Genomic DNA, 57,329 nt, shown 5'->3' with positions numbered 1-57,329 from the left:
CCGACGTGACCGGCCACGAGGGCCACTCCCCCGCGCCGGGCACGTTCGGACACCTGCCCGTCCACACCGAACCCGGCACCCGCCTGGCCAAGATCCTCGGCCAGGACCCGCTCAACGTCCCCCACTACCACCACCAGGCCGTCAACCGCCTGGGCACCGGCCTGACCGTGAGCGCCCGCGCGGAGGACAACACCATCGAGGCCATCGAACTGGACGCCCACCCCTTCGCCGTGGCCGTCCAATGGCACCCCGAGGCCGGCACCGACCCCGCCCTCTTCCACGCCCTGACCACCGCCGCCACCCACCCCACCCCCTGAACCCACCACCCAACACGCCAACCCGATCACCGACCCCACAACCGCACCCAGCCACGAGCCGACCAGCACCCATGTCGGCAACCCGGTCTCCGGCGGGGCCGGGTAGCACTGTGAGGGGCGGCGCCGGAGGGATGTCTGCGATGGCGAGCCGTGTTGCCAGAGACAGGGGCGTGAGGGTGAGCGGTGCAGCCGTAGACCCGACCGGAACGGTGAGCGGCGCTGCCGGAGACCCGCCCCTCGGCACCACCCCTTGCGGGCGCCACCGGTCCAGGGAATCCCGGGGTCGCGATCCCGTCTCGGGCCGCCCCGGCCGTACCCCCTCGGCGTCTTCACTCGCCCCTGTCCGGTCCGCAGAGCGTGGCTGTCAAGTCGGCCGTCACGATCCACCGCAAAAGCCGCGATCGACCCCAATCCGATAGACCACGAGGTAGAACACCCCACGGCGCGGTCATGTCGGGCCCGTGAACGCCAGGTCAGCAGCGAATTCCGAATTGGGTCTTACTGGAAAGCTTCTTTACTTTTACTCTCAGAGTGTGGAGCTCGAGGTCCGGCATCTCAGAGTCGTATGTGCGATCGCGGACACCGGGAGCATCTCCAAGGCGGCGACGTCGCTCGGGATGTCCCAGCCCGCGCTCGCAGCGCAGCTGCGCCGCATCGAGCGGCAGTTCGGCGGCCCGCTGTTCGAGCGGGGCCGCGAAGGGACGACGCCCACTCCCTTAGGCCGCTGGCTGCTGTTGAGGTCGCGTTCCGTCTTACCCGCCTTCGACGACCTAGCGCGTGACGCCCGGCGCCACGCGCGGGACGAGCGCGACACCATCCGCGTCGGCTGCGCCCTCACCCGGCTGGCCATCTACGCGGCCAAGGCGTTACGCCGCCTGTTACCAGAGGCCGAGATCAGCCTTCGTACCGAAGAGACGACCGAGGTGTTGCCCGGACTGCTGGAGTCGGAACGCATCGAGCTGGCCACCCTGGACGACTATCCCGGTCACGAACTGCAACCGCCCCAGGGCGCCGTCTACGCCGAGATCGCGATCGAGCCGGTCTTCGTGGGGTTGACGGCCAGTCACCCTCTGGCGGCACACGACGAGATCGATCTGGCGGATCTCGCCAAGGAGCAGTGGGCGCAGCACGCGCTGCTGGAGTCGGGGCCGCGCGAGCATTTCTGGACCGCGTGCGCCGATCACGGGTTCTCGCCGATGGTCGGGTTCAAGGTGGACCTGAGCGTCGCGCTGGACCTGATCGCGGAGGGCCGCTGCGTCGGATTGTTCCAGGCCACGAGCCCGGCGCGGGACGGCATCGTGATCCGGCCGCTGGTCGGGTCGCCGATGAAGATGCGTCACCTGATCGGCTGGACCGAGCACGGAGCGCTGGCTCCGCACGCCAAGGACCTCGTCCAGGCGGTCACCAAGACCTATTGGTCGGAGGCCATGCGCAACCCCACATACAACGCGTGGTTGCGGCGACATGGCGCCCATAGTGTGACGTTATGACAAATTGTGGGGTTACGGTCCGTGAGCCCCCGATGTCAGCTTGGGGTTGACTCCAGCCAGATTCACACCCCCCAAGGAGCCACGAGAGTGAACCCCAAGCTCAAACTGTCGGCCGCCGCGTTAGTCGCGCTGGCGCTGGCCCTGGTACCCCAGGCGGCGCAGGCCGGACAAGATCCCCCAACTCCAAGTGAGGCCAAGAGCGCCGTCACCTCGGCGCAGGGCGCGCTTGCTGCTTACGCCCCCTCCCTGCGTACCGCGCAGGACGACGCATACCACCTCCAGGCCAACACCCCCGGCGCGAACGGTCTGCAGTTCCTGACCTACTCACGCACCCACAAGGGCCTGCCCGTCTACGGCGGCGAGGTCGTCGTCACCACGGACGCCTCCGGCCAGTCGGTCAGCGACATCACCACCGGCCAGCAAGCCGTCATCAACGTCGGCACCAAGGCCAAGGTGAGCGCGGCCACCGCCGCCGCCACGTCGCAGGCACGGATCAAGAAGGTGGACAGCGTCAGCGCGCCGTCGCTGGTCGTCCACGCCGCGAGCAAGACCCCGCGGCTGGCGTACGCGACCACCGTCACCGGCCCGTCCAACAACCGGACCGTCTACGTCGACGCGCTGACCGGCGCGGTCATCGACGAGGTCGAGCTGTTCAAGGCCGCCGAGGGCCGGTCCCACTACGTCGGGACCGTCACCATCGACACCCAGGCCACCTCGATGGTCGACCCCAACCGCCGCGGCATCCAGTGCGGCGGCCAGAACGGCTCCGCCTTCACCGGCTCCAGCCCCTGGGGCAACGGCGGCGCCACCGACCTGCCGACCGCCTGCGTCGACGTCCTCTACGGAGTCCAGAAGGAATGGGACATGCTCCGGGAGTGGGTCGGCCGCAACGGCATCAACGGCTCCGGCGGCGGCTTCCCGGCCCGGGTCGGCCTGGCCCAGGCCAACGCCTTCTGGAACGGCTCGTACACCAACTACGGCCACAACGGCGCCAGCGGCGCCGCGCGCAAGAACCTGGTCTCGATGGACGTCGTCGGCCACGAGTACGGCCACGCCATCTTCCAGACCACGCCCGGCGGCGCGGGCTCCGGCAACGAGGCCGGCGGCCTGAACGAGTCCACCGGTGACATCTTCGGCGCCGTGACCGAGCACTACGCCAACAACCCGAACGACCCGCCGGACTACCTGGTCGGCGAGGAGCCCGCGCTCGGCGGCGGCCCGATCCGCAACATGTACAACCCGTCGGCTCTCGGCCACCCGAACTGCTACACCCCGGGGTCCTTCCCCGAGGTGCACGCCGGAGCCGGCCCGCAGAACCACTGGTTCTACCTGATGTCCGAGGGCACCAACCCGCAGGGCAAGCCCGCCAGCACCCGCTGCGACAACGGCCCGGCGATCGTCGGCATCGGCATCCGCAAGGCCGCCCAGGTCTTCATGACCACGCTGAACAAGAAGACGTCCCCGTGGACGCACACCAAGGTCCGGGTGGCCGCGCTGCAGGCCGCCAAGGAGCTGTGGCCCGGTAGCTGCGCCGAGTTCAACGTGGTGAAGGCCGCCTTCGACGGCATCCGCCTGGGCGCCCAGTCCGGCGAGCCGACGTGCACCGCCCCGACCGACGACTTCTCGCTCTCCCTCGACCCGGCCGCCGGCCAGGCCGACCCGGGCGACAGCGTGACCACCACGGTCAGGACCACGGTGACCAGCGGCAACGCCCAGCAGATCACGCTGCGCGCCGGCACGCTGCCCAGTGGTGTGACGGCCCAGTTCAACCCGGCCACGATCACCGCCGGCCAGACCTCGACGCTGACCCTGTCGACCTCGGCGGGCAGCCCCGTGGGCGGCCACGCCGTACAGGTGACCGCTGACGGCACCGCCGTCGACAAGAACGCCACCTACAACCTCACGATCGGGCAGGTCCAGGACGACTTCTCGTTCGCGGTCAGCCCGGCGTCCGGCTCGACTCAGCCGGGCGGCTCCGCTCAGACCACCATCAACACGACGGTGACCAGCGGCTCCGCTCAGCAGGTCGCGTTGTCGGCCACCGGCCAGCCCTCGGGCGTGACAGTGACCTTCAGCCCGGCCACCGTCACCGCCGGCCAGAGCTCTCAGGTGACCGTCGCCACGACCTCCAGTGTCGCGGCGGGGTCCTACCCGATCACGCTCACCGGCGCCGGCACCAGTGGCAGCAAGACGGCCACCTACACGCTGACCGTGGGTAGCACCGGCACCGAATGGGCGCCGTACACCTCCTACACGGTCGGCCAGGTCGTCACCTACCAGGGCGCCAGCTACCGCTGCCGGCAGAGCCACACCAGCCTGCCCGGCTGGGAGCCGCCGAACGTGCTCGCACTCTGGCAGCCGCTGTGAAGAAACTCCTAGTGTCAGGGCTGGTCACCATCGTGGTGGCCGCCCTGGCCCCCCTCGCCGGCGCCACGAGCGCTCAGGCTGTCGCGCCGCCCAACATCCCGGTCGCGAACGTGACAGCCCACCTCAGCCAGCTCCAGTCGATCGCCACGGCCAACGGCGGTAACCGGGCCTCAGGACGGCCCGGGTACAACGCCTCGGTCAACTACATCAAGGGCAAGCTGGACGCGGCCGGATACACCACCCGGATCCAGACCTTCAGCGGCGGCAGCAATCTCATCGCCGACTGGCCGGGTGGCCCGACCAACCAGACCATCATGCTCGGTGCCCACCTGGACAGCGTCGCCGCCGGTCCGGGGATCAACGACAACGGCTCGGGCTCCTCGGCCCTGCTGGAGATCGCCCTGACCCTGGCCAGCCAGCGGCCGACGGTGACCAAGCACGTCCGGTTCGGCTGGTGGGGTGCCGAGGAGCAGGGATTGATCGGCTCCCGGTACTACGTGCAGAACGGGGGTGCGGCGGGCGTCGAGGCGTACCTCAACTTCGACATGACCGGCTCGCCCAACCCCGGCTACTTCGTCTATGACGACGACGTGGCCCTGCAGCGGCTGTTCAACGACTACTACACCTCGATCGGCGTGCAGACGGAGCCGGAGCGCATCGGCGACGGACGCAGCGACCACGCCTCGTTCAAGAACGCCGGCGTACGCGTCGGCGGCGTCTTCACCGGGGCGAGCGAGCGCAAGACGGCCGCCCAGGCCGCCAAGTGGGGCGGTCAGGCCAACCAGTCGTTCGACCGCTGCTACCACTCGGCCTGCGACACCTACCCGTCCAACATCAACACGACCGCGCTCGACCGCAACGCCGACGCGGCCGCGCACGCGCTGTGGACCCTGGCCGTCGGCCAGGCGCAGCCGAACGATTACTCCATCGCGGTGAGCCCGGCCTCGGCAACCCTCCAGCCCGGCCAGTCGGCGACGACGACGCTCACCACGACGGTCACCTCCGGCCAGGCGCAGCAGGTCAGCCTCTCCGCCGGCAGTGTCCCGGCCGGGGTGACCGTCTCCTTCAGCCCGCAGACGATCTCGGCGGGCCAGTCCTCGACGGTCACGGTCGCGGCGTCAGCGGCGGCGGCGAACGGTAGCTACCAGATCGCCCTCAACGGTGACGGCGCCGACAGCGACCGTTCGACCGCCTTCAACCTGACGATCGGGCAGGTCCAGAACGACTACTCGTTCTCGGTCAGCCCGGCGTCCGCCTCTGTCCAGCCCGGCGGCAGCGCGAGCGCCACCGTCAACACCCAGGTCACCTCCGGCCAGGCCCAGCAGATCGCGCTGACGGCCTCCGGAGCTCCCCAGGGCGTGACGGTGAGCTTCAGCCCGGCCACCATCTCGGCGGGCCAGACCTCCGCGGTGTCGATCGCGACGACCTCCTCGGTCGCCGCCGGCACCTATCCGATCACGCTCAACGGCGACGGCACCAGCACGGACCGCTCGGCCACGTTCACCCTGACCGTGGGCAGCACCGGCAACGAATGGGCGCCGTACACCTCCTACACGGCCGGCACGACCGTGAGCTACCAGGGCACCAACTACCGGTGCCTGCAGAGCCACACGAGCCTGCCCGGCTGGGAGCCGCCCGGCACACCCGCGCTCTGGCAGCGCCTCTAGAGGAGCATGTACGGCCGGCGTCCCGCCAGGCGCCGGTCGTACAGACGTGGCCGGGAACCGCTGGGGTGTGCCAGGTTCCCGGCCACACCCCGTGGCCGGCCGTTCATCCGGGGGGACGGCCGGCCGCGCTATGCGTTGAGTCACACGCCCCGCAAAGTCCCGATATATCCGGTTAAACACCCGGCAAGCGACACGCAGGGTCCCCGAACCTCTCGGCAAACACTGATCACCTCACGCACCAAGCTCGGATTATTCCGGACATATCCCCCATAGGCTCGCCACCGTTGTCCGGATCCGATCCCCCTCAGGAGGGAGCCCGAGCTTTTGTCCAGCGACCTGGTGATCATCGCCGCGCTCGTCGCCGTCTCGATCGTGCTGGCCCGCTTTCTCAGCACGAGATGGAGGCTGCCGCCCCTGCCGTTCCTGGTCCTGCTCGGCATGCTCGTGGGAATCCTGCCCTGGGTGCCGGTCGTGTCGATGGACCCGTACGTCGTGCTGACCGTGCTCATCCCGCCCCTGCTCTACCACCACGCCACCACGCGCAGCGCGCCCCGCGAGTCGCGCGCCGCCTGGCGGCCGATCATGTTCCTCGGCGTCGGGCTCACCCTCGCCACCGCCGGCGCCGTCACCCTCGTCGCCCATCTGCTGCTCCCGGGCCTGCCGTGGGGCGCCGCGCTGACCGTCGGCGCCGCCTTCGCGCCCACCCAGGCACTCGTCCTCGACCGGCTCGGCGCGCCGGAGCGCGTGCTCACCGTGCTGCGCGGCGAGAGCCTGATCAACGAGGGCGTCGCGGTCGTGCTGCTCGCCATCGGGCTTGAGCAGCTCAAACGTCCCGAGACCGTCTCCGTGGCCGCGCTGCAACTGGCCGGGGCGATCGCCGGCGGCGCGCTCGCGGGCCTCGCGCTCGGCTGGGTCGTCGTGCAGTTGCGCCGCCGCCTGGCCGACTCGGGAACGCTGATCGTGCTCTCGCTGGCCACGCCGTTCGTCGCCGAGATCAGCGCGAGCAAGCTCGGACTGTCCGGCCCGCTCGCCGTCACCGCCGCCGGCTTCTACGTCGGGGCGCGCGGCCGCCTCTTCCACACCCCCGCGCGGGCCACCGAGCGGATCACCTGGCAGGTCCTGACGTTCCTGCTCGGCGGCACGCTCGCGGTCCTGCTCGGGCTCCAGCTACGCGATCTGGGCGGCTCACACTCCGGCCTGCCGCTCACGACGGTCCTGCTGGTCACCGCGGCTCTGCTGGGCGCGAGTTTGCTGGTACGGCTGGCGTTCGCGCTGGCCGTCGACCGGCACAACGTCCGAGCCCTCACCCTGGGCGGCACCCGCGGGGCCTCGACGCTGGCCATCGCGCTGGCCATCCCCGCGCTGCCCGCCCAGGACGCGTTGATCTTCGCCGCCGCCTCGGTGGTGCTGGTCAGCGGGTTCGCCCTGCTCACGTGCCGCGCCGCCGTACCGGAGAGTGGGGGTGTCGCGGCGCCGGAGGAGGAGGCGCGGGCGCGGCAGGCGGCGGCCGCGGCGGCGATGCGCAGGCTCGACCAGATCTCCCACCGGCTCGACACCGGCACGTTGTGGGCGCAGCGGCAGTTGCTCGCGGTCGAGGCGAACGCCGGCGCCCCGCACGACCTGCGCGACGAGCTCGCCAGGGCGCAGCGCGAGACGCTCGGCCAGATGTACACCGAAGGCCGCATCGGCGCCACAACCCTGCACAAGCTCACGGAAGAGATCGATTGGCGCGATCCACACGCGACAACACCCCCGTGACGGCACTAGGCTGGTTGGAGACACCGGTGAACCCGTGCGGGAGAGCGTTCTGACAATCCGGTCAGAGCCCCTGAAGGAGCAAGCCCTCCCCGCGAACCTCTCAAGGCAAAGGACCGCTCGGGCGAGGTGCCTCTGGAAAGCAGGCCTCCGGGCCTCGCCGAAGGTGAAAGTCCGGCAAAACCCGGGCGAAGCTCTCAGGCATCGATGACAGAGGGGGAGGATGCTGGCATCCGACCCTGCCCTGAGGTGCGAAGACCAATGTCCCGACCGACACCGCTGCGAGACGTTCACGAGAGTCTCGGCGCGACGCTGACCGACTTCGCCGGCTGGCTGATGCCGCTGCGCTACGGCAGCGAGTCCGCCGAGCACAACGCCGTGCGCACCGCCGCCGGACTGTTCGACCTCTCGCACATGGGCGAGATCTTCCTGACCGGGCCCCAGGCGGGCGAGGCACTCGACTACGCGCTCGTCGGCCACCTCTCGGCGCTGGCGCCCGGACGGGCCCGCTACACGATGATCGTCGGGGAGGACGGCGGGGTCCTGGACGACCTGATCGTCTACCGGCTCGCCGACGAACAGTTCATGGTCGTGGCCAACGCCTCCAACTACCTCCTCGTGGCCCGCGAGCTGACCGCGCGCGCCGCCGGGTTCGACGCCGTCGTGGACGACCGGTCCGAGCAGTGGGCGCTCATCGCCGTGCAGGGTCCGCGCGCCCAGGAGATCCTCTCCTCGCTCACCGACGCCGACCTGCCCGGACTCAAGTACTACGCCGGGCTGCCCGGCGTCGTCGCCGGGGCCCAGGCGCTCATCGCCCGCACCGGCTACACCGGCGAGGACGGCTTCGAGCTGTTCATCGCCAACGAGGACGCGGTGCCGTTGTGGCAGGCGCTGGTCAAGGCGGGCGAGCCGTACGGGCTGATTCCGGCGGGACTGTCCTCGCGCGACACGCTGCGCCTCGAAGCCGGCATGCCGCTCTACGGCAACGAACTGTCCACCGCGCTCACCCCGTTCGACGCGGGCCTGGGCCGAGTGGTGAAATTCGACAAGCCCGGCGACTTCGTCGGCAGGGCGGCGCTGGAGGCGGTCAAGAACGACCCGCCGCGGCGGCGCCTGGTCGGACTGGTGGCGCACGGGCGCCGGGTCCCCCGCCACGGGTACCCGGTGACCAAGGACGGCGCCGTGGTCGGCGAGGTCACCAGCGGGGCCCCTTCCCAGACCCTGGGTAAGCCCATCGCGATGGCCTACGTGGACACTGGTGTCACCGAAGGCGTGGCCGTGGACATCCGGGGCAGCCAGGAGGGCATGGACCTCGTCGCATTGCCCTTCTACAAGCGCAGCGCCCGTTCGTGAATACAAGCGCAGTAACTAGCAGGAGGACGTAAGTGAGCAGCATCCCTGACGAGCTGAGCTACACCAAGGAGCACGAATGGGTGGCCGGTCTCGACGACGGCCGGACCGTGACCGTCGGCATCACGGCCTTCGCCGCCGAGGCCCTGGGTGACGTCGTCTTCGTGCAGCTTCCCGAGGCGGGCTCCAACGTCGAGGCCGGCGACTCCATCGGCGAGGTCGAGTCGACCAAGTCGGTGAGCGAGATCTACGCCCCGGTCGGCGGCGAGGTCACCGAGGTGAACCAGGCCGTCGTGGACGATCCGTCGCTGGTCAACAACGACCCTTACGGCGAGGGCTGGATGTTCCGGGTACGCCTCGAAGGCGACCCGGAGGACCTCCTCTCAGCTGAGGAGTACGGAGCACTCACCTCCGGCGACTCCTGACCAACCGCCGGGGCCCGGCATGGGCCCCGGCACCGCCCTCCCCCCTGTTGCGGAAGGACGCATCAATGGCGATCAGCGTCTTCGACCTTTTCAAGATCGGAATCGGCCCGTCGAGCTCGCACACCGGCGGCCCGATGGCAGCCGCGCACAAGTTCGCGCGCGGCCTGCACGAAGACGGCCTCGTCGAGCGGACCGCGCGGGTCGAGGCCATCCTCTACGGCTCCCTCGGCCTGACCGGCAAGGGCCACGGCAGTGACAAGGCCGTGCTCCTCGGCCTGTCCGGCGAGAAGCCCGAACTCGTCGACGTCGACACCGTCGACGAACGCCTCGCCGCCATGCGCGCCGCAGGAACCGTCCGCCTGTACGGCGAGCGCGAGATCCCGTTCGTCGTCGGCGAGGACCTGGTCTTCGAACGCAAGATCAGCCTGCCCGAGCACCCGAACGGCATGCGCTTCACCGCCTTCGCCGCCGACGGGGAGAAACTCCGCGAGAAGGTGTACTTCTCCGTGGGCGGCGGCTTCGTCGTCGACGAGAACGCCACCGGCGCCGACCGCATCAAGCCCGACGACACCGTCGTTCCCTATCCGTTCACCTCCGCGGAAGAGCTCCTGAAGCACTGCCACAACACCGGCCTGTCCATCTCCGGGCTCATGCTGGAGAACGAGAGGGCCTTCGGCCGTACCGAGCAGGAGATCCGCGACGGCATCCTGAACCTGTGGCGGGTCATGGCCGAGTGTGTGAGCCGGGGCATCAGCAAAGAAGGCATGCTGCCCGGCGGCCTGAAGGTACGCCGCCGCGCCCACCAGCTTCACCGCCAGTTGTGCAGCGAGTCCCCCGAGAAGGACCCGCTCCAGACGATGGACTGGGTCTCGCTGTTCGCCCTTGCCGTCAACGAGGAGAACGCCGCCGGGGGCCGCATCGTGACCGCCCCGACGAACGGCGCGGCAGGCATCATCCCGGCAGTCCTGACGTACTACACGCGCTTCGTCCCCCAGGCGAACGACGAGGGCGTGGTCCGCTTCATGCTGACAGCGGCCGCGATCGGCGTCCTGTTCAAGGAGAACGCGTCTATTTCGGGTGCTGAGGTGGGCTGCCAGGGCGAGGTAGGCTCAGCCTGCTCCATGGCCGCGGCAGGCCTGACGGAGGTCCTGGGCGGGACCCCGGAACAGGTGGAGAACGCGGCGGAAATCGGCATCGAGCACAACCTGGGTCTGACGTGTGACCCGATCGGCGGCTTGGTCCAGATCCCGTGCATCGAACGGAACGCGGTGGCCAGCATCAAGGCCATCACCGCCGCCCGCATCGCCCTGCGCGGCGACGGCCGCCACTTCGTCAGCCTGGACAAGGCCATCAAGACGATGCGCGACACGGGCCGGGACATGCTCGACAAGTACAAGGAGACCTCACGCGGCGGCCTGGCCGTCAACGTCATCGAATGCTGAAAGGCTCGGGCCTTCGCGCTGGGGGTTCGGGCTGTGACAGTGGGGGCGCGGCCCCCACACCCCGGCTGAGGGCGTGGTCCTCCCCTTTGGAGCGCTTCGCGCATTGGGGCTCGGGCTGTGACAGTGGGGCTCTGCCCCACACCCCGGGCGAGGGAGAACCCTCGCGCTCCCCACGTGGCCGACGTCCTGCCGTTGCGCCGGGATGGATTCCCGGCTGAGCTAGGTGCCATCCGCATCCAGGCTCACGACTTGCCCTTTCGTTCAGCACCCAACGTCCGCTGAGACGCAGATGCAGGACCGGGCAGCCTGGCACCCGGATCGCCGAGACGAGCACCGACCTCAACCCAGCTGGGGCAAGCTACTCAGGCGGCGGGCAGGGTTCATCCTTACACCGATGCGCGCCGCCCGCGCTCCGCAAGGTCATCCTCTAGGAGAGGCTGGCGAACCTCTACATACGTGAGCCTTGCACGTCTAGCCTGGAGAATGTCGAAGATCTACCACGCTGGAGGTGCAGGGCCTGTGAGCAACGGTAGCGACGAAACCGGGCCCCCGGTGCTAACCGTTGGACAGCGAATCCGAATGGTTCGTAAGCGCAAAGGGATGAGCCAGGAGGTCCTAGCCGGTCTTGTTGGGAAATCGACAGCGTGGTTGAAGGCGGTGGAATCCGGTCGAAGGCAATCCGAGCCGCGGCTGACCATCATCCTCCGACTGGCATCAGCATTGGGCGTCAAGGATCTTTCGGAGCTGACTGGGGAGCAGCTTCCGCCGGTGCGGATGTTCTCCGGCCCTGGCCATCCTGCACTGGCCTCGGTGCGGGCCGCTGTGAACAACGCACCCTTGCTGCGGCCACAGGGCACCGTACAGCCGTTGAACGTCCTGCGGGCGAGGCTCGATGCTGCATGGCGCACTCGCCACACCTCTCCGGATCATCGCACCGCCCTTGGCGCCATCCTGCCGGATCTCCTGCGGGACACTCAGCTTGCCGCGAGTATGTACGGCGGAGACGATCGGCGCCGGGCCAACGCCCTGCTGGCCGAGGCGTACGGCTTGAGCCAGATGTTCATCGCCTACCAGCCGGCCGAGGACCTGCTGTGGCGTGTCGCCGATCGAGCGCTGATGGCCGCCCAGGAATCAGAAGATCCGATGGCGTTGTCCTGCGCGGTGTGGTTCCTGGCGCAGGCGCATAGAGACAACGGGGACCTCGAGGCCGCGCGGGACATCAACGAGCAGGGCATGACGGCCATCCAGCCGTACCTGGGCGGCGCTGGCGTGGATCTTCTGGCGATGTGGGGAGCCCTGTCCTTCGAGCTGGCTTTCACCGCGGCCAGGCTCGGTGACGCCGCTGAGGCATGGGTGCAGTGGGAGGAAGCGCAAAGAGTCGCCGAGCGCCTGCCCAAGGATTACTACCAGCCGTGGACTTCCTTCAGCCAAGTAATCATGCGAGCGCATGCGGTCACCGTGGCCGTCGAACTGCATCAAGGTGGAGAGTCGGCGAGACAGGCAGAAAGTGCCGAGAGCGTCCCTATCCCATCCAGGCCCCGGCGCGGTCGTCACCTCATCGAAGTCGCGCGGGCGCATCTCCTTCAGCGTGATCACGATGCCGTGCTCGGGGCGCTTCAGCTGGCCCAGCAGACTGCTCCGGAAACAATCCGGTACAGCACCCACGCCCGGCGGATGGCATTCGAGCTGCTTGAGACCGGGCCTTCATATCTACGGACCCAAGCAACTCAACTCGTGGACCAAGTCGGCCTATTGGCCTGACCCAAAGTAAGGGCTACAGTTCGTAGCCTTTCTGTCCTCAACTGCGGCCTACGGTCAGGGACATGACACCTGGCCAGGCGATACGGCTACTACGAATCGCGCTAATCAGGCACGACGTCGGTACCCGAGATGGCGACGTACACGTGCGTCCGGGATGCCAGCCGAGTTTGAAGGTGAGCGCAAGCCTCACGGTGTGGTGCGGGCCTGAGCGCTTTCGCTGGTTCGTCCGCTCGCCGACACGTTGGCACTGGCATCCCATCGAAGATCCAGAAGGCGCCGCGCACACTCTCATCCCCCTGCTTGGGCCCGGCTCCAACGGTTGCCCATTGCGGCCCACCACCCGAGGCATCCACCGCTACGGCTGCGACGAAAGATTCTTGATCTTCTCGCACGTGTGCGGCGACCTGCTATCTGCCAAGGTCAGAGCCGAAGCTCTTGAGCTCTACGCCCAGCTGTCGCCCATCTACCCGCGCAGCTCAGCCGAGATACACAAGATTCTCGACGGGCTCGACCTCCTGGAGCTCGGCCTGGTCGAGGCGTCCACATGGCGGACCGACGACCTGATACCGCTCGATGTCGGGGAAGCCCAGTTCCTCGCCGTGATGGCCGAGTTCCGCACCGGTGGGTCCGGCAACCAAGCCCCGGTCAGGGATGCGCGCGCAGCTGCCGCCTGACCGGTCGTGATCGGAGGGCCATCACGACCGACGATCCCGTCCGACCGCTCGGCGGGCCGAGCATGCCCCGATAGCCACGCTCGGCCCGCCACCCCACCGCTTCGAGGAGGCCCCGCCATGAGCGCGCCACAGCTCAAACCGCTTCAGCCGACATGGGAGTTGTGGTGCCTGCTGTGGTTGGAATGGCATCGGGAGTGGATCGCCTTCTACTGCGGCCCGCACAAGGTCGAGCCGGTGACCGCCAGCGACCCCGACGTGTTGCGCACGCTCATGAGCGCGGCCGAACCTCTTCTTCCCTGCGTCTGGCCGGTGCCGGTGACCCCTGCTCCCGGAAGCGATGCTGGTAATCGCCTTCTCACACCGGGAGAGCTGGCCAGCCGAGGCGGCCAGGGCCGCCGACCCCCGCAGGGGACCGGCGGGTGGTTGGGATGAGGAGGCCGCCCCCGTCCTCCTCATCCCACCGCACAACGGCGAGAGGACGGGGGCTCTCGGGGCCTGGCGCGCAGCTCGTGTCGCTGAGATGCAGCAAGGCGGCTGGATTCTCCGTGCGGATACGGTTGAGAAGACACATAAGCGCGGCCGGTTCGGGGGGGCCGTTGAGGAGGCGCAGGCCAGGGTGGGCGCGGACGCCTGCCATATCGTTCCCAGTCCCCCGGCCTGCGCCACCTCGCCGATCTCGTGGCGTGGGTGATGACCCGCTCCGCCCAGGTCACGATCGCACCTAGTCGACACCGATGTCGGCATCTACCGTCAGAACGAGATCACCCGCCAATGAGGAGATCGACATGATGGTTACCCACGCCCCGGCACCGCGCCCTTGGGGGCTGAGCCGGGCAACGCAACGTCTGGAAGTGGCCAGACTCCCGTACGTCATGGTGCGCGTGGACCCGGACACTCAGATCGCTCGCTTCTACGACGAGCAGGGGACAATCGTCGAGATGGCCAGCAAAGGCACCAACCGGTCATACCTGTCAGGGACCCTGTCCCGTCCCGGTGACGGGTCCAAGAACGCACCGGACGTGCCGGACGACTCCCAAAACGACTCCGAAACTGACTAGCGTGACGCGAACCGAGCCCTACTTCGTGATGGTAATCACCTCATCAGAGGACGTCACCGCGAACCTGGTCATCGCCGCCCTGCACGAGCGCCAGGTGCCCATAGCGCGCGTGGACCCCGCCGATGTGGGCTCCGACCTCATCTTCAGTGCCTGGCTGGGAGAGGGTGGAGCCCGCTGGACGGGGCAGTTGCGCACCGCCAGTCGCAATATCGAACTGGAGAGGGCGCGGGCGGTGTACTACCGCCGCCCCTCAGCTTGGCGATTCGACGGCCTCGATCCGCAAGCTCGCGCCTTCGCCATCGCCGAGGCGCGCTACGGCCTGCACGGCCTGCTGTTCAACCTGCCGGACTGCCGCTACGTCAACCACCCCCTCTGCAACCAGCGGGCCGACTACAAACCGGCGCAACTGCAGATGGCCGCCCGCCTGGGACTGCCAATACCGGCAACCCTGATCACCAATGACCTGGACGCGGCCGAGAAATTCGCCGCGGAGCATCCCGCGATGATCTACAAGTCGTTCCGCGGTGTCCCGGCCGTGCCGGAGGGCCCGGTAGCGGCCATCTGGACACAGCGGGTCGATCCCGCGGATCTGGACGAGTCTCTGCACGTCACGGCCCACCTGTTCCAGGCCGAGATCCCCAAGAGCGGCGACGCCAGGGTCACCGTGGTAGGCGAGCGGGTGTTCGCTCACCGGATCACTTCGCCGGCGGGCATGCTCGACTGGCGCAGCGAGAACCCATCTGCCCTCCTGCACACCCCGATCCAGGTACCCTCGGCCGTCCAAGCCGCGCTGCACACGTACCTGGCCCGCTTCGGCCTCATCTTCGGCTGCTTCGACTTCGCCCTCCTGGAGGACGCGAGCGAGACTCACCAGTGGATCTTCGTCGAATGCAACCCGAATGGGCAATGGGGCTGGCTTCCCAACTCCGATGCGATCGCCGCGACGTTCGCCGACACCCTGCTGAAAGGATGGCAGCGATGACCTTGGCCGCCGACCTGCGCCGCAAACTGGCCGCCGACATCGCCTCCGCGCCCTGGCGCTCCGCGCTGGAGGAGGTGCCCCGCGAGCTCTTTATCGGCGATGCCGTCTATCGTCACGAGACCGGCCTCGGCTGGGTGCCCGTACGGCGGGCGGAGATGAGCGAAGAGGAGTGGCTGCGCCTGGTCTACACCGACGAGACCTGGGTCACCCAGCTCGACGGGGTGATGGCCGAGGACGCCACCGGTCCCGTGCCGATCCTGAGGCCCACCTCGTCATCGACCTTTCCCGGCCTGGTCATCTCGATGCTCGAAGCAGCCGGGATCGGCGTAGGCGACCAGGTGCTGGAGATCGGCACCGGCACCGGCTACTCCACCGCGCTGATGTGTCACCGGCTGGGGGCCGCATCCGTCGCATCCGTCGAGGTCGATCCCGAGGTGGCCACCCGCGCCAAGGCCGCCATCACCGCGGCCGGATACGCGCCCACGCTCGTGACCGGCGACGGACTGCTGGGCCATGACCACGACGCCCCCTACGATCGCCTGATCGCCACGTGTGCGGTGCGCACCATCCCGCTGTCATGGCTCAGGCAGATGTGCGTCGGAGGTACGATCACCACGCCCATGATGGGATGGCTCGGCGGCGCCGCCTTCGCACACCTGCAGGTGACCGACGACGGCTCCGCCAGCGGCCATTTCCTCACCGAGGACGTGTACTTCATGACCGCCCGGCCGCACCAGCCACCACCCCGGCCACCCATCGACATGGGCCGCGGCGACCAGCGCGACAGCAGAATCGACCCCGCGATCCTCAAGCAGGACACCGCCCTGTTCGTCGCCCAACTCGGCATCCCCCAAGCCCAACACGGCTGGGCCGGCAACATTCTCGTAGTGCACGACGTCAGCACCGGCTCGCAAGCTGACGTCCGGCCAGACTCCGCAGGCGGGTGGACAGTGCACCAGCACGGGCCGATCAAGCTGTGGGACGAAGCCGAAGAAGCCATCCTGACCTGGCAAGGGGCTGGGAGCCCACATCAAAGCGGGTTCGGCCTGACCGTAGCAGTCGACGAGCAGCGCGTCTGGCTCGGGGATCCCGCAGGCCCAAGCTGGAATCTACCTGCTTGATCAAGGCGCCCAGGGCGAGCTGCAGGCGGCGAGGCAGGACGCAGACACCGTCGCGACCACATGGCCGGGACATCGACGCTCCTCGCAGTTTCTTGAGCGCCGAGGACATCGACGATCAGGCACCTCACCGAGCCTCCTCGCGTCATGCTGGCGCAGCGCCCCTCCCCGGCCGTACACACCCGATAGGAGCAGATCATGGAGTACACCGAGGTCGAGCAGAAGTTCCGCCTCCTCACTCCGGTGGAGGACCTGAAGGCCACCCTCGCAGAGCGGGGCGCCCAGGCCGGGGAGTCCTCGCGGCAGGTCGACACCTACTTCAACGCGCCGCACAAGGACTTCCTCAACGGCGAGGTCATCTCCGAGTGGCTACGTATCCGGGAGGAGGCGGGAAACGCCTCACTCAACTTCAAGCGGTGGTACCCGCTGGAAGCGAAGATCAAGACGCACTGCGACGAGTACGAGAGCCGCATCTCCGACGCTGACGCCGTCCGGCACACCCTCCAATCCCTCGACTTCACCAAGCTGACAGTGGTGGACAAGACCCGGGAGGAGTGGCACCTGGACGGCATCGCGGTCGCCTTCGACGCCGTGGCCGACCTGGGCAACTTCGTCGAGTTCGAGTTCAAGGGCCATGCCGACAGCATCGAGCAAGCCACAGCCGCGATCACCACGTTCATCGCGAGCCTCGGCATCGAGCTCGGGGAGCGGATCCATGCGGGCTACCCGCACATGACGCTGGGACTTCACCCGGCCGTCTGAGCTCCTGCTCGCCAAAGAGCAGACGAGCGAGAGCACCAGTTCCAGGGCGACCTCCCCGCCACCCGCGATCGGGCCTACCGGATGGGTATTCCCATGCGCAGCGGTAGCAGGACCAGGAGACGACGAAGTGCCCGCTCCCCCAGCGAAGGAGAGCGGGCCAGATCACGGACTATGACGCAAGCGCTGCCTATCCGTGGATGCGTCAAAAGGCTCGCCGACCCGGCCGTTGAAGACTCGAACACAACTCCATGAGCGCCCATCCCGTTGGGCCTGCGCGAAGTCTCCAGGCCGTGACTCTCGACAGCTGTCTGGTGGCGATCAGCGCTGGCGTCGCATGGTCCAGAACAGCCAGTTGCTTTGGGCAGCGCAGGTGGCAACGTCCCAGCCCTGGCCGCCGAGTTCGGAGAGCACCGCGACCACCTCGTCGTAGCTGCCGGAGAGCACGCGCTCGTTTCCTCCCGGCAGGTTGACCCGGATGGCGTTCGTATCCCATAGCCACTCGACAACACCGAACTCGTACGTGAACATCGTTGCCCCACATCTGTCGGCCGCCACAGCAACCCAGGAAGCTAGCACGATCTTCGCAAGGGGCGATGGGCTGGTCATCGCGGGGCGTAGCCATCCAGGTCGTCACCTTGGATCGGCCACCAGCAGTCGTCGCAGTGCCGGTGATGATTGCAGGACGTGGGCGAACATCAGGTCCGCCGGGACCGTGGAGTCCGGGCCGGGTCGGTCGAGGTTTCGGTGGTGCCAGGTCGTGATCTGTTCGGCGAGGTCCGGTAGGCGTGGATCTGTGGGAGACCAGTCCAGGGCGTGGGAGATCGTCCGGTAGAGCTCGACGAATGCCGGATCGTCAAGGGCCGCGCTCTTGACGGCGACCCATTCGGGTACGGCTTGGGGTGTCTGGGCGGCGAGCATGATCCAGACGTCGCGTTCCAAGCGCACCAGACCCTCGCCGACGCCCAGGGCACGCTGGCGGTCGAGGATGCGCACGACGTCCTCTGGGAGGAACAGGCGGTCTCCGGCGGCCAGTTCGGAGATGCGCCTGCGGTGTTCGCGGAGCTGGTCCATCTTTTCGGCCAGGGAGTGGTCGATCTCGGTGACGGCCTCGGCGAAGTGGCCGGGGCCGGCGTGGAGGAGTTCGTCGATGCGGGCGAGCGGAACGCCGGCGTCGGCCAGGGTCTTGATCCGGATCAGGTCGACGACGGCCGCGGCGCCATACCGGCGATATCCGGAGGCGTCCCGCTCCGGCTCGGGCAGCAGGCCGAGATGGTGATAGTGGCGGACGGCGCGTACCGTCACGCCGGTGTGAGCGGCGAGCCGGCCGATGGTGAGCATCTCTATATCTTCGCGTCGCACATCAGGTGGTCGATGGCGGTGTTGATGAGCTTCTCGATGGGGAGGGCGTTCTCGTTGGGGGCCCACAGGGTGGTGAGCAGGACCATTCCGCGGCGGCCGTCCTCGGTGAAGCCGCTGTGGGTGGTGTGGCCGGGGGTGTTACCCGCGTGACCCCAATAGGAGCCGCAGGGGGATTGGAGCTGGGCGATTCCGAGGCCATAGCGTGCGCCGGGGAAGACGGGGCCCCATTCGGGGGCGGGGACGGTCTGCTTCATGGCGGCGAGTTCGGCCGGGTTGAGGAGTTCGCCGCCGAGCAGGGCCTGCCAGAACCGCACGAGGTCGGGCATCGTGGTGATGAGGTCGCCGGCGGCGCTGGCGGCGGTGAGGTTCCATTCGGTGGTCTCCACCGGCTCGGGGCTGTCGGGGAATTCGGTGTAGCCGATCGGGTGCGGGTCCGGGAGCTTGGGGTCGTCGCCCGGGGAGAAGGTGCGGTCGAGGCCGAGGGGGCGGAGGATCCGGTCCGTCACCTCCTGCGATCGGGGGTTCCCGGTGACCTTCTCGATGATCATTCCGGTCAGCGTGTAGTTGGTGTTGGAGTAGCTCCAGCGGCGGTCGCCGGGTTCCGGGATCCAGTGGGGTTCGTGGCGCATGGCGAGGGCCACGAGGTCCTCGGCGGTGTAGGAGTCGTAGCGGTGCTCGCGGAAGTCCGCCGCGGTCCAGATCGGGACGTCGAACATGTACTCGGGCAGACCGCTGGTCTGCTGGAGCAGCCGCCTGACAGTGATCTTGGTGCCGTCGTTGCCGTTGCCGCGTACCACGCCCGGGAGCCAGTCCTCGACGGTGTCGTCGAGGGAGAGCCGGCCTTCGCCGACGAGCTGGAGCGCCACGGTGGCGGTGAAGGTCTTGCCCGTGCTGCCCATCCGGAAAAAGCTGTCGTGGGCGATCGGCCGATCGGCAGACGCGCCGCAGCCAGCGGTCAGCAGTTCCCTGCCGGTGTGCACCGCGGCGAGCAGACCGGGGATGCCTTTGTCGTGGATGGCCTGAAGGTCGGCCTCAAGGACAGATCTGTCGTATGTGCTTGTCATGGATCCGATGCTCGACCCCTGACGCAGGGTCAGGGTCAAGCCCTCTGGAGCAGTTTCTCGGTATAGGCGGCCAGCCGGGCGGCGTCCGCCGGGTCGAGTGTCTTCAGCGACAGGTCGACCTCCCGCCCCCGGTCGAAGGCGGAAAGCGCCGCCGATGGGGGCCGGTCGATCCAGCCCACGATCGGCCGGACCGCGTCGGGGACGGGGCGGGCGAAGAGCCTGGCGAGCACTTTGAGTGCGCCTCTGACCAGGGGATTCTGGTGGCCGGTGCCGCTGCGGGTGAAGCCGGGGTGGTAGAGCACGTAGCGGGCCTTGCTGCCGGCGTTGCCGGCGAAGGCCACGCCCAGCAGGTCGTTGGCGCGGCCGGCCTGGAGCTGGGCGCGGATCTGACCGTAGCGGCGGGTCAGCTGCGGGTCCTCCCAGACGATGCCGCCCGCCGTGTTGCCCACTCCGGCCACGTTGATGATCACTGGATCGGGGGCGGCGTCGAGCAGCGGGATCAGGCGGTGGCTGAGCAGGTAGCGGCTCAGGTAGTACAGGGCGAAGGTGAACTCCAGCCCCTCCGCGCTCTCCCGCCGCTTCGGGCTGACCCGGTTGGCGAACAGGGCGAGCGCGTCGATGGCGTCGTGGGAGTCGTGCAGGTGGGCGACGACCCGGTCCACCTCGGCGATCGAGGAGAGGTCGGCTTGGAGAAAGCGCAGGTCAGGGCTGGCGGCGTGGGCGAGTAGCGCCTTGCCCTTGGCCGGGTCGCTGCCGATCACGGTGACGCTGTCGCCGCGCGCGAGCCGTTCCAGAGCGGTCGCGCGGCCCATGCCGTCGGTGCCGCCACTGATGATCACGGTCTTGGGCACGGCGCTTCTCCTCCATAGGCTCGTTGTCAGCGAGACCCATCGTGCGGTGCGCACGCCGGAGGCCGGAAGAAGGCAGTTTGATGTCAGGTACGAACACGCGTGTCCCCTCCATCCAGGCTCACGAGCTTCCTCGGCCGGTGCCCCTGGCGGAACTTGACGAGTGCCCGGCCGGTGATGTGTTCCGGCGCATGGGCGACCGGTGGAGCCTGCTGCTGGTGGCGTTGCTCGGCAAGCGCCCGTATCGTTACAACGATTTGCACCGCTCGATCGAGGGCATCAGCCAGCGCATGCTGACCCGTACGCTGCGCGGGCTGGAGGCGGACGGGCTGGTGCATCGGGAGGTGTTCCCCACGGTGCCGCCCAGTGTCGAGTACAGCCTGACGCCGCTGGGCAGGACGCTGCTCGAACCGGTGTCCGCCCTCGCCGACTGGGCGGTGCGCCATGAGGCGGAGATCAACGCGTCGCGATCCAGATATGAGGGTTGAATTCCATGATGCGGGGTTTCTGATGATCTTCGCTGGGTGATCTTCCCTGGCGTGAAAACGACCATGGTGCTGCTCCTGGCAGCGGCGCTCATCGCGGTGGATCCCGGCCGGAGCGGGGCGGCGCTCGCCGCGCCCGCCGCGGGCTGCGGGTTCAGCGCGCGGCACCTGACTCTGGCGCCCGGTGAAACGTTCGCACTCGACTTCAGCTTCCGCAATCCGACGGCGAGCGATCCCGACACCACGTTCACCGCGGTGATGCTGGAGAACGACTTCTACGGCCCCCGCCACACCTACCTCGTCAGGAACGTGGGCGGCGGCACCGGGGTCAACGTGAACACGCACCTCACGACCGGCGCGGCGCCCATCGGAACCGACGACGTCACCATCCAGGTCACCTCGTCGCACACGGGCGCGACCATCCTGGCCACGTGCACGACGAGGCTCACCGTCAGCGGCGACACCGACCTCGACGGGATTCTCGACGAATGGGAGACCTCGGGCATCGACGGGAACGGCGACGGCGTCGCCGACCTCACGCTGACCGGCGCCAACCGCCGCCGCAAGGACATCTACCTGGAGCTCGACCACATGCGGCAGCACGACCTGCTGCCCGCGGCCGGCCAGGACGTCGTGGCCGCGTTCGCCGCCGCCCCGGTGGTCAACCCGGACGGCAGCACCGGGATCACCCTGCACATCGACCAGGACGAGGAACTCGCCCACGAGGACGACGTGACCACGTGGACGGAGTTCGACACGATCAAGGCCGGCGCGTTCGGCACGGTCGCCGAGCGGGCCAGGCCCGAGGTCATCGAGGCCAAACGCAGGGTCTACCACTACGTGCTGTTCGGGCACGAGCGCGACGGCGACACCTCGTCGGGACGGGCCGAGATCCACGGAAACGACGTTCTGGTGACGCTCGGCGGCGCGCCCTGGGGCATGAACGCCGCGGGCCACCACGTCGGCACCGTCCGGGAGCAGGCGGGCACGCTCATGCACGAGTTCGGCCACAACCTGGGCCTGCGTCACGGCGGCGCCGACGACACCAACTGCAAGCCGAACTACATCAGCGTCATGGGCTACTCCTTCCAGACCACGCTGATCCCGCAGGTGGCGGGCCCGAACCGGCTGGACTACTCCCGCGGGGCGCTGACCGAGCTGAAGGAGAACTCGCTGCTGGAGTCCGACGGCGTCGGCGCCGGCGGGACCGACTTCACGTTCTGGAGCGCGGACGGCGGCGCCGGCGGCCTGAGCAGCGCGCAGGCCAACGGCTGGCTCGACTGGAACGAGAACAACAGCCAGGACACCGCGCGGGTCCCCGTCGACATCAACAATCTCGGCTTCGACGACTGCCGCGCCAGCCCCGGCCAGACGCTGACCGGGCACGACGACTGGGCCAACCTCGACTACAACTTCCGCGACGACCCCGACTACGCCGACGGCGCGCACTCGCCGACGCCGCCGGAGATCACCGGTGAGGTCGCGGCGGAGATCCGCGAACGCGTCGAGCAGGCGCTGGCTCCGAAGGCCGAGGCCGGGGGACCGTACACCGGAGTGGAGAACGCGCCGGTGGCCTTCACCGGCGGTGCGACGGGGACGGGCACGCTCACCTATGCCTGGGACTTCGGCGACGGGACCACGGGCACGGGTGCGCAGGCCACGCACGTCTACGGCGACGACGGCACGTTCACGGTCACGCTGACCGTCACCGACCAGGGCGGACGCACGGGCAAGGACACGGCCGCGGTCACCGTCGCCAACCTCGCGCCGGCCGTCGCCATCGAGGGGCCGGGCACGCGCGTCGCCCGCGCCGGGGTCGCGGCGGAGTGGGCCGCGCGCGGCACCGACCCCGGCAGCGACGACCTGACCGTCACCTGGACCTGGGGCGATGGGCAGAGCACGAGCACCGCGTACCTGATCGATCCGCCGGGCGCCGACCCCGACCCCAGCCCCGACGTGGGGCCGCGCGACGTGCGCGACGTCGCCCGCCACACCTGGACCAGGCCTTGTGTGTACGGCGTGCGCGTGACGGCGGCCGACGACGACGGCGGTCAGGCGGCGGACGAGGCGACGCTGGTCGTCACCGGCGACGGCGGCGGGCCGAGGCTGCTGGCCTTCTGGGCGCTGCGCATGCGTCCCGGCGGAGCGCCCGTGGGTTGCCTGCTGCGCACGGTGGAGCACATGAGCAGGGTGTTCTCCGAGGTCGTGGACGTCTCGACCAGGGATCGGGCGTTCACCGCGCTGACGCCGAGGGGTATCGACCCGCGTCGTCAGCTCGACGCCCAGTTGCTGACGGCCTGGCTGAACTTCGCCGACGGCGCCCACACGCTGGACGAACTCGTGGACGGCGACGGCGACCAGGTCCCGGACACCTCGTTCGCCACGGCCATGGCCAGGGCGGAGGCCGTGCGCCTGGATCCCGCCGCCACGCCCGCGGCGATCGCGTTCCAGGTGAGCGTGCTCAACGGCCTCAACGTTTAGCGGGCCGAGTGGTGCCCCCGCCCTTCAGCGCGGGGCGGGGGCATCGCGGACGGCTACTCGACGCGCACGATCTGCCAGCGCGGCGGGGTGCCGGTGGACATCGCGTCCGAGCAGCTGCAGTTGCCGCAACCAGGGGTCATCGCGTTCTCCTCGCCATGTCGGGGAAGGGATGACGTACCCCTCACGACCGGCCCTCACGCTGACCCCCCGGCCAGACTTGCCAGTCACCCGGCGGTGTAGCCATCGGCGAACTCCTCCGACGGCGCGACGTTGGTGATCACGTCGACCAGGACGCCGTTGGGGTCGGCGACGATGAAGTGGCGCTGGCCGAAGTCCTCGGTCCTGATCTCCAGCTCGGGCTTGAGTCCTTCCGTGAGCACGAGGCGCTCCCACTCGGCGTCCACGTCGTCCACCTCGACGTTGAGCAGGATGCCCTGGGCAGGCTTACGGTACGCGGCGGGCACCGTGGGGTGCTCGTAGTCCAGCAGGGCCAGCTCGTGGGCGCCCCGGCGCAGGCTGACGTACCAATCGGCCTCAAAGGTGATCTCGAACCCGAACAGGCGCACGTAGAAGTCACGCGACTCGGCCAGCCGGGAGCTGCCGATGACCGGGTAGAAGCTGCTGACGTTCATGAGGGGTTCCTTTCGCATACCATCGGTATGTGAAGTAAACTAGCTCGCATACCGTCGGTATGTCAACTGGAGGTCGATGTGAGCACCCGGGCCGAGCAACGTGAGCAAACGCGCACGACGCTGCTGCGCGAGAGCAGGAGGTTGTTCGCCGGTCAGGGGTACGCCGCGGTCGGGCTGGCCGAGATCGTCGCCGCCGCCGGGGTGACCAAGGGCGCCCTCTACCACCACTTCGCCGGCAAGGCCGAGCTGTTCCGCGCCGTGCTCGACCAGGTGCAGCAGGAGGTGGCCGCGCGGGTCGTCGCGGCGGCCGACGCCGAGGAGGAGCCCTGGGACCAGCTGGTGGCGGGCTGCCAGGCTTTCCTGACGGCCAGCACCGATCCTCTGCTGCAGCGCATCATGCTGGTGGACGGCCCCGCCGTACTCGGATGGGCGCAGTGGCGGCAGCTCGACACGGACAACTCCGCGCGCCACCTGGGCGAGGCGCTCACCAGGTTGGTCGAGCTGGGCGTCATCGCGCGCCAGCCGGTCGAGCCGCTGACCCACCTGCTGTCCGGCGCGATGAACGAGGCGGCACTCTGGCTGGCCGCGGCGGGCGGGCCGCACGACCTGGCCGACACCCAGGCCGCGCTGGCCCGGTTACTGGACTCGCTGCGCGCCTGAGCGAACAACTCGCTGCGCGCCCAAGCGAACGATTCAACGCGCGCCCAAGCGAACGATTCAACGCGCGCCCAAGCGAACGTTTCGATGCGCGCCCAAGCGAACGTTTCGATGCGCGGCTAGCGGCGTACGTGCAGGCGGACCACGGCGCCGCGGTCGTCCTCGCAGACCTCGCGGCGGATGCGGCCGATGATCTCGCGGTCCAGCTTGTTCACGATCGTGCCCACGTCGGCCGCGGCGGGGCAGGCCAGGTGGACGTTGAGCCGGTCGGCGTCGCCCACGACGCGGACAGCCGCGCCGGTCAGGCCCTCGACGTCCTTCAGGCCCACACACAACATCGCGGTGCCCGTCCCGCTGCGCGCGCCCCTGCGGCCCCAGCCCAGACCGAGCAGGAACCAGCGCAGCGAGAGCAGGGCGAGCACGAGCAGGGTCAGCGCCAGCAGCCAGAGCATCCACGGCTGCGCGGCGATGGACTCGGCGGCGTTGTCGGGCAGGACCTTCGCGCGCGGGGCCAGGCCGGGCAGCAGGTTCTGGCCGCGCAGGTAGGCGTAGGCGCCGGCGGCGAGCAGGATCGTGCCGACGACGGCCAGGCCGATCCGGTTGCCGGAGTACTGGCGCATCACAGCCCCCTGGTGCGCAGCCGTACCACGACCTCGCCCGCGCAGATCGCGCCGAGGCCGGCCAGCCGATCGCCCACCGCGGTGCCGACCTGCCTGAGCATCGCGCCCGAGCTCTCCGATCCCGTGGTCACGGTCACCTCGATCGCGCGTTTGCGCAGCCGGACGCGGGCGCGGGCGACGCCGTCGACGTTCTGGGCGACCGCGCGCAGCGTGCGGCGCAGCCCGGAACGGGTGATGCCGATGACGATCAGCGGGTCGGCGGTCTCGACCGGCACCAGCCGCGAGCGTCCCGGCACGATCGCCAGCGCCAGCAGCCCCGAGCCGCCGATCACCGGCACGAGCGCCGCGAAGGAGATCTCCCACCACGTGGTACGGCCGGCCACGGCGAGCACCCGGTCCAGCGGAATCCATCCCAGCGGCGTCCCCATCAGCGCCGCGACCAGCTCGGCGGCGGTCAGGCCGAGCCCGGCGGCAAGCGCCAGCGCGAGCGTCACGCCGGCGGGTGTGCGGGCGGGCTTGAGCGCCCGGGTGAACCTTTTGCGCGGAGTCTCCGGCTGGGCGAGGGAAGCTGCGCCCGGCAGCCGCTGCTGGAGCGTGGTCATCACATCGACCATGGGTACACGCCTCATAGCCGCCCGTCGCCCTCCCCGCCGCCGGTTTGCCGGATCATTACGGGACTTCCGAAGAATGCGAATCATGCTCATGTCCGGTTACGCTGCAGCCATGGACGACCGTCAGCGCTACGACCGCGCCACCGCCGCGCTCGAACCACCGTTCGCGATCCTCGACCTGGCCGCCCTGCGCGCCAACGCCGCGGATCTGGTACGGCGGGCCGCCGGCAAGCCCATCAGGGTGGCCAGCAAGTCGGTGCGATCGCGACCGGTGCTCGAACGCATCCTGGCGATGGACGGCTTCCAGGGCATCATGGCCTTCACCCTGCCCGAGGCGTTGTGGCTGGTGAGCCAGGGTTTCACGGACATCCTCGTGGCCTATCCGACCGCCGACAGGCAGGCGCTGGCCCGCCTGGCGGCAGACGCCGGGGCCGCCCGCGAGATCGTGCTGACCGTGGATTCCGTCGGTCACCTGGACCTCGTCGAGGACGCGGTGGCCGGGGTGCCGTCCCGGCACGAGATCCGGTTGTGCATCGACATCGACGCCGCGTTCATCGCCCTGAGCGGGAAGTTCCGGGCCGGAGCGCTGCGTTCCACGATCCGCGAGCCCGAGCAGGCCGCCGAACTCGCCGCCGCCATCGCCAAACGCCCCGGCCTCAGGCTGAGCGGCCTCATGGCCTACGAGGCCCAGATCGCCGGGGTGGGCGACGACCCGCCGGGGAACGCCGCCTACACCCGTCTCGTCCGTCTCATGCAGAGCCGTTCGGCCCGCGAGCTGATCATCCGGCGGGGCCGTATCGTCAACGCGGTCCGCCGGGTCGCCGACCTCGACTTCGTCAACGGCGGCGGCACTGGCAGCGTCGAACGCACCGTCCGCGAGAAGGCCGTCACCGAGGTGGCGGCCGGGTCCGGGTTCTTCCATCCGCGGCTGTTCGACTTCTACCGGGGCGTCAGCGGCCGTCCCGCCGCGCTGTTCGCCCTGCCGGTGGTGCGCCGGCCGGCCCCCGACATCGTGACCGTACTGGGCGGCGGCTACCCCGCCTCGGGAGCGGCGGGGCCGAGCCGCCTGCCCCAGCCCTACTTCCCGGCGGGGCTGCGGTACGCGGCCGACGAGGGCGCGGGCGAGGTCCAGACCCCGTTGCTCGGCCAGGCCGCCCAGGACCTGAGGGTCGGCGACCGCGTGTGGTTCCGCCACGCCAAGGCGGGCGAGCTGTGCGAACGTTTCGACACCCTGCACCTGATCGACGGCGACGAGCTCGTCGACCAGGTCCCCACCTACCGCGGCGAGGGCCGCACCTTCCTCTAGTACGGCACGTAGAACGTGAGCAGGTCCGCCGTCAGCGGCGGGAACAGGGCCCGGAACAGCTCTCCCCGCCTCGTGTAGACGTCGGGCCTGACGCGGGTCAGCCCGGCCATCCCCTGCGCCCCGAACACCAGGGCGGGCAGGTAGTCCGGCGCCACCGCCGCGCCCGTCGGGCCGGGCCCCTGCTTCTGGCCACCGGCCGTGACCTGGCCGAGGCCGTCGGCAGTGACCGGAATCCGATAGTGCGCCCCGAAGGTCGTGATCACCAGATCCGGCTCCGCGTAGTCCACCCCGGATTCGGTGAGGCGCTGCCAGAGCAGCGGCCGCAGCCGGTCGAGCAGCGCCGCGGCGTCCGGGATCCGGACGTAGTACTGCTCCGGCTCCTCGCGTGGCTCGTCCTTCACGAACTCCTGCCAGGCGGTTGCGGTGACCGTACCGGCTCGGTGGACGACCTGCAGCTCGCTGCCCGGCGCGAGCGCGGCGACGCCGCGCAGCAGGTCACGCGCGGCCGCCTCGTCGGAGGCGGCGGGCTCGGCGAGCAGGATCTCGCCGTCCGGCGGCGAGACCCGGCCCGAGGCGACGACCGCGCCGTCCCGTTCCAGCACCCAGGTGCTGCTGCCGTCGTGGGCCAGCAGCCAGCGCGAGCACGCCGCGGAGTGCGGCATGGCCACGTCGAACCGGCTCTGCGTCACGTCCTGCAGCGCCCGCAGCGCGGACAGGTCGGACGGCTCGGCCCGGCGGAGCGTGGGCGCCTCGTCCCCGTGCGGCAGGCGGCGCACGCTCAGCGCCGGAGGAATGTCGATGGCGTACTCGTAGCCGAACAGCCGGTAGAAGTACGGGATCCCGATCATCGTCTGGATGACGTGCCCACGCGCCGCGGAACGTTCGTGCGCCCACGTCATGAGGGCCCGTACCAGCCCACGCCCCTCGTACGCGCGGTCGGTGGCGACCAGCTCGACCTGTCCGGCGGGCAGCCGCACCCCGCCGATGCGAACGTTCTCATCGAGCAGCGTGGCGGTCGAGACGACCCGGTCCCCGTCGACGACCACGGCACAGGATTCCCATCCGGCCTCCGGATCCTCCACGACCAGCCGGTGGTCCACGGCGTCGACCGGTTCGCCGCGTTCGGCGAGCAGGGCGCTGATCTGGTCGAGGTCCGCGGGCCGCGCCTGGCGTAGTTCCAGGCCACCGGGCAGCGAGACGGGATTGTTCGTGCTCACGGCCGCGACTATGACACCGCCCGGCGCCGTGCGTCCATCGAGTTTCCGCTACTCCGAGCGAGCGCACACCGGGCACGCGGCCTGCACCAGAGCGCGGCGTTCCTCGTCCACCGCGACCACTTCGCCACTTCCCAGGCAGCACCGGCACAGGCGGAGCAACGCCGTGTCCGGATCGTCCCACCCTGGGCTGTTGCAGCGGTGACAGGCCAGCGGGATGCCGCCGACCCACTGCACCCGGCTCCCCCGGCACTGGGGGCACGTGGGCTGACTGTTCATCCCGCCTCTCCCTCTCCGATTGAAGGTCCCCTGGGGCGAACGCCACCGTTTTCCCGGCAAAGTTTCAACCGAAGGTTCAACGATACCGTTGAAGCCATGGACATCAAGGACATAGCCCGTCCCCTCGACGGCGCGGCCATCTCCACCTTCCTCCAGTCTCTGCCCACCCGGCCCCTGCTCCTCGGCCTGGGCGAGGCCACCCATCGTGTGGACGCGCTGCCGGAACTGCGCAACGAGATCTTCCGGCACCTGGTCGAACATGAGGGTTACCGATCGATCGCGCTCGAAAGCGACTGTCTCATGGGCATGATCGTGGACGACTACGTAACGAAGGGAACCGGCACCCTCGACGAGGCCATGGAGCGGGGCTTCAGTCACGGCTTCGGCGCCTTCCCCGGCAACCGCGAACTCGTGCGATGGATGCGGGCGTACAACGAGGAGCATGAGGAAAAGATCCGGTTCTTCGGCTTCGACGGCCCGCTGGAGTACTGGGCGGCGAGCCCGCGGCAGGCGCTCACCGCACTCTACGACCTCCTCGACGATCCGCTCCCCTGCACCAGGGAGACGCTCGACACGCTGCTCGGCCAGGACGACCGGTGGTCGAACGAGGACTCGGCCATGGATCCGTCCCAGTCGATCGGCCAGTCCGCCGAGGCGCGGCGGCTGCGGCTGATCGCCGACGACCTGGTGGCGCTGCTCGACACGCAGGCGCCGGGGCTGGGCGTGGCGGAGAGGGAGATGGCGGCACTGTACGGGCGTACCGCCACCGGACTGCTGCGTTACCACTACTGGATGGCCGACGCGTCCCCGGCGCGGTGGAGCCGGCTGTCGAGCCTGCGGGACGTGATGATGGCCGCCAACCTGCGCGCGATCGCCGAACTCGGTCCGGCCCTGATCTTCGGCCACAACCTCCACCTGCAGCGCAACAAGGCCGCCATGAGCTTCGGCGACCAGACGCTGGAGTGGTTCGGCGCGGGGGCGATCGCCGAGACGCACCTGGGCGACCGCTACACCTTCCTGGCCACGGCCCTCGGCACCATCGACACCGAGGTCCCGCCCCCGGACACCGTGGAGGGCATCCTGTCCGCGCTCCCCTGGGACCGCACCCTCGTCGACGCCCGCCCCCTGGCTGAGGCTCTCACCCGGCCGACCCCGCGCAACTCGCACGACTTCGCCTACTTCCCGCTGGACCCGGCCCACCTTGGGCTGATCGACGGCATCGTCTTCCTCAGCGAGGTCGCCCACCGCGCCGAGAAATCGTGATCGACTCCGCGGCACCATGGCGGACCGGGACCGGCTCGCCCGCGACCGGCCGGCGGCCCAGGTCCCGTACCGGCCTGATCAGCAGCAACGCGGCCACCACACCGACGGTCACCATCGCCGAGCCCAGCAGGAAGGTACGCGGCTCGACCAGCAACGCGGCCGGTCCGGCCAGCGCCTGGCCGACCGCCATCCCCGCGACCGACCCGGCCACCTGGTAGGCCGAGACCCGGTTGAGTACATCGGGCGCCACCTGCGTCTGCACGCTGGTCGTCCACATCACCGACCAGAACGCCAGCGCGATCCCTCCGAGCACGTGCCCGGCCATCAGCACCGGCAGCGGCGGCCCGAGGGCGACCGTCAACGGCACCGCCACATACCCCGACAACGCCACCGCCCCCGCCGCCAGCGGCCGCCCCGGCCGGAGCCGGATCGCGACCAGCCCGCCGGCCACCGTGCCCAAGCCGAGCGCCGCCATCACCCAGCCGTAGTCGGCCCCGATGACCTGCGACGACAGCGGCACCGACGGCCCGATCACCAGAACCCCCCAGAAAACCCAGACCAGGATGACCGACCACATCCAGCTCCTGGCCTTGAACTCATGCCACCCTCGGCGCAGATCGCTCAGCACGTCCGAGGGCTCCGGCTTGGGTACGGCCACGCGGACCAGCAGCAGGAGCACCGCGCTGACCAGGAACGTTCCCGCGTCCAAGGCGTAGACGAAGACCGGACCGGCCGCCAGCACCAGGATCCCGGCCAGCGCCGGTCCGGCCAGGTGGGTGATCGCTTCGGCGATCTTCAGGGTGGCGTTGGCCCGCTGCGGATCCCGGGAGACGAGCGGCACCATCCCGTTCACCGAAGGCTCGAACATCCCGGCCCCGATGCCGGACAAGAACGCCATCGCCAGCAACAGGGCGTACGGCGGGGCGCCGTCGAGAAAGGCGATCGCCACCGCGCCCTGGCTGAACACACGCAACACGTCCGCGCCGATCATCACGGTCCTGGCGCCGAACCGGTCGGCGAGAACGCCGCCGAAGAGCATGACCAGGACCGCGGAAGCTGTCCAGACGGCCAGCACATAGCCGACACCGGCGATGCCGTACACCTGACCGATCGCGAGGGCTGCGGCTACGGGCATCATGGCGTCACCGAGCAGCGATATCGTCCGGGCGCCGAAGTAAAGGGTGAAACTCTTCATCCACATAAGCAACAAGTCTGGATATTTCCAGATCAGACCACCGGTGTCGCAGATGACATCATTAGGTACATTTGCGTCATGCCCTCAGCGCCACCCGCGCCCCCACTCCCTGCGCGACCCGAGCCCTCGCTCCCTTCGCGACCCGAGCCCGCACTCCCAGAGCCACCCGCACTCTCACGTCCGGAGGCACCCGCGCGCTCACGTCCAGGGGCACCCCCGGCGGCGCCGTCAACGCGGCCCCCGATCACGCTCCCGGTGTGTCCTCCGGCGCCGCCCCCGCCCAACCCGCACCGCGTCGTCGCGCTGGTGGGCGAGAACCAGGAGCTCTACCCGGTCACCTCGGCATCGGCGGTCTTCGGCTACCAGGGGCAGGAGATCCCGCAGCACTACAGCTTCCGCCTCTGCGCCGAACGCCCCGGCCCGCTCACCACCACCCTCGGCAGCCCCATCCACGTCGAACACGGCCTCGACGCCCTCGACACCGCCGACACCGTCGTCATCGCCAGCTGGACGGTCTCGCCGACGCCCGCCGTACTCGACGCCGTCGCCGGAGTCCACGCCAGAGGCGGCCGGATCGTCGCGGTCTGCGCAGGTATCTACATCCCCGCCGCCCTCGGCCTGCTCGACGGCCGCCGCGCCTCGGTCCACTGGGAACTCAGCGCCGACCTGGCCGCGCGCCACCCCCGCATCGTCCCCGACGACACCGTCATCTACGTCGACCACGGCGACGTCGCCACCGCCGGAGCCTCGGCCGCCACCCTCGACCTCTGCCTCCACCAGGTACTCCAGGAGCACGGCGCCTCCCACGCCATGCGCATCGGCCGCCAGCTCGCCGCCGGACCACGCCGCGAGGGCTGCCAGCGCCAGTACCCTCCCCTCCCGACGACCGGCCCCATGCCCGACTCCCTGGCAGGCCTGCTGGAATGGCTCCTGGCCAACCTGTCCAACCCCATCACCGTCGAGGACATGGCCGCCTTCTCCGGCGTCTCCCCCCGCACCCTGACCCGCCAGTTCGCCGACCAGCTCGGCGTCCCACCGGCCCGCTGGCTGCTGGAACGCCGCCTCGCCACCACCCGCGCACTGCTGGAAGACACCGACCTCCCGGTCGAAACCATCGCCACCCGCGTCGGCCTCTCCTCAGCGGTCAACCTGCGCCGCCGCTTCCACACCGCCCTCAACACCACCCCAGCCGCCTACCGCCGCTCGTTCCGCTGACATCACGCGGGTACGGCGGGGCGCGGCCCGTACCTCATGGAAGGTCGATCAGAGTGTCATCCAGGTAGAACGACGCCAGTCGTCGCACACCACTGGCGCGGACACCGGACCGCTCGTGAGCAGGTTCTCCGCGTATACCGCCACTGAGCTGGTCATGGTCGGCCCGGCGTCCGCGGCGGCGGGCTTTACACGGACGCCTACTGTCGAAGGTCCTGTCGAAGGTCGGCCGTCTCGGGACCGGCCGGGACGGCGGAGATTCGCGGCCATGCCCAGACGGAGCGCAGGATGAAGCCCAGGAGCAGCACCTCGATTCCGATGGAAAGGCCGTAGAAGGAGGCCCAGTCCCAGGACTCCCCTGCCGCGTTGAACACCGAGTAGGGGATGTAGAGCGATGCCACGACGAGGTTCGTGGCGCGGTTCACCCGGGCGGGCAGCGTCATGGAGAGCATCACCATCAGGGCCGGGATCGCCACGGACGCGAGCATCACGGTCAGCAACGTCGGGCTGATGTCGAACTCGAAGACGACGCCGGCCTGGATGTTGTCGACGGTGCCGGGCTTGTAGAGGTGGAAGTAGTCGACGTAGATGTAGAGGAACATGAAGCTGGTCCATGCGGCGGCGAGCTTGACCTGCACGGGGACCGGCGGGTTGTCGAGCAGGTTCGGGCTTCTCGTCTGAATGTTCATCGGTTCTTCTTTCGAGAGGAGCGATCCGTCCGCCGGAGTGGCGGCAGGTTGAGGCGTTCTCGTCGGGTTCCCGGCGCCAAGCGCCCTGGCGATCTGTACGGCGAAGGAGCCCACGCGGCCCAGAGGTGTCCGTGACCAGCACCCTCTGGCCCGGTCGAACGTTCGCGATCTTGCGCATGCCCGCAACGCCGCCATGGCCGAGGTGGGCACCGCCGGCGCGGCCGGCGGAGCCTGAACGCCGAGCGCACCACGTACGGCTCACCGGTCATGACGAAGCCGGCGCCAGGATGTTCCGAGTCCGCGCCCACCTGGACGACCGCATCGCCTCGACCGGGCAGCGGTAGCCCGGCCTCGGACGACTCGAGCACTGAGGGCGGCCCGCATCGTCGTCGCCCCGGCCGGACTCGCCCCCGGCACCAGGCATGCTCCGGCATGCGATCGCTGCTCGATTCCCACAGAAACCTCCTCGCGTCCGAACTGCTACTCGCTGGTTCGTACATCGTACTTAGTACGGTGTACGATGGCTGTACGCTGAACGATTGTCAAGCGGTTCGAGGGAGCGAGGAGACCCGTTGTCCGCAAGGGAACGACGCCAGACCGCGTCAGATGCGGGGCTGAGCAAGGAGCGGGTGGTGGTCGAGGCGATCCGGTTCGCCGACCGCGAGGGGGTCGGCGAGCTGAGCATGCGCCAGCTGGCTCGCGCGCTCGGCGCGGGCGCGATGTCGCTCTACTACTACGTGGCGAGCAAGGAGGACTTGCTGGACGCCATGATCGACGTCGTGTTCGAGGAGATCGAGCTCCCACCCGAAGAGACCGACTGGCAGTCGGCGATGCGACGTCGGGCGGTATCCGCCCGCCAGGTTCTCGCCCGCCACCCATGGGCGATCGGCCTGATGGAGTCGCGGACATCGCCGGGGCCCGCGAGCCTCCGCCACCGCGAAGCGGTCACCGCCTGCCTGCGGCGTGCCGGCTTCCCGGTCTTGATGGCGACGCACGCCAACTGGCTGCTCGACAGCTATGTATACGGTTTCGCCCTGCAGGAAGCCAGCCTCCCGTTCGACACCGCCGATGAGTTCGCGGACGTGACCGAGGACGTCTTCCTGCCCCAGATTCCTCCTGACGAGTTCCCCTACCTCAACGAGTCCGCCGCGGTGCTCGCCGCTGCCGGCTACGACCCGGCGGAGGAGTTCACCTTCGGCCTCGACCTCGTCCTGGCCGCCCTCGAACCCCTGAGAGTGCCTACGTGAATTTTTGTGGTCGTGCTGGGATGGCGCGGTGACTGAGCACCCGCCACCACGACCGGCCTGGCCGCAGACGTGCTGGGCCTGGTCATCGCGGTCGTCGTGCTCGCGGCCTCAGCCCACGAGAACACGGTCGTCGCCCATGGCGCCGGCCTGGGGATTGCCGAACGCAGCCCAAACCGACGGGTCGTCGAGCAGACCGGCGCCTCTACTGGCGCGGGAGCTGGATGCCGGCCGCGCGTAGGTTGGCTTCGACCAGCGCGTTGAGCCGCGCGAGAGCCGGTTCCTGGTCTTCGCGGTGATGGTTGACCAGGCCGTACCGGGAGGCGGCGTCAGGCTGGTTCTGAAATCCGTCCGGCATCGTCAGCAGCGCGCGGTCGGCCAGCAGCTTGTCGGCCAGCGCGGACGCCAGTTCCTCGATCCGCGGGTCATCAGGCTCCCAAGACCTGGCGTCCAGGCCACGCTTGGTCAGTTCGACGAACTCGGGATCGTCGAGCCGTTGTTCGAGCTGCTGAAGAAAGCTGGTGAAGACCCCCGGCACCAGCGCGCGGGCCAGCACCAGGGCCTCCCGTTGCGCAGCCACATATTCGGCACCGAACCCAAGCTCGACAAGCCTGTCCAAGACCGCACAGGCCCGATCCGGCAGCAGAACCCGGTCTCCATGAGCGAGACGGTGCAGCGTGTCACGCCGCGCGATCAGGTCCTCGATACGCTCGGTGAGCCGGCGATGCACGTCATCCAAGGCGGTGGCGAACCGTTCGGAGTCAGCGTCGAGCAGGTCACCGATCTCAGCCAGCGGCACTCCGGCCTCAGCCAGCGTCCGAACCTGAACCAGCCGCAGCAAATCCGCCGACCGATACCGCCGATACCCAGAGCTGTCACGCTCCGGCTCGGTGACCAGGCCAAGCCGGTGATAGTGCCGCACGGTCTTGATCGTGACCCCGACGAACGCCGCCGCCTGACCGATCGTCAGCCCATCCACCATCGCCTCAGCACACCTCCAGACCACGAACGGCCACAGTCCCCCTCACTCATCACAGGGGCGAGGATAGCCCGCAGCCGTTCCATCTGAACCGGCACGTTGGCGCTCGGCTCCGCATCGCGATGGGCCTCTGGCAGGCTGATCGGGTGACAGCGAGTGCATCGGATCCAGGTGACCGGTTCCGAGACCGGCGCGAACGGAAGTACGGGTACGACTTCATCGACGAGGTGCTGGTGCGCTGTCCTCGGTGCGACGGGTGTGCTGTCGTCTTGGCACATCCGGGGATCACTAAGGACAGCGAGACGGCTGCATACGGCCGACGCTTGCGCTGTAGAGAGTGTGGCTACGTCAAGGACGAGGCGTTTGCCTCCGCTGTCATCGGCGGCCCCGTCGATCCCTTCTTCCAGCGGCCGGTGTGGCTACAGGCGAGTTGCTGCGGACAGGTGCTGTGGGCCTACAACATCCGTCATCTCGACCTGTTGGAGGCCTATGTGGCTGCGAAGCTGCGCGAGCGTGGAGATCGTGTGGCTCGGGCTCCGGCAAGTCTGGTCGAGCGCCTGCCCACGTGGCTCAAGACCGCCAAGAACCGTGCCGAGATCTTGCGGACGATCGAACGCATGCGCTCGACGCTGCCGGGTGGCGGGATCCCGCAGCCGTAGTGGGGCGCCTACGACAGGAGTGGTAGACCCCTCACGCTCCGCCGCACCACCTCGCTCACCGAACACGAGACAGACCCCGGTCGTATCATCGATGGTGTGACTGAGCAGGTGTGGACTGTGGCGTGGTGGCGCTCCGGTTGGGGCGTCTGGCCAGGCGAAGAACCCGACATCACCACCGAGCCCGCATACACCACCCTCAACCTTCCGCACAGCGCATCAGAGGCAGCCGGACACTGGGCACTCGGCGTGATCCCCCACGGTTCAGGATCGGTTCGTTGCCAATTCGGCGGAGACCCCGACGGCGCAGCCAGATGGCAAACCTGGATCGAGGACCAACGCGCGATCCGCCGCCGACGCCGCCGCCGACTCTGGCTCTTCTAGACCGCCTACGTGATGTCCCGGGCGTTCTCGCAATCCACCGACTTGGTCTGTTCGTCGGTGGCCCGGAACTCCTTGCCCGTGTCGAACGTGCCCGCCTGCGACACCTCCGCCTTGTACCGCCCTGATTTGCACGGCGACAGCGCATACGAATAGACGTGCTCACGTCCTGGCAGCTCGTGGAACTGCTCGTAACCGGCCTTGAACCACTCCCCGCCGAACCGACCTTCCCGGTACCACACCTGGATGTCGGTGAGTTGAGTGGCGATGACGTCCGGCTTCGAGCACTTCTGATGAACCTGCACCCGTATCCGGGGAGCCGCACTGCCGAAGCGGACCGCCTCTATGGCCACCTCCTGAAAGCAGCCGACCGCCGTAGCCGGACGCGGCGGAGGCGGATCAGTCGTGCTACCAGCGCAGCTTTCCGGGGCCACGCCAACAGCGGCAACCGCCAGCACCAAGAGCTTGAACCTTGCAACGGGCACAGTTCGCTCCCTTCCTGGGCTCAATGCCACCCCACGACTTCGCCGGGCAGGCCGCCAGGGCAATCCCCGGCCTGTGCACCCCCGCCTCTGCCGAACGTGACAGCGGTCCCGATGACGACCCCTGATCCAGCACCACCACAACCACCGACACCCGCCCAAGGCAGACCCGGCAGGGTCAGCTACATCAGCCGCGCGCAGCACTACCGAACTGGACGGCACTATCACGCCACCCGCTCAAGACGACCATCATCGCGTTGACGTCGAAGGCCCACACTCCCAAGTCCGCGCTAGGACTCCAGGTGAATCACCGTTTCTTCACTGGATAGAGCGACCTTGACGCGCCGGTTGCTGCTCACACCGGGAGCTGTGAGGGTACGCCGCATGTTCCCGCGGGTGCACACTGAACCCGACGCCCAGCGCCTGGGGATCCAGCCCAAGACGACCTCATAGAGAAAGTGATGACCGAGCAATGGGCCTGACCAACGCTCAATGGCGCAAGGCCCGTCGCAGCGCCGACAACGGCGGCAACCGCGACGAGGTTGCCGTGATGAGCGGGGCCAAGGAAGGCCACACCGTTAGAACCTCGGCCCCGACAAGGTGCTGTTCTTCACCCCCGCCGGGTGGGACGCCTTCCGGCCTGGCGAGGGCGAATTCGACGACCTGAGCTGATCTCCCAGCTCAGTCGCCACCTTCCTCAAGAGATACTTGCGTCCGCGATTGGAGCCCCGAGACACCGATGGGGCTCTCGCATTGCGAGAACATCCCCACCGGGAGGTGTCACACGCGCCAGGGCCTACGGTGCTGAAGGAGCGATGCTGCCTAGGCACCTATACGCCCTGGCCGCGACCCTGCTGCTGTCGGTAGCGGTTCTTCCTGGCCGAGACTCCGGACACCCCGGGTGCCGAGGCCACTTCCTCAGGGATCGCCCGCCCCGCGCAACAGCAGGACGCCGGCCACGTGGGGAGCGCGAGGGTTCTCCCTCGCCCGGGGTGTGGGGCAGAGCCCCACTGTCACAGCCCGACCTCCAAAGCGCGAAGCGCTCCAAAGGGGAGGACCGCGCCCTCAGCCGGGCCCGAAGGCCCGAGCCTTTCAGCGACGCCGCCGGCGCCACAGCATGATGGCCGCCCCCACCACCAGTACCGCCCCCACCCCGATCAACACCGGCGCCAAGCTAGGCGGCTCGTCGTCCCACAGGTGGTCCGGGTCGTCCTCGATGCGGACCGGCCGGGCTGTGAAGCCGAGGGCGTCGCCGACGGACGTGGCGATGTGCCCGGCTCTGCTCCGAACGTCGGCCACCGTGCGTTCGGCGACGCGCTTGGGGCTTACCCGGTCGGCGATGGCGTCGACCGTACGCGCGAGCTCCGTGCGCGTTTGCGCGATCCGCCGCTCCATCTCGTCCGGGTCGGTGTCAGCCATGGCTCTCCTCTCGCAGGCGATCAGTCTGTCAGGTCAGGTCACCGTACGGCACGCCGGGCAGGCCGGTAGGTTCTGGGTCATGACCGAAACCAAGCTGGCAGCTGGTGACGCCGCGCCGGAGTTCGACCTTCCCGCCGCCGACGGCAGCACCGTCTCGCTCGACTCGCTGCGCGGCAAGCGGGTGATCCTCTATTTCTACCCTGCCGCGATGACTCCGGGCTGCACGAAGCAGGCCTGCGATTTCCGCGACAATCTGGGGCAGCTGACCGCGGAGGGCTTCGTGGTCCTCGGCGTGTCCAAGGACAAGACCGACAAGCTGGTCAAGTTCACGGAGCGGGACGCGTTGACGTTCCCGCTGTTGTCGGACCCTGAGCTCGCGGTGCACAAGGCTTACGGCGCGTACGGCACGAAGAAGCTGTACGGCAAGGAGGTCGTGGGCGTGATCCGCTCGACCTTCGTGATCGACGCCGACGGCAAGATCGAACAGGCCCTCTACAACGTGAAGGCCACCGGCCACGTGGCGAGCCTGAAGAAGAAGCTGGGCCTGGACTGAGGGGCGCGGAAAACCCGTGCTTCCGGTCGCCTTGGGGCAGCTAGAATACGGGAGTTCCGCTACTGCAGCAGGGACGCGGGCGTGGCGAAATCGGCATACGCGGCAGGTTTAGGTCCTGTTGGTGGAGACACTGTGGGGGTTCGAGTCCCCCCGCCCGCACACCCCACCACGGACAAAGATCGGGCCGGGTGGCGCTTCCTCTTCGCCACCCGGCCCGACGTCGTGATCATGATCGACCATCACGATCTCCCTTTACCCGCCTCTGAAAGGCGCTCCCAGGAAGAATCCTGCCGGAAGGCCGGTAAGGCGGGTGTTAAGAGCCGTTCATGTCAGACCTGGGTCGTACGGCGTGTTCCACCTCCAGGCGGACAGAGCGCCTGCGGGTGGTACGTATCGTGAGGATGTGTTCGGCAGGTTTCGCGCGTGGTCGCAGCGCCACGACAAGCTGGTCGATGCCCTGTGGGTGTCGCCTCTTATTGGCCTGTGTCTGTTGACGGCGGTGCCGTACAGCAATCTCAGACCTGAGGACCCTGGCGCCTACATCTCGATGGGCGGCTATGTGGGGCTGTCGGCGATCCTGCTGCTGCCGCTGCTCTGGCGCAGCTCGCGGCCGGTTCCGGCGTTCGCGGTGATCGCGTCGATCAGTTTCGCGCAGTGGCTGCTGAAGCTCGATCCGATCCCGGCCAACCTCGCGGTGCTGGTGGCGTTGTTCTCGGTCGCCTACCGGGCGCGTTTCCTGTGGGCGGCCCTGGCCGGGCTGGTGGCCGAGCTGGGGATCTTTCTGGCGCTGGTGCACTGGGACAGTCCGTCGCTGGGGATGTTCACCACCGGGACGATCTTCGTGGCGACGATCTGGCTCACCGGCATCTACGCCAACACCCGGCGGCGCTACCTCGTCAGCCTGGAGGAACGGGCCGAGCGGGCCGAGCGGGAGCGTGACCAGCAGGCCAGGATCGCGGCGGCGGCCGAGCGCACGCGGATCGCGCGGGAACTGCACGACGTCGTGGCGCACAACGTGAGCGTCATGGTGGTTCAGGCGGACGGCGCCGGGTTCGCGATCGACGCCGATCCTGAGCAGGCGCGGCTGGCCGTACAGAACATCTCCAGGACCGGGCGTGAGGCGCTCGCGGAGATGCGCAGGCTGGTGGGGGTGTTGCGGCAGGACGACGCGCCTGGCACCGACTACCTGCCCCAGCCGGGTCTCAACCAGCTCGAGGAGCTGGTCAGGGGCGCGGGCGTACCGGCTGAGCTGCAGGTTTCCGGCGCGCCCGGCGAGCTGCCCGAGGGGCAGCAACTCGCGGTCTACCGGATCATCCAGGAGGCGCTCACGAACGCGCTCAAGCACGGCGGCCCGGCCGCCAAGGCGCTGGTCGAGCTGAGGTACGGCAGAGCCGAACTCGTGGTCAAGGTCACCGACGACGGCAGGGGCGCGGCGGCACCGGCGCGCGCGGGCGGCCACGGCCTGGTCGGCATGCGCGAACGCGTCACCATGTACGGCGGCGCCGTCACGGCCGCACCCAGGCCGGGCGGCGGCTTCGAGGTGCTCGCCCGGCTCCCGATCCAGACCCAGAGGGCGGCCTGAAGCATGATCCGGGTGATGCTGGTGGACGACCAGCAGTTGCTGCGCACGGGCTTCAAGATGGTGCTGTCGGCCCAGCCCGACATCGAGGTCGTGGCCGAGGCGGCGAACGGCGCGCAGGCGCTGGAGGTCCTGGAGCACACCGAGGTGGACGTGGTGCTCATGGACGTACGCATGCCGACCATGGACGGCGTCGAGGCGACGGCCAGGATCAACGGCCCGAAGGTGCTGATGCTGACCACGTTCGACCTGGACGAGTACGCGTTCGCGGCGCTGAAGGCGGGCGCGGCGGGGTTCCTGCTGAAGGACGTGCCTCCGGCGGACCTGGTGACGGCGATCCGGCAGGTGCACGCGGGCGACGCGGCGATGGCGCCGAGCACGTTGCGGCGCGTGCTGGACAGGTTCGCCGCGCATCTGCCGTCGGGCGAGGTGGCGGCGGTGAAGGAGCTGACGCCGCGTGAGCACGAGGTGCTGCTGATGGTGGGGCGCGGCCTGTCGAACCTGGAGATCGCCGCCCGCCTGGACGTGGCCGAGGCCACGGTGAAGACGCATCTCGGCCGCATCCTGGCGAAACTGGGGCTGCGGGATCGCGCGCAGGTGGTGGTGTACGCCTACGAGGCCGGCCTGATCGTGCCCTCGAATCGGCCAAAAGGCTGACCGCGGTCATCTGAGGGGGCACATGAAGTCCCTCCTCAGGGGTCATGGATCTCGAAATTTCCGCCCATAGCGTGGGTCGAGTTCGAAGAACCACGACCCAGGAGTGAACGTGACCCTCACGGAGACACGGCGCCAGGCCCCGCCGGCGGTGGTGGCCAGAGCCCTGACCAAGGTGTACGGCCAGGGCGACGCCCAGGTGCACGCCCTGAGCGGCGTCGACGTGTCGTTCGCGACCGGCGCGTTCACCGCGATCATGGGCCCGTCCGGCTCGGGCAAGTCCACGCTGATGCACTGCCTGGCCGGTCTGGACAGCGCGACCAGCGGCACCGTGCACATCGGTGACGTGGAGCTGACCGGCCTCAGCGACAAGCAGCTGACGTTGCTGCGCCGCGAGCGCATCGGCTTCATCTTCCAGGCGTTCAACCTGCTCCCGACGCTGACCGCGGAGCAGAACATCCGGCTGCCGCTGGAGATCGCCGGCCGCCTGGCCGACCAGCAGTTGTTCGACCGCGTGATCGCGACCGTCGGGCTGAAGGACCGGCTGTCGCACAAGCCGAGCGAGCTGTCCGGCGGCCAGCAGCAGCGTGTGGCGGTGGCCCGCGCCCTCATCAGCAAGCCTCAGGTGATCTTCGCGGACGAGCCGACCGGCAACCTCGACTCGCGCAGCGGCGCCGAGGTGCTGTCGTTCCTGCGGACGAGCGTGCGCGAGCTGGGCCAGACGATCGTCATGGTCACCCACGATCCGGTGGCCGCCTCCTACGCCGACCGCGTGGTGTTCCTGCGCGACGGCGCCCTGATCTCGGAGCTGGCGCAGCCGTCCCCGCAGACGGTGCTCGACACCCTGATGAAGCTGGAAGGGTGAGCGGGGTGCTCAAAACGGCTCTGGCCGGCCTGCGCGCGCACAAGCTGAGACTGCTCCTGACCTCGCTGGCGATCACCCTCGGCGTGGGGTTCATCGCGGGCACGTTCGTCCTCACCGACACCGTCGACGCGGGCTTCTCGCAGAAGGTCACCGCGGAGGCCGACAAGGTCGCGGTCGCCGTACAGTCCAAGGACTCCGAGAAGCCGCTGCCCGCCGCGCTGCTCGGCAAGATCAAGGACGTCCCCGGCGTCCGCGACGCGCAGGGTCTCATCCGCGGCTCCGCTCCCCTGCTCGGCAAGGACGGCAAGGCCGTCGGCGACCTGCCGACCACCGCCATCTCGATCCCGACCGGCGAGCTGGCCCGCGCCACGATCGTCAGCGGCACCGGCCCCGGCAACGACGACCACGCGGCCGTCGTGGACAAGAACACCGCCAAGGCGCAGGGCATCAAGCCCGGCGACACCGTCACCGTGCTCGACCACCGCCAGGCCAGGCACGACTTCAAGGTCATCGGCATCCTGGACCCCGGCCTCGACCAGGAGCTGGGCTTCACCGGCGCGGTCGGTTTCACCACGGCGACGGCGGAGCGGATGACCGGCGCCAAGGGCTTCACGGAGATCGACGTGGCCGGGGAAGACCCCGCGGCGCTGAAGAAGGCGGTCGCCGCGGTGGCCGACGGCGCCGTGGTCATGACCGGGCAGGAGCTGGCCGACCAGATGGCGAAGGCCGCGGGCGTGTCGACCGACATGATCACCGCGGGCCTGCTGCTGTTCGGTCTGATCGCCATGCTGGTGGCGGCGCTGGTCATCTACAACACCTTCAACATCCTCATCGCCCAGCGCACCCGCGAGATGGCGCTGCTGCGCTGCATCGGCGCCACCCGGCAGCAGGTGTTCGGCTCGGTGCTGTTCGAGTCGGCGATCGTCGGCGTGGTCTCCTCGGCGCTCGGCCTGCTGGCCGGCTACGGGCTCGGCGCGCTGGCGATGACGCTGCTGGCCGCCTTCGACGCGCCGCTGCCGACCGGCGCGGGCGTGTCGCTGGCGCCGAAGACGATCGCGATCGGCCTGGCGGTCGGCATCGTGGTCACCGTGGGCGCGGCGCTGCTGCCGGCCCGAGGGGCGACCAAGGTGGCCCCGATCGCCGCGCTGGGCTCGCAGGTGGAGGAGCAGACGTTCCGCGCCGGGGCGCTGCGCATGGTCTTCGCCGGGCTGTTCCTGCTGGCGGGGGCGGGTACGACCGCGGCCGGAGTGATGATGAAGCCCGGTGAGATGGTCTCGCTGTTCGTCGTCATGGGCGGCGGCGCGCTGACGTTCCTGGCGGTGCTGATCCTGGGACCGGTGCTGGTCAAGCCGCTCAGCGCGCTGGTCGGCTGGGTGCCGGGCAAGCTGTTCGGGGTGCCGGGCAGGCTCGCCGTGGACAACTCGGGCCGCAACCCCAAACGCGCCGCCACCACGACGGTCGCGCTGACGATCGGGGTGACGCTGATGACGCTCATCTCGGTGATCACCGCGTCCACGCGGGTGACGATGGACGCCAAGCTCGACAACCAGTTCCCCGTCGACTACATGATCATGACGCAGTCGCGCGAACCCACCGTCCCCCGGGAGGTCGCCGAGAAGCTGCGTGCCCTGCCCGAGCTGAGCGCGGTGGTCTCGATCCGCGAGGACACGACCAAGGTCGGCGGCAAGAAGTTCGACGTCGGAACCTGGTCGGGCCCGCTCAAGCCGGTCGTCAAGAGCGGCACCATGGACGGCTTCGGGCCGGGCCAGGTGGCCCTGACCGACTATCTGGCCACGGACCTCGGGGTGAAGACCGGCGGCACGATCACGGTGAAGGGCGAGCGGCTCAAGGTGGTGGCCCTCCTCGACGGCGAGGAGACGCCGCTGCCGAGCGTCACGCTGCCGGAGGCGTCCTTCGACAAGCAGTTCACCGGCGCGCTCGACTCCCGTGTGATGGTCAACATCAAGGACGGCGTCGCGCCCGAGCAGGCCCGCAAGCTCGTCGAGGCGGCCACCGCCGCCTACCCGACGGTCCAGGTGCAGAGCTCCACCGACGTGCGCGGGCAGTTCGACGACGCGCTCGACATGGTGTTGATGATCATCACGGCGCTGCTGGGGCTGGCCATCCTCATCTCGCTGCTCGGCATCGCCAACACGCTCTCGCTGTCGGTGCACGAGCGTACCCGCGAGTCGGCCCTGCTGCGGGCGCTCGGCCTGACCCGGCCGCAGCTGCGCCGGATGCTCTCGGTCGAGGCGCTGGTGCTCGGGCTCATCGGGGCGCTGGTCGGGGTGGTGCTCGGCGCCGTCTTCGGCTGGGCCGCGGTCAAGGCCATGATCGACGGGGCGGTCTACCAGCTGCCGATCGGGCAGGTGCTGCTGTTCGTGGCGCTGTCGGGGGTGGCGGGCGTGCTCGCCGCGGTCCTGCCCGCGCGCCGCGCCGCCCGCGCCTCGATCGTCGGCTCGCTGGCCGCCGGCTAGCTCATCGGGGGGTACGGCCCGGCCACTGCTCGGCGACCGTTTCCGGGTCGAGCAGTGGCCGGATCGCCACCTCTCCGGTGGCCCCGTCGATGACGATGCAGCCGCCGCCGACGCTCTCGGGCAGCTGGACGGGGTCGGCGGGTTCGAGCTCCCTGACCCAGGCCACATACCCCTCGCGGAAGGCGTGGAGCCCGACCGAGACCGCCTCGTCGGCCGGGCGGACGCCGTTGAAGTACTCCTCCGCGACCGCGCGGGCCTGGTCGAGGTTCACCGCGGCAGCCCCTGCCGGTCGACGACCACGCAGAACACGCCCGTCACCGTCGTGTACGGCGGCTCGACCGCCATGTGCCCGCGCTGCGCGTCCACCCAGATCACCTCTCCCGACATGTTGACGGCGTTCCAGGCGTGGGCGCCGCCGCCCGGCCAGCGCACCACCAGCACCGCCGCCGCCCCGTGCCCGGCTTCCACCAGCCGCCGCGCGATCAGCGGGTAGGCGTGCCGTCCCTGTCCCGCGCACTCGAATCGCTGGCCGACCCAGCGCTCCATCCTGGCGATGCCGCCGTCCTCGCCGGTGAGCAGCGGACGGCCGACCTTGTCGTACTCGGGCAGCCGGGGCGCGGCCGCCGCGGGCTCGCCGTGCCAGGTGGACAGCACGGCCAGCGCGCAGTCCACGGCGTTGCCTGCGCGGAACGGGTCGTCGGCCGGGCCCTCGCCGTTGATCAGCCTGATCCAGGTGCCGCGCGGATCGGGGAACCGGCTGCCGGACGGGAGCGCCCGCATCAGGTCCTGCTCGACCTGCGGGTCGGGGTGCGCCAGCCCGCCCGGCACCCCGTACGGCCGGCACTCGGCCAGCTTGGGCGGCCGGTCGGGCAGGTCGAACCAGTCCTCCCCGGTGAAGTCGTCAACGCTGCCGGGCAGCGCCGCGTCGGCGGCCAGCTCGTAGTCGCGCCAGCGCACGCCGTCGGCGACCAGCGGGTTGTAGTGCCCGCCGGGAAGGCTCCACCGGTTGCCGGACTTTCGGTCGCGGAACACGACGCCCGATCGTAGAGGCCCGGTCGCTCTGAGTCAGCGAGTTGCCCGATTCTCTCGAACCCAGCTCGCCGGCAGCACGGCGCCGACCGGGCGCCCGGCGAGGAGTTCACCGTCCCGGACGAAGCCCTCGGGACGGCCGCGCAGCCGTTCCACCAGCATGCCCCGCCACGGCCCGCCGACCGGCAGCTCGCGCAGCTCGTCCGGGTCCTCGGCCAGGTCGAACAGCTGCTCGCGCCCGTCACCGCTGCGCCAGAGGTACTTCCATCGCCCGTCGGTCAGCCAGTGCACGCTCCCGGCCCGCGCGGAGATCACGTGCTCCCCGTGCAGGACCGGGCGGGGCGGCCCGGACACCGCGTCGCGCCCCTCCACCCCGGCCGGGACGGGCAGCCCGGCGGCGGTCAGCAGGGTCGGCATGACGTCGCGCAGTTCCACCACCCGCGTGTCCACTCCGGGCGCGATGCCGGGCCCGCCCAGGATGAACGGGATGCGCGCCGAACCCTCGTAGGGCAGCGACTTGCGGTAGAGGTGGTGGTCGCCCATCAGCTCCCCGTGGTCGGAGGTGAACAGCACGATCGTGTTGTCGGCCCCCTCCTCGGCGAGCACTTCGAGGATGCGGTTCACCTGCTGGTCGATGTGCGACATGTGCCCGTAGTAGCCGGCTCTGGCCCGCTGGTGCCGTACGGCCGGCAGCTCCAGGTACGGCGAGGCCGGATCATACGGACTCCCGCTGTCGCCCCACATGTCCCGGGCCCACTCCCCCACCGGAACCGGCGGCATCTCGCGCCCCAGATACTGCTCGAAGGCCCAGGCGGGCGGGTCGTACGGCGGATGCGGCCGGTGGAAGCTGGCAAAGAGGAAGAACGGCCGCGAACGATCCCGGGTCCGCAGGAAGTCCACGGTCCGCTGGGTGACCCAGTTCGTCGGGTGCTGCCACTCGGGCTTGTCCCAGGGCCTGGCCACGGTGCTGTTGCAGTCGACGCCGTGCTCGGCGTAGTCCGCGTCGGCCCGGCCGGTGGCCGCGCGCAGCCAGGGCACGTAGTCATCGATGTCGGCCAGGTCGTCGGCGTGCCGGCGGGCGTGGTGGAGGTAGCCGTCGTGGAGTTCGACGCTTTCGAAGCCGAGGGTGTGCCGCTCGGGGTGGACGTGCATCTTGCCGATGGCGTGGGTGCGGTAGCCGTACTCGGTGAAGGCGCCCGCCAGGGTGGTCTCGTAGTCCCAGGGGACGCCGTCGGCGTACCCGACGCGGCCGTGGGTGGTGGCGCGCTGGCCGGTCATGAGGGAGGCACGGGCCGGGACGCAGGTGGGGTTGGCGGAGTAGGCCCTGGTGAAGCGGCGGGCGCCGGAGGCCCAGCGGTCGATGAAGGGCGTCTCGACGACGGGGTGGCCGTCGATCGACAGGCAGTCACCCCGCCACTGGTCGGTGAAGATCACCAGGATGTCAGGCTGTGCCACGGTGGACGAGACTCCAGTTCTGGAACAGGACCCGGCCGGGGCCGGGGTCGCTCAGGCGGTCGAAGAGCAGGTCGGCGGCGGGGGTGAAGTCCATACGATCGGGTTCGACGAACGTCACCCGGGTGTCCGGTTCGTGCACGCCACCGACGGCGACGATCGCCACGTCGTCGGGCACGCGCAGGCCGAGGCTGCGCGCCGCCCAGCAGGCGGCGACCCCGGCCGAGTCGCTCAGCGCGAACACGGCGGTGGGCCGGTCGGGCCGGTCGAGGAGCGCGAGCGCGGCGTCGTGCCCGCGTTCCCAGGAATTGTCCGTGTACGGCATGAGCCACTCCTCGGGCAACTCCCCCAGCACATTCCGATAGGCCTCGAAGCGCACCGCCCGATAGTCGTCCTGTCCCTCGCCCGGCCAGCGGCGCAGGCAGGCGATGCGCCGATGCCCGGCCCCGGCCAGGTAGCGCATGGCCTCCTCGCAGGCCTCCAGCTCGTTGCTGCGGACCACGTCGAAGCCGTCGGGTTCGATCCCGTTGCCGAACACCAGCAGCGCCAGGCCCATCCCGACGAGCGGTTCGAGCCTGGCCTGGTCGAAGCCGCGCCGGTGCCACAGGTCGATCGCGGCCCCGTCGGCGACGTGCCGGCGCAGGTAGCCCTCCCAGTCGCCCTGGACGAACATCGCGGTCGCGTACCCGTGGCGCTCGGCCACCGCCGACAGGTCGCGGGCCAGCGCGGCGGCGAAGGGCGAGCCCGGCCGCCGCGGCACGACGTACACCTGCTCGGTCCGCCCCCGCCGCAGCCCGCGGGCGGCGAAGCTGGGCGAGTAGCCGAGTTCCGCCGCGGCGGCGAGCACGCGCTCGCGGGTCTCCGGCCTGGCGCGGCCGTCGTCGCGTTTGTTGAGCACGTAGGAGACGGTCGCCACCGAGACCCCGGCCAGGCGAGCGACGTCACGGACGGTCGGTTTGGGCGGCACACCCCATTGTTAAACGTTTAACGCCAGGCCGTCAACGGCCCTCTCTCAGCCCACGCGCACGGAGATCGTGTGCCACCCGCTCGCGCCGTCCGGCGCCACCGGCGCCTTCTGTTCGGTCTGCGTACGGCCCGCCGCGTCGGTGGCCCGCACCTGGATCGTGTGCTCACCCGGCGTGGCCTGCCAGTCAAGCGCCCACTGCCGCCAGGTGTCGGCGGTCGGCGCCTGCGCCAGCCGCGCCTGCTGCCACGCGCCGCCGTCCACCCGCACCTCGACGGCGTCCACGCCGGTGTGCTGCGCCCACGCCACCCCCGCGATGGTCGTACGGCCCGCCGCCACCTTGGCCCGGTCCCTCGGCAGGTCGATACGCGACTGCGTCTTGATGGGCCCCTTGGCCGCCCAGCCGCGCGGCGTCCAGTACGCCTCGTCCCGGTCGAAGCGGGTGACCTTGATGTCGACCACCCATTTGGTGGCCGAGACGTACCCGTACAGGCCGGGCACGACCTGCCGGACCGGGAAGCCGTGCGTCAGCGGGAGCGGCTCGCCGTTCATGCCGACGGCCAGCAGCGCGTTTCTGCCGTCCATGACCACGTCCACGGGAGTTCCGCAGGTCCAGCCGTCGTCGGAGGTGGACAGCAGCATGTCGGCGGCGCTCTGGACACCCGCCTCGCGCAGGATCGCGGCCAGGGGCACGCCGAGCCAGCGGGCGTTGCCGGCCAGGTCGCCGCCGACCTCGTTGGAGACGCAGGTGAGCGTGACGTCGGCCTCGGTGAGGGGGCGTTTGAGCAGGTCGGCGTAGGTCAGCTCGATAGGGCGGTCGACCATGCCGTGGATGCGCAGCCGCCACTCCTTGGGGTCGATCCTGGGCAGGATCAGGGCGGTGTCGACCCTATAGAAGTCACGATTTTTCGTGACAAAGGGGGTGAGGCCGTTGAGCCGGAAGTCCACGCCCTGCGGGAGCGGCGCGGCGGGTGTGGCCGCCTTCGGCAGGACGAGGCCGCCGCGGGCGGCGTCGATCGCCTCGGACCCGGACCAGGCCCGGCCCAGGAAGGTGGAGGCGCCCGCGACCACCACACCACCGGCCGCCCCGACCAGCAGCCGCCGCCGGTCGAAAGCCATCTCCGGCCCATGAACAGTAGGCCACTCGGACGGCCCGTCACCTGCCGGTCCATCCCCCGCCGGCCCGCCACCTTCCGGTCCGTCCCCGACCGGTCCGCTACCGGCTGACCTGATACCGGTCGCTCCGGAGCGGGCCGGGTCCCGTGCGGGCGCGGGGGCCATCGTGTAGGCCCGCCGTACCAGAAGGCCGAGTGCCCAGATCCCCACCCCGAGCCCGGCAACGGTCGGCAGCACGTCGGCCGGACCGGCGTCGGGACGGGTCAGCACCGCCCACACCCCGACGACGGCGAAGGCGGCCAGCCCCGCCTGGCCGTACCCGATCCGCCGGGTCGCCAGCACGCCGAGACCGGCGGCGGCCGCCGCGAGCAGCACGAGCACCCCCGCGACCAGGACGGTCTTGTCGTTCTCGCCGAACGTCGCGATCGCCCAGTCCTTGACCGGAGCGGGCGACAGGTCCACGACCGCGTCGCCCACGGCCACCACGGGAAAGGCCTCGGGCCGCACGACGGCCGCGACGAGCTGGGCCACGCCCAGCGCCACGGCCCCGGCGACGAGCCCGGCCAGCGCTCCCGCCCACGCGGGAACCACATTTCTACGCACACCCCGACGCTACGCCAGCGCGGGGGTGGCGGATCTTACGCCCTGGTTACGAGGAGTTCGCGGACGATCGGGTCGAGGGCGCGGAACGCGCGGCCCCGGTGGCTGATGGCGTCCTTCTCCTCGGGCGAGAGCTCGGCCGCGGTCCGGCTGCCGCCGTCCGGCACGAAGATCGGGTCGTAGCCGAAGCCGTGGGACCCGCGGCGCTCGCGGATCAGTCGGCCGGGCAGCGTGCCCTCGACCGCCCGCGTCTCCCCGGTGGGCAGCGCGAGCGCGGCCGAGCAGGCGAAGTGCGCGGTCAGCAGCGGGTCGGGCACGTCGCCCACCTGGGCGAGCAGCAGGTCGATGTTGGCCTCGTCGGCGCCGTGCCGGCCCGCCCAGCGGGCCGAGAAGACGCCGGGCATGCCGTTGAGCACGTCGACGCAGAGCCCGGAGTCGTCGGCGACCGCGGGCAGCCCCGAGCCCTGGGCGACCGCGACGGCCTTGAGCAGGGCGTTCTCCTCGAAGGTGACGCCGGTCTCCACGACGTCCTCGATCTCGGGGAACTCCTCAAGACCGACGATGTCGAAGCCGGCGAGAATACGCCGCAGCTCGGCGATCTTGCCCTTGTTGCGGGTGGCCAGGATGATCTTCACGCGCGCAGTGCCTCCTGCTGGTGGAGCGTCAGCTCCTCGCAGCCGGTGACAGCCAGGTCGAGGAGCTGGTTGAGGGCGTCGCGGTCGAAGGGCACGCCCTCGGCGGTGCCCTGCACCTCGACGAAGCTGCCCTCGCCGGTCATGACGACGTTCATGTCGGTCTCGGCGGCGACGTCCTCGGTGTAGCAGAGGTCGAGCATCGGCACCGTGCCCACGACGCCCACGGAGACCGCGGCGACCGAGCCGACCAGCGGGTCTCCCGGGCACATCTTGCGCTTGCGCATCCACGCGACCGCGTCGGCCAGCGCCACGTACGCGCCGGTGATGGCGGCGGTGCGGGTGCCGCCGTCGGCCTGCAGCACGTCGCAGTCGATCAGCACCGAGTTCTCGCCCAGCGCCTTGTAGTCGACGCAGGCGCGCAGCGAGCGGCCGATCAGGCGGGAGATCTCATGGGTGCGCCCGCCGATCTTGCCGCGGACCGACTCGCGGTCGTTGCGGGTGTTGGTCGCGCGGGGCAGCATCGCGTACTCGGCGGTGACCCAGCCCTGCCCGCTGCCGCGCCGCCAGCGCGGCACGCTGTCCTGGACGGAGGCGGCGCACAGGACCCTGGTGCCGCCGAACTCCACCAGCACGGAGCCCTCCGCGTGGGTGAGCCAATCGCGGGTGATCGTGATCGGGCGGAGCTGGTCGGGAGTACGGCCATCCTGTCGAGACATGCAGATCACCCTATCTCCGTGGGCGTATACCCTTGACCGCCCCCGGCCTAGACATAGATCCTTACCCAATGACAACGGGGGTGTTACGAAACCCGGACTTCCTCCGATTCATGGGCTCACATCTGGCCAACGAGTTCGGAGCCAACATCGCACGGGTGGCCCTCCCCCTGGTCGCCGTGCTGTCGTTGCACGCGTCGCCGCTTGAGGTGGGCGCGCTCGCAGCGCTGCAGTCCGCCGCGTTTCTGATCGTCGGTCTGCCCGCGGGGGTGTGGGTGGACCGCCTGCGCAAGCGCAGGGTGATGATGCTCGCCGACGCCGGCCGGTTCCTGCTGCTGAGCAGCATTCCGCTGGCCTCCGCGCTGGGCGTGCTGAGCATGCCGGTCCTCTACGCGGTCGCCCTGCTCGCCGGGCTGGCCCAGGTCTTCAACGACATCGCCGACCCGACGTACCTGCCGGCGCTGGTCGGCAAGGAAGAGCTCACCGACGGCAACGCCAAGCTGGAGGTCGTGCGCAACGGGGGCGCGCTGGCCGGTCCGAGCCTGGGGGGCGCGCTGGTGCAGTTGCTGGGGGCTCCGCGCACCATGCTGGCCACCGCTCTGGCCGCGCTGGCCTCGGTCGTCTTCCTGGGCACGATCAAGAAACCGGATGCGGCGCCCGTACGATCGGAACGTTCCCGGCTCCTGCCCGACATCGCCGCCGGGATGCGGGCCGTATGGAGTGACCAGGTGTTACGCGCGTTCCTCGCCGCGACAGCCGCGACCAACGTCTGCGTGAGCGCCGTGCTCAGCCTGTCGGTGTTGTTCCTGGCCACGGTGGTGCACCTGCCGCCCGGGTTCATCGGCGTGCTGCTCATGTCGGGCGCGGTGGGCGGTCTGCTCGGCGGCGTGCTCGGCGCCTGGCTGTTCAGGAGGTACGGCCAGGCCAGGGTCACCTGGCTGGCCCTCGCCCTCAGCTCGCCCTTCGGCCTGCTGCTGCCGATGACCGAGGCCGACTGGCGCGTCTCCTTCTTCGCGCTGACCTCGGTCGCCCTGTCCTTCGGCGGCATCCTCTACAACATCGGCGTGATCACCTACCGGCAGACGGTCATGCCGGAGAACATGCTCGGCCGCGTCAACGCCACGGTCAGGTTCATCGTCTGGGGCACGATGCCGGTCGGCGCGCTGCTCGGCGGCATCGTGGCCCATGAGATCGGCGTGCGCGAGGCGCTGTGGGTGTTCATGGCGGGGCGGCTGGTCTCGTTCGCGCCCCTGCTGTTCTCCCGGCTGCCGCGCATGCGGGACTTCGTGAAGGTTCAGGCCAGCTCGTAGACCGCCCCGCTGCGGGCCAGCTCGATCGGGCCGGCGAATCCGCCGGTCGAGGCCTCGTCGAGCACCCGCAGGCGGTCGTGCCACGGCACGAGATGGGTCAGCACGAGCCGGCCCACGCCCGCCTTGGCCGCGTGCTCGGCGGCCTGGCGGCCGGTCAGGTGCAGGCCTTTCGGCAGGTCGGGGCCCTCCAGGAAGGAGGCTTCGCACAGGAGCAGGTCGGCGCCGTCGGCCAGCCGCACCAGCTCCTCGGACTCGCCCGTGTCGCCGGAGTAGGCGACGCTGCGCCCGCCGTGGGCGGCGCGGAAGCCGTACGTCTCGACAGGATGGTTGACGCGCCCGGCCGTCACCGTGAACGGCCCGATCTCGAAGTTGCCCGGCGCCAGCGCGACGAAGTCGAAGGCGGTCTCCAGGCCCGGCTCCTCGGGCATGCCGTAGGCGGCGGCCAGCCGCCGCGACGCGTGCTTCGGCGCGTAGACGGGCACTCTCGGGTACGGCGCGGCCGGCCCGTAGGTGCGTGCCACGTGGTATCCGCACAGGTCGAGGCAGTGGTCGGCATGCAGATGGGTGAGGCAGATGGCATCGACGTCATAGAGGTCGATGTGGCGTTGGAGCGCTCCCAGCGCTCCACTGCCGAAGTCGAGCAGCAACCTGAACCCCTCGGCCTCCAGCAGGTAGCAGGAAGCGGGGCTGTCCGGGCCCGGGAAACTACCCGAGCAGCCGACGATGGTCACCTTCATGTGGGCCTCCCATAAGAGGTACTACCCCCCACGGGTGCGAGGTCGACCGCGTCGATCTCCGGCCCCAGGAAGCGCCGCCCGAGCTGGGCGAACAGGGTCGAGTCGCCGGTGGCGAGGAAGCGGTGCCGGGGGGTGGCGCCGTTCCCGGCCGCCAGGCCGCGGTCGTGCAGGATCCGGTAGACGTCCTTGGCCGTCTCGTCGGCGCTGGAGACCAGCGTGACGCCGTCACCGGCGACGTAGGAGATCGCGCCGGTCAGGAGCGGATAATGGGTGCAGCCCAGGATCAGCGTGTCGCATCCGTCGTCCTGGACGGGCGCCAGGTAGCCGCGGAGCACCGCGATGAGCTCGTCGCTCATCGTCTCGCCGCGTTCGACGTACTCGACCAGGCGTGGGGCGGCCACTCCGGTCAGGCGCATGTCGGGTGCGGCGGTGAAGGCGTCGTTGTAGGCCATCGACTCGATGGTCGCTCGGGTGGCGATCACGCCGACCCGGCCGTTGCGGGTGGCCCGCACGGCCCGGCGGGTGGCCGGCTGGATCACCTCGACGACCGGGACGTCGTAACGCTCGCGAGCGTCGCGCAGCACGGCGGCACTGGCGCTGTTGCAGGCGATCACGAGCATCTTGACGCCGGTCTCGACGAGGTGGTCCATCACCTCCAGGGCGTACTTGCGCAGCTCCGCGATGCGTTTGGGACCATACGGCTGGTTGGCCGTGTCGGCGACGTAGGTGACGGACTCGTGAGGCAGTTGGTCGATGATCGCCCTGGCGACCGTCAGGCCGCCCACCCCGCTGTCGAAGATCCCGATGCTCGCGTCTGGCACGCATTCGAGGGTAGGCGACCTGCCACGACTTCACCGCGTAAGAATGCTCACACTGTCACCCGCGTCCCACCCTGGCCAGTTGCCTCGACTGCGCCACCAGACGGCCGGCCGAGTCCCAGACCTCGACCTCCTCGTCGAACCAGCCGTCGGAGATGAGGCGGCCGCTGCCGGCCACCGTCAGCCACCCAGGGGCGGGGACGGCGCGAAGGTGCCAGGTCAGGTCCACGGTGGGCGCCCAGCCGCGGTGCCCGGCCGAGAAGACCACGGGCGGCAGCACGTCCACGGCCAGCGCCAGCACGTACGGGTCGGGGTCCTGCTCCTCGGCCATCCGGAAGTAGGCGCGCGACTCGGGGCGGCCGCTCGGCCGGCCGGACAGCCAGCCGATCGTGGGCGGGTCGAAGCGCAGGTCGAGCTGGGCGTTGAGCGTCATGCCCGACTCGGGCTTGGGATCGGGCAGCTTCCCGCAGTCCTCGATCGGGGGCAGCACGGGCGGCTTCTCACTGAAGCCGGGGTCGGCGCCCGCCAGCGTGGCCGTGGTGATCAGGGCCTCGATCTGCGGCACGTCGTTCTGGATCAGCCGCGCGCGGGCGAATCCCACGGTACGGCCGGCCTTGAGCGGTTCCACCAGCACCCGCGCCGGCCCCGGCACCGGAGCCTTGTGAAACTGCGCCGAGGTGCTCACCGGGTGCTCGAACAGCGAGGCGTCCACCGCGGCCCGCAGGATCACCGCCATCAGGTAGCCCCCGTTGAGCGGTCCCCCGATCGCGTAGCCGGGGTCGAGGCAGACGTCGTAGGTCTGGTCGTCGACTTTGATCGCCTGGGTCGCCTCGTCGAACTTGGTCATCCCGTTGCCACCTCAAGTCCGGAACTAAATTCTAGTAAACCCATACTCTAGGGCATCCCGCCTATCAGCGCGCCTACCTGCGTAAACGTGATTCTGGTGCGAGGGTCGCGCGCATGGCACTCACCGAGCTCATGGGGCAGTCGGTCTGGGATTCCCAGGGCATCTGGGTCGGACACGTCGTGGACGTACGCGTCGTCAAGAACAAGGGCGGCCTCCAGGAGAGCCACACGGTCTACGGGCTGGTGGTCTCGGCCATCCGCGGGCCGGTCTTCTTCGGGCTGACCCGCGATCGCGAGGGGCGGTTCGGGTGGGTGTCCGAGGCGGTGGCCAAGGTCGTCTACACGGGATGCACGTTCGTGCCGTGGGAGACCGTCGAGGACTACGGGGACGGTGAGGTGATCCTCAAGGCCCAGAAGAAGGAGCTTTCACGGGTGTAACACGATTTAGTCCATTGCAAGCGATCCGCTAGAGACATCCGATAACTTCCATGTGGTCAAAAATCCACATTGTGAGTTGAGTGATGTCTGCGAATAATCCCCCGAGTGGCCAGGATCCGGATCGGACCACGGCATACCGCTGGAACGAGGAGCAGCAGCCGTACCCGCCGCAGCAGCCCTACCAGCAGCAGCCTCAGTACGGCCAGCAGCAGCCCTACGGTCAGCAGGCCGCTTACGGGCAGCAGCAGCCGTCCCAAGGCCAGCCCAACTACGGTCAGCCTGCCTACGGCCAGCCCTCATATGACCAGCCTTCATATGACCAGCAGCAACAGTACGGCCAGCAGCCCTACGGCGGCCAGCAGCCCTACAACCAGCAACAACAGCAGTACGGCGGCCAGCCCCAGCAGGGCGGCTGGCAGCAGGAGGGCCCCGAAGGTTTCGGCCCCTCGGAGCCGCCGGTCAAGCAGGGCGGCGGCAACCGCAAGGGCTGGATCATCGCCGGCATCGCGGCGCTGGCCGTCATCCTGTTCGGCGGCGGCACCGTCTACGCGCTGAGCGCCCTGGGCGGTGGTGGCACGCAGCCGCACGAGGTCCTGCCCGTCGAGTCCATCGCGTACATGCGACTGGACCTCGACCCCGCCGCCAACCAGAAGGTGGCGTTGTTCCAGCTGGCCAGGAAGTTCACCGTCACCAAGGACTCCTTCAAGGGCGAGGACCCGCGCCAGGCGCTGTTCGACGCGGCCAAGAAGGACGACGAGCGGCTGTCCAAGCTGGACTTCGCCAAGGACATCGACCCCTGGCTCGGCAGCCGGATCGGCGTCGGCGTCCTGCCGCCCGCCGCCGGCAAGAAGGACCCCGGCTTCGCCGTCGCCGTCCAGGTCAAGGACGAGGAGCAGGCCAAGGCGGGCATCGCCAAGCTCATGGGCGAGGAGAAGTACGGCCTGGCCTTCCGCGAGGACTACGCCATCCTGACCGAGAAGCAGGCCGACGCCGACAAGTACGCCACCGGCTCGACCAGCCTCGCCGACAACAGCGACTTCGGCGGCGACCTCGACGCCGTGGGCGAGCAGGGCGTCCTGTCCTTCTGGGGTCACGTGGGCAAGATCGCCCAGCTGGCCAAGCCGGACATGTCCCCTGAAGAGACGAAAGCGTTCGAGCAGGTCAAGAACGCCCGCTTCGCCGGCGCCCTCCGCTTCGACGCCGCCTACGCCGAACTGGCCGGCATCGTCAGAGGCGCCGACGGCCTGGTGAGCAGCGACCCCGAGTCGGCCAACCTCGCCACGCTGCCCGCCAGCACCGCAGGGGCGTTCTCCATCTCGGGCCTCGACCAGCTCATCACCAAGAAGTGGGCCGAGATCGAACAGTCCATGTCCGCCACACCCGGCGGCGCCCAGATGAAGCAGTTCGTGGAGCAGGCCAAGACCCAGTACGGCCTCGCCCTGCCCGACGACCTGGCCACCATCCTGGGCAAGAACCTGACCTTCGCGGTGGACGGCGAGGGCCTCGACGCCCAGCAGTTCAAGGCCGGCGTCCGCATCGTCACGGACCCCGCCAAGGCACAGGCCATCGTCGACAAGGTGGAAAAGGCGATCACCTCCCAGGGCCAGCCGGCCCCCAAGATCGCCAAGGTCCCCGGCGACGGCACCTTCACCCTGGCCACCACGGACGAGTACGCCAAGAAACTCGCCGAGGAAGGCGCCCTGGGCGACAGCGAAACCTTCAAAACCGCCATCCCAGACGCCGGCTCAACCAGCTACGCGATCTTCGTGGACCTGGACAAGGTAGAAAAGTTCTACCTGGAGTCCATGCAGGGCGACGACAAGACCAACCTCCAGGTCCTGCGAGCCGTGGGCCTGAGCGGCAAACAAACCACCACCGAGGCCACCTTCTCCCTCCGCCTCCTGTTCAACTAGCAACCCAACCCAAGAAGGGGCAGCCACCCACCAAGGGTGCTGCCCCTTCCCCACACCCACCCACGCACACGCGCCACCCACGCACGCCACGCCACGCCGCAAACGCGACACCGCCCCTCCCTTGTCAGCGCCGGTACGACGAGACGGCACACGACGGCGCCCCGCGCAACGCGCACGACGGAGACCGGCGCAACGCGCACGATGGCACCCCGCGCAGGACCCCACGCCCCGCACCACAGCACCACCCCGTCGCTCTTCAGCGCCGCAACGGCGAGACGGTGCACGACGCAGCCCGGCGCAACGCGCACGGCGACCAAGCGACAGGACCTCAGGCACGACCAAGCGACAGGACCACCGGCACGAAGCGACGCACACGCCCGCGCCAC

54 protein-coding genes, 1 tRNA gene and 1 riboswitch (1 of these 56 cut by a window edge) are annotated in these 57,329 nt (G+C 69.6%); of the genes, 32 read left to right on the top strand and 23 right to left on the bottom strand.

Annotated elements, in window-relative coordinates; genetic code table 11:
• The 15 genes from ACFWYW_RS02350 to cyaB all read left to right on the top strand — a co-directional run.
• Positions 1–317: the end of a gamma-glutamyl-gamma-aminobutyrate hydrolase family protein gene (locus ACFWYW_RS02350; protein WP_379609226.1), read on the top strand. 391 nt of this gene lie to the left of the window's left edge; only the last 317 of its 708 coding nucleotides appear in the window; the start codon falls outside the window, past its left edge; the stop codon is at positions 315–317.
• A 533-nt stretch (positions 318–850) separates the two neighbouring features.
• Positions 851–1,807, top strand: coding sequence for a LysR family transcriptional regulator (locus ACFWYW_RS02345; RefSeq protein WP_379609224.1), 957 nt, complete (start codon positions 851–853; stop codon positions 1,805–1,807).
• A gap of 87 nt (positions 1,808–1,894) precedes the next feature.
• Positions 1,895–4,174 carry a M4 family metallopeptidase gene (locus ACFWYW_RS02340; RefSeq protein ID WP_379609222.1) on the top strand — a complete coding sequence of 760 codons (2,280 nt, stop codon included), beginning with the start codon at positions 1,895–1,897 and terminating at the stop codon, positions 4,172–4,174.
• Positions 4,171–5,841: a M28 family peptidase gene (locus ACFWYW_RS02335; protein ID WP_379609221.1), complete on the top strand. Its 1,671-nt coding sequence runs from the start codon at positions 4,171–4,173 to the stop codon at positions 5,839–5,841. The genes ACFWYW_RS02340 and ACFWYW_RS02335 overlap by 4 nt, the downstream gene beginning before the upstream one ends.
• 324 nt (positions 5,842–6,165) lie before the next feature.
• Positions 6,166–7,599 (top strand): cation:proton antiporter, encoded by a 1,434-nt coding sequence (locus ACFWYW_RS02330; RefSeq protein ID WP_379609220.1) that lies wholly within the window; start codon positions 6,166–6,168, stop codon positions 7,597–7,599.
• A gap of 27 nt (positions 7,600–7,626) precedes the next feature.
• Positions 7,627–7,725, top strand: a riboswitch (glycine riboswitch).
• Positions 7,726–7,857: 132 nt separating this feature from the next.
• Positions 7,858–8,949, top strand: coding sequence for a glycine cleavage system aminomethyltransferase GcvT (gene gcvT, locus ACFWYW_RS02325; RefSeq protein WP_379609219.1), 1,092 nt, complete (start codon positions 7,858–7,860; stop codon positions 8,947–8,949).
• 32 nt (positions 8,950–8,981) lie between these two features.
• Positions 8,982–9,371, top strand: a complete 390-nt coding sequence (gcvH, locus tag ACFWYW_RS02320; protein ID WP_379609218.1) for a glycine cleavage system protein GcvH — start codon at positions 8,982–8,984, stop codon at positions 9,369–9,371.
• 65 nt (positions 9,372–9,436) lie between these two features.
• On the top strand, positions 9,437–10,813 hold the full coding sequence (locus ACFWYW_RS02315) for an L-serine ammonia-lyase (protein ID WP_379609216.1): 1,377 nt from the start codon (positions 9,437–9,439) through the stop codon (positions 10,811–10,813).
• 483 nt (positions 10,814–11,296) lie between these two features.
• Positions 11,297–12,574: a helix-turn-helix domain-containing protein gene (locus tag ACFWYW_RS02310; protein WP_379609215.1), complete on the top strand. Its 1,278-nt coding sequence runs from the start codon at positions 11,297–11,299 to the stop codon at positions 12,572–12,574.
• Between the two features lie 173 nt (positions 12,575–12,747).
• The gene (locus ACFWYW_RS02305) at positions 12,748–13,248 is read left to right on the top strand and encodes an SAM-dependent methyltransferase (protein ID WP_379609213.1); all 501 of its coding nucleotides are present in this window, start codon (positions 12,748–12,750) and stop codon (positions 13,246–13,248) included.
• 117 nt (positions 13,249–13,365) lie between these two features.
• Positions 13,366–13,680 carry a hypothetical protein gene (locus ACFWYW_RS02300; RefSeq protein ID WP_379609212.1) on the top strand — a complete coding sequence of 105 codons (315 nt, stop codon included), beginning with the start codon at positions 13,366–13,368 and terminating at the stop codon, positions 13,678–13,680.
• Positions 13,681–13,982: 302 nt separating this feature from the next.
• Positions 13,983–14,306 carry a putative ATP-grasp-modified RiPP gene (tgmA, locus tag ACFWYW_RS02295; RefSeq protein WP_379609211.1) on the top strand — a complete coding sequence of 108 codons (324 nt, stop codon included), beginning with the start codon at positions 13,983–13,985 and terminating at the stop codon, positions 14,304–14,306.
• Between the two features lies 1 nt (position 14,307).
• Positions 14,308–15,288, top strand: a complete 981-nt coding sequence (tgmB, locus tag ACFWYW_RS02290; protein ID WP_379609210.1) for an ATP-grasp ribosomal peptide maturase — start codon at positions 14,308–14,310, stop codon at positions 15,286–15,288.
• Entirely contained in the window at positions 15,285–16,409 is a 1,125-nt protein-coding gene (gene tgmC, locus ACFWYW_RS02285) for an ATP-grasp peptide maturase system methyltransferase (RefSeq protein WP_379609209.1), read from the top strand. Before tgmB ends, tgmC begins: the two co-directional genes overlap by 4 nt.
• Positions 16,410–16,604: 195 nt before the next feature.
• The gene (gene cyaB, locus ACFWYW_RS02280) at positions 16,605–17,168 is read left to right on the top strand and encodes a class IV adenylate cyclase (protein ID WP_379609208.1); all 564 of its coding nucleotides are present in this window, start codon (positions 16,605–16,607) and stop codon (positions 17,166–17,168) included.
• 318 nt (positions 17,169–17,486) lie between these two features.
• Here the strand turns inward: cyaB and ACFWYW_RS02275 are convergent, their stop codons facing one another.
• From ACFWYW_RS02275 to ACFWYW_RS02260, 4 genes are all read right to left on the bottom strand, one after another.
• A complete protein-coding gene (locus tag ACFWYW_RS02275; protein WP_379609207.1) occupies positions 17,487–17,696 on the bottom strand; it encodes a hypothetical protein in 210 nt (69 codons plus the stop codon).
• A gap of 102 nt (positions 17,697–17,798) precedes the next feature.
• Entirely contained in the window at positions 17,799–18,506 is a 708-nt protein-coding gene (locus tag ACFWYW_RS02270; protein ID WP_379609206.1) for a MerR family transcriptional regulator, read from the bottom strand.
• Positions 18,507–18,508: 2 nt separating this feature from the next.
• Positions 18,509–19,591 (bottom strand): serine hydrolase domain-containing protein, encoded by a 1,083-nt coding sequence (locus ACFWYW_RS02265; RefSeq protein WP_379609205.1) that lies wholly within the window; start codon positions 19,589–19,591, stop codon positions 18,509–18,511.
• A 35-nt stretch (positions 19,592–19,626) separates the two neighbouring features.
• Positions 19,627–20,442, bottom strand: coding sequence for an SDR family NAD(P)-dependent oxidoreductase (locus ACFWYW_RS02260; protein ID WP_379609204.1), 816 nt, complete (start codon positions 20,440–20,442; stop codon positions 19,627–19,629).
• 137 nt (positions 20,443–20,579) lie between these two features.
• Between ACFWYW_RS02260 and ACFWYW_RS02255 the strand changes: the two genes are divergently transcribed.
• Together ACFWYW_RS02255 and ACFWYW_RS02250 are read left to right on the top strand one after the other, a co-directional pair.
• Entirely contained in the window at positions 20,580–20,927 is a 348-nt protein-coding gene (locus ACFWYW_RS02255) for a winged helix-turn-helix transcriptional regulator (RefSeq protein ID WP_379640887.1), read from the top strand.
• A 51-nt stretch (positions 20,928–20,978) separates the two neighbouring features.
• Positions 20,979–23,405 carry a PKD domain-containing protein gene (locus tag ACFWYW_RS02250; protein WP_379609202.1) on the top strand — a complete coding sequence of 809 codons (2,427 nt, stop codon included), beginning with the start codon at positions 20,979–20,981 and terminating at the stop codon, positions 23,403–23,405.
• A gap of 224 nt (positions 23,406–23,629) precedes the next feature.
• Here the strand turns inward: ACFWYW_RS02250 and ACFWYW_RS02245 are convergent, their stop codons facing one another.
• The gene (locus tag ACFWYW_RS02245; RefSeq protein WP_379609201.1) at positions 23,630–24,037 is read right to left on the bottom strand and encodes a VOC family protein; all 408 of its coding nucleotides are present in this window, start codon (positions 24,035–24,037) and stop codon (positions 23,630–23,632) included.
• A gap of 78 nt (positions 24,038–24,115) precedes the next feature.
• On the opposite strand from ACFWYW_RS02245, the gene ACFWYW_RS02240 reads away from it, so the two are divergent.
• Positions 24,116–24,697: a TetR/AcrR family transcriptional regulator gene (locus tag ACFWYW_RS02240; RefSeq protein ID WP_379609200.1), complete on the top strand. Its 582-nt coding sequence runs from the start codon at positions 24,116–24,118 to the stop codon at positions 24,695–24,697.
• Between the two features lie 116 nt (positions 24,698–24,813).
• Here ACFWYW_RS02240 and ACFWYW_RS02235 read toward each other — a convergent pair whose 3' ends face one another.
• Together ACFWYW_RS02235 and ACFWYW_RS02230 are read right to left on the bottom strand one after the other, a co-directional pair.
• On the bottom strand, positions 24,814–25,314 hold the full coding sequence (locus tag ACFWYW_RS02235) for a hypothetical protein (protein ID WP_379609199.1): 501 nt from the start codon (positions 25,312–25,314) through the stop codon (positions 24,814–24,816).
• Positions 25,314–25,916: a DUF6286 domain-containing protein gene (locus ACFWYW_RS02230; RefSeq protein WP_379640886.1), complete on the bottom strand. Its 603-nt coding sequence runs from the start codon at positions 25,914–25,916 to the stop codon at positions 25,314–25,316. The genes ACFWYW_RS02235 and ACFWYW_RS02230 overlap by 1 nt, the downstream gene beginning before the upstream one ends.
• 121 nt (positions 25,917–26,037) lie before the next feature.
• On the opposite strand from ACFWYW_RS02230, the gene ACFWYW_RS02225 reads away from it, so the two are divergent.
• Positions 26,038–27,231 (top strand): amino acid deaminase/aldolase, encoded by a 1,194-nt coding sequence (locus ACFWYW_RS02225; protein WP_379609197.1) that lies wholly within the window; start codon positions 26,038–26,040, stop codon positions 27,229–27,231.
• Here ACFWYW_RS02225 and ACFWYW_RS02220 read toward each other — a convergent pair.
• Positions 27,228–28,448, bottom strand: a complete 1,221-nt coding sequence (locus ACFWYW_RS02220) for a GNAT family N-acetyltransferase (RefSeq protein WP_379609195.1) — start codon at positions 28,446–28,448, stop codon at positions 27,228–27,230. The genes ACFWYW_RS02225 and ACFWYW_RS02220 overlap by 4 nt on opposite strands.
• A 372-nt stretch (positions 28,449–28,820) precedes the next feature.
• Between ACFWYW_RS02220 and ACFWYW_RS02215 the strand changes: the two genes are divergently transcribed.
• Positions 28,821–29,987, top strand: a complete 1,167-nt coding sequence (locus tag ACFWYW_RS02215) for an erythromycin esterase family protein (protein WP_379609194.1) — start codon at positions 28,821–28,823, stop codon at positions 29,985–29,987.
• On the opposite strand, the gene ACFWYW_RS02210 is transcribed toward ACFWYW_RS02215, so the two are convergent.
• Positions 29,953–31,182 carry an MFS transporter gene (locus tag ACFWYW_RS02210; protein WP_379609193.1) on the bottom strand — a complete coding sequence of 410 codons (1,230 nt, stop codon included), beginning with the start codon at positions 31,180–31,182 and terminating at the stop codon, positions 29,953–29,955. The genes ACFWYW_RS02215 and ACFWYW_RS02210 overlap by 35 nt on opposite strands.
• A gap of 255 nt (positions 31,183–31,437) precedes the next feature.
• Here ACFWYW_RS02210 and ACFWYW_RS02205 point away from each other — a divergent pair, with 255 nt between their 5' ends.
• On the top strand, positions 31,438–32,397 hold the full coding sequence (locus ACFWYW_RS02205) for a GlxA family transcriptional regulator (protein WP_379609192.1): 960 nt from the start codon (positions 31,438–31,440) through the stop codon (positions 32,395–32,397).
• A 197-nt stretch (positions 32,398–32,594) separates the two neighbouring features.
• Here ACFWYW_RS02205 and ACFWYW_RS02200 read toward each other — a convergent pair whose 3' ends face one another.
• Positions 32,595–33,083 carry a DUF6326 family protein gene (locus tag ACFWYW_RS02200; RefSeq protein WP_379609190.1) on the bottom strand — a complete coding sequence of 163 codons (489 nt, stop codon included), beginning with the start codon at positions 33,081–33,083 and terminating at the stop codon, positions 32,595–32,597.
• Positions 33,084–33,655: 572 nt separating this feature from the next.
• On the opposite strand from ACFWYW_RS02200, the gene ACFWYW_RS02195 reads away from it, so the two are divergent.
• Positions 33,656–34,330: a TetR/AcrR family transcriptional regulator gene (locus tag ACFWYW_RS02195; RefSeq protein ID WP_379609189.1), complete on the top strand. Its 675-nt coding sequence runs from the start codon at positions 33,656–33,658 to the stop codon at positions 34,328–34,330.
• Positions 34,331–34,532: 202 nt separating this feature from the next.
• On the opposite strand, the gene ACFWYW_RS02190 is transcribed toward ACFWYW_RS02195, so the two are convergent.
• Positions 34,533–35,309, bottom strand: coding sequence for a MerR family transcriptional regulator (locus tag ACFWYW_RS02190; protein ID WP_379609188.1), 777 nt, complete (start codon positions 35,307–35,309; stop codon positions 34,533–34,535).
• Between the two features lie 320 nt (positions 35,310–35,629).
• Between ACFWYW_RS02190 and ACFWYW_RS02185 the strand changes: the two genes are divergently transcribed.
• Positions 35,630–35,965: a hypothetical protein gene (locus tag ACFWYW_RS02185; protein ID WP_379609187.1), complete on the top strand. Its 336-nt coding sequence runs from the start codon at positions 35,630–35,632 to the stop codon at positions 35,963–35,965.
• A gap of 386 nt (positions 35,966–36,351) precedes the next feature.
• Here ACFWYW_RS02185 and ACFWYW_RS02180 read toward each other — a convergent pair whose 3' ends face one another.
• Both ACFWYW_RS02180 and ACFWYW_RS02175 read right to left on the bottom strand, forming a co-directional pair.
• The gene (locus ACFWYW_RS02180; RefSeq protein ID WP_379609186.1) at positions 36,352–36,804 is read right to left on the bottom strand and encodes a hypothetical protein; all 453 of its coding nucleotides are present in this window, start codon (positions 36,802–36,804) and stop codon (positions 36,352–36,354) included.
• Positions 36,805–37,917: 1,113 nt separating this feature from the next.
• Positions 37,918–38,244: a DUF3618 domain-containing protein gene (locus ACFWYW_RS02175; RefSeq protein ID WP_184965813.1), complete on the bottom strand. Its 327-nt coding sequence runs from the start codon at positions 38,242–38,244 to the stop codon at positions 37,918–37,920.
• Positions 38,245–38,323: 79 nt separating this feature from the next.
• Here ACFWYW_RS02175 and bcp point away from each other — a divergent pair, with 79 nt between their 5' ends.
• From bcp to ACFWYW_RS02145, 6 genes are all read left to right on the top strand, one after another.
• Positions 38,324–38,797: a thioredoxin-dependent thiol peroxidase gene (bcp, locus tag ACFWYW_RS02170; RefSeq protein ID WP_379609185.1), complete on the top strand. Its 474-nt coding sequence runs from the start codon at positions 38,324–38,326 to the stop codon at positions 38,795–38,797.
• Positions 38,798–38,872: 75 nt separating this feature from the next.
• Positions 38,873–38,956, top strand: a tRNA-Leu gene (locus ACFWYW_RS02165).
• A 244-nt stretch (positions 38,957–39,200) separates the two neighbouring features.
• A complete protein-coding gene (locus tag ACFWYW_RS02160; RefSeq protein ID WP_379609184.1) occupies positions 39,201–40,379 on the top strand; it encodes a sensor histidine kinase in 1,179 nt (392 codons plus the stop codon).
• Between the two features lie 3 nt (positions 40,380–40,382).
• Complete coding sequence (locus ACFWYW_RS02155) at positions 40,383–41,033, top strand: response regulator (protein WP_379609183.1); 651 nt, start codon at positions 40,383–40,385, stop codon at positions 41,031–41,033.
• 109 nt (positions 41,034–41,142) lie between these two features.
• Complete coding sequence (locus tag ACFWYW_RS02150; protein WP_379609182.1) at positions 41,143–41,895, top strand: ABC transporter ATP-binding protein; 753 nt, start codon at positions 41,143–41,145, stop codon at positions 41,893–41,895.
• A 5-nt stretch (positions 41,896–41,900) separates the two neighbouring features.
• Positions 41,901–44,372, top strand: a complete 2,472-nt coding sequence (locus tag ACFWYW_RS02145) for an ABC transporter permease (protein ID WP_379609181.1) — start codon at positions 41,901–41,903, stop codon at positions 44,370–44,372.
• Position 44,373: 1 nt separating this feature from the next.
• Here the strand turns inward: ACFWYW_RS02145 and ACFWYW_RS02140 are convergent, their stop codons facing one another.
• Genes ACFWYW_RS02140 through rph form a run of 7 tightly spaced genes read right to left on the bottom strand, consistent with a single transcriptional unit; the run spans position 44,374 to position 50,884 of the window.
• Positions 44,374–44,643: a hypothetical protein gene (locus ACFWYW_RS02140; protein ID WP_379609180.1), complete on the bottom strand. Its 270-nt coding sequence runs from the start codon at positions 44,641–44,643 to the stop codon at positions 44,374–44,376.
• Complete coding sequence (locus ACFWYW_RS02135) at positions 44,640–45,404, bottom strand: toxin glutamine deamidase domain-containing protein (protein WP_379609179.1); 765 nt, start codon at positions 45,402–45,404, stop codon at positions 44,640–44,642. Before ACFWYW_RS02135 ends, ACFWYW_RS02140 begins: the two co-directional genes overlap by 4 nt.
• 33 nt (positions 45,405–45,437) lie before the next feature.
• Positions 45,438–46,856 (bottom strand): arylsulfatase, encoded by a 1,419-nt coding sequence (locus tag ACFWYW_RS02130; protein ID WP_379609178.1) that lies wholly within the window; start codon positions 46,854–46,856, stop codon positions 45,438–45,440.
• Positions 46,843–47,820: a LacI family DNA-binding transcriptional regulator gene (locus ACFWYW_RS02125; protein WP_379609176.1), complete on the bottom strand. Its 978-nt coding sequence runs from the start codon at positions 47,818–47,820 to the stop codon at positions 46,843–46,845. Before ACFWYW_RS02125 ends, ACFWYW_RS02130 begins: the two co-directional genes overlap by 14 nt.
• A gap of 45 nt (positions 47,821–47,865) precedes the next feature.
• Positions 47,866–49,536, bottom strand: a complete 1,671-nt coding sequence (locus tag ACFWYW_RS02120; RefSeq protein ID WP_379609175.1) for a molybdopterin-dependent oxidoreductase — start codon at positions 49,534–49,536, stop codon at positions 47,866–47,868.
• Positions 49,537–49,571: 35 nt separating this feature from the next.
• Positions 49,572–50,168, bottom strand: coding sequence for an RdgB/HAM1 family non-canonical purine NTP pyrophosphatase (rdgB, locus tag ACFWYW_RS02115; protein ID WP_379609174.1), 597 nt, complete (start codon positions 50,166–50,168; stop codon positions 49,572–49,574).
• On the bottom strand, positions 50,165–50,884 hold the full coding sequence (gene rph, locus ACFWYW_RS02110) for a ribonuclease PH (RefSeq protein WP_379609173.1): 720 nt from the start codon (positions 50,882–50,884) through the stop codon (positions 50,165–50,167). Before rph ends, rdgB begins: the two co-directional genes overlap by 4 nt.
• 110 nt (positions 50,885–50,994) lie before the next feature.
• On the opposite strand from rph, the gene ACFWYW_RS02105 reads away from it, so the two are divergent.
• Positions 50,995–52,191, top strand: a complete 1,197-nt coding sequence (locus ACFWYW_RS02105; protein WP_379609172.1) for an MFS transporter — start codon at positions 50,995–50,997, stop codon at positions 52,189–52,191.
• Here ACFWYW_RS02105 and ACFWYW_RS02100 read toward each other — a convergent pair.
• Genes ACFWYW_RS02100 through ACFWYW_RS02090 form a run of 3 tightly spaced genes read right to left on the bottom strand, consistent with a single transcriptional unit; the run spans position 52,176 to position 54,593 of the window.
• Positions 52,176–52,928 (bottom strand): MBL fold metallo-hydrolase, encoded by a 753-nt coding sequence (locus ACFWYW_RS02100; RefSeq protein WP_379609170.1) that lies wholly within the window; start codon positions 52,926–52,928, stop codon positions 52,176–52,178. The two genes, ACFWYW_RS02105 and ACFWYW_RS02100, sit on opposite strands and share 16 nt — an antisense overlap.
• Positions 52,925–53,749, bottom strand: a complete 825-nt coding sequence (gene murI, locus ACFWYW_RS02095; RefSeq protein ID WP_379609169.1) for a glutamate racemase — start codon at positions 53,747–53,749, stop codon at positions 52,925–52,927. The genes ACFWYW_RS02100 and murI overlap by 4 nt, the downstream gene beginning before the upstream one ends.
• 55 nt (positions 53,750–53,804) lie before the next feature.
• Positions 53,805–54,593: a thioesterase family protein gene (locus ACFWYW_RS02090; protein ID WP_379609167.1), complete on the bottom strand. Its 789-nt coding sequence runs from the start codon at positions 54,591–54,593 to the stop codon at positions 53,805–53,807.
• Positions 54,594–54,706: 113 nt separating this feature from the next.
• Here ACFWYW_RS02090 and ACFWYW_RS02085 point away from each other — a divergent pair, with 113 nt between their 5' ends.
• Both ACFWYW_RS02085 and ACFWYW_RS02080 read left to right on the top strand, forming a co-directional pair.
• The gene (locus ACFWYW_RS02085; RefSeq protein WP_379609166.1) at positions 54,707–55,030 is read left to right on the top strand and encodes a hypothetical protein; all 324 of its coding nucleotides are present in this window, start codon (positions 54,707–54,709) and stop codon (positions 55,028–55,030) included.
• An 83-nt stretch (positions 55,031–55,113) separates the two neighbouring features.
• A complete protein-coding gene (locus ACFWYW_RS02080; protein WP_379609164.1) occupies positions 55,114–56,943 on the top strand; it encodes a DUF3352 domain-containing protein in 1,830 nt (609 codons plus the stop codon).
• Positions 56,944–57,329 lie beyond the last annotated feature (386 nt).

This window comes from Nonomuraea sp. NPDC059023 (assembly GCF_042740095.1).
Classification (GTDB): domain Bacteria; phylum Actinomycetota; class Actinomycetes; order Streptosporangiales; family Streptosporangiaceae; genus Nonomuraea.
The sequence above is the reverse complement of the archived record's forward strand: the minus strand, read 5'-3'. Positions and strand labels throughout refer to the sequence as shown.

Bases quoted from the DNA above. Each gene is read 5' to 3' on its own strand.
- ACFWYW_RS02080 (WP_379609164.1), top strand. From the start codon at position 55,114: ATGTCTGCGAATAATCCCCCGAGTGGCCAGGATCCGGATCGGACCACG.
- ACFWYW_RS02245 (WP_379609201.1), bottom strand. From the start codon at position 24,037: ATGAACGTCAGCAGCTTCTACCCGGTCATCGGCAGCTCCCGGCTGGCC.
- ACFWYW_RS02200 (WP_379609190.1), bottom strand. From the start codon at position 33,083: ATGAACATTCAGACGAGAAGCCCGAACCTGCTCGACAACCCGCCGGTC.
- bcp (WP_379609185.1), top strand. From the start codon at position 38,324: ATGACCGAAACCAAGCTGGCAGCTGGTGACGCCGCGCCGGAGTTCGAC.
- rph (WP_379609173.1), bottom strand. From the start codon at position 50,884: ATGTCTCGACAGGATGGCCGTACTCCCGACCAGCTCCGCCCGATCACG.
- ACFWYW_RS02235 (WP_379609199.1), bottom strand. From the start codon at position 25,314: ATGCGCCAGTACTCCGGCAACCGGATCGGCCTGGCCGTCGTCGGCACG.
- tgmA (WP_379609211.1), top strand. From the start codon at position 13,983: ATGTCGGCATCTACCGTCAGAACGAGATCACCCGCCAATGAGGAGATC.
- ACFWYW_RS02265 (WP_379609205.1), bottom strand. From the start codon at position 19,591: ATGACAAGCACATACGACAGATCTGTCCTTGAGGCCGACCTTCAGGCC.
- ACFWYW_RS02085 (WP_379609166.1), top strand. From the start codon at position 54,707: ATGGCACTCACCGAGCTCATGGGGCAGTCGGTCTGGGATTCCCAGGGC.
- ACFWYW_RS02105 (WP_379609172.1), top strand. From the start codon at position 50,995: ATGGGCTCACATCTGGCCAACGAGTTCGGAGCCAACATCGCACGGGTG.
- ACFWYW_RS02310 (WP_379609215.1), top strand. From the start codon at position 11,297: ATGTCGAAGATCTACCACGCTGGAGGTGCAGGGCCTGTGAGCAACGGT.
- ACFWYW_RS02270 (WP_379609206.1), bottom strand. From the start codon at position 18,506: ATGCTCACCATCGGCCGGCTCGCCGCTCACACCGGCGTGACGGTACGC.
- ACFWYW_RS02175 (WP_184965813.1), bottom strand. From the start codon at position 38,244: ATGGCTGACACCGACCCGGACGAGATGGAGCGGCGGATCGCGCAAACG.
- ACFWYW_RS02275 (WP_379609207.1), bottom strand. From the start codon at position 17,696: ATGTTCACGTACGAGTTCGGTGTTGTCGAGTGGCTATGGGATACGAAC.
- ACFWYW_RS02210 (WP_379609193.1), bottom strand. From the start codon at position 31,182: ATGAAGAGTTTCACCCTTTACTTCGGCGCCCGGACGATATCGCTGCTC.
- cyaB (WP_379609208.1), top strand. From the start codon at position 16,605: ATGGAGTACACCGAGGTCGAGCAGAAGTTCCGCCTCCTCACTCCGGTG.
- ACFWYW_RS02230 (WP_379640886.1), bottom strand. From the start codon at position 25,916: ATGACCACGCTCCAGCAGCGGCTGCCGGGCGCAGCTTCCCTCGCCCAG.
- ACFWYW_RS02155 (WP_379609183.1), top strand. From the start codon at position 40,383: ATGATCCGGGTGATGCTGGTGGACGACCAGCAGTTGCTGCGCACGGGC.
- ACFWYW_RS02190 (WP_379609188.1), bottom strand. From the start codon at position 35,309: ATGGTGGATGGGCTGACGATCGGTCAGGCGGCGGCGTTCGTCGGGGTC.
- ACFWYW_RS02225 (WP_379609197.1), top strand. From the start codon at position 26,038: ATGGACGACCGTCAGCGCTACGACCGCGCCACCGCCGCGCTCGAACCA.
- ACFWYW_RS02215 (WP_379609194.1), top strand. From the start codon at position 28,821: ATGGACATCAAGGACATAGCCCGTCCCCTCGACGGCGCGGCCATCTCC.
- ACFWYW_RS02100 (WP_379609170.1), bottom strand. From the start codon at position 52,928: ATGAAGGTGACCATCGTCGGCTGCTCGGGTAGTTTCCCGGGCCCGGAC.
- ACFWYW_RS02300 (WP_379609212.1), top strand. From the start codon at position 13,366: ATGAGCGCGCCACAGCTCAAACCGCTTCAGCCGACATGGGAGTTGTGG.
- tgmC (WP_379609209.1), top strand. From the start codon at position 15,285: ATGACCTTGGCCGCCGACCTGCGCCGCAAACTGGCCGCCGACATCGCC.
- ACFWYW_RS02315 (WP_379609216.1), top strand. From the start codon at position 9,437: ATGGCGATCAGCGTCTTCGACCTTTTCAAGATCGGAATCGGCCCGTCG.
- gcvT (WP_379609219.1), top strand. From the start codon at position 7,858: ATGTCCCGACCGACACCGCTGCGAGACGTTCACGAGAGTCTCGGCGCG.
- ACFWYW_RS02090 (WP_379609167.1), bottom strand. From the start codon at position 54,593: ATGACCAAGTTCGACGAGGCGACCCAGGCGATCAAAGTCGACGACCAG.